Source organism: Mesorhizobium sp. ES1-3 (genome assembly GCF_020164795.1).
GTDB lineage: Bacteria > Pseudomonadota > Alphaproteobacteria > Rhizobiales > Rhizobiaceae > Mesorhizobium.
This window is the reverse complement of record NZ_JAIUGW010000023.1, coordinates 57,218-100,033: the sequence shown is the minus strand read 5'-3', so window position 1 is coordinate 100,033 and position 42,816 is coordinate 57,218. Positions and strand designations below refer to the sequence as shown.

Sequence of the window (42,816 nt, the reverse complement as noted above, 5' to 3'; positions counted from 1 at the left end):
CGCCAACTTCATGGGCTTTGTCAAACTTGCCGCTATCGCTATCTGGCTCAGGTAGTTAAATCGTCACTACGCCCTAGTGAATGGCGACGGTGGTCAGGTCGTTTTCCATGGCGCCGGCCAGTGCGCGGTCACGCGCATCGGAAAGCAGGATCGGCTGGCCGTTGGCGCCAAACAGAGCCCACAGCTCCATACCGGGCGCGATTTCGCCGATGTTGGGGAAGCGGCCGAGCAGTTCGTCGCTCGAGACCTTGCGCAGATAGGCGACCGAGCCCTCGCCGAGATGGGCGAATTCGCCGCTGGTCATGGTGATGGTTTCGTCAGTTCTGGTCATTTCAAGCCTCCTTGGCGCGAGGACGCCGCTCAAGGCCATCCCGCATAAGAGCCATCAGTGAAGATCAGTCTTTCACCGATATATTTATTTTTCGTACCAGCCGTTCGGACTCCGGCCGATCGAGATCGATCGACAAAAGGCCGTTCTTCAACTCCGCAGCGATCACGCGCATGCCGTCGGCCAGCACGAAGCAGCGCTGGAACTGGCGTGCGGCAATGCCGCGATGCAGGAATTCGCGTTCGGTGTCGTCGGTTTGACGGCCGCGCACGACCAACTGGTTTTCCTCCGTTGTCACATCGAGATCGCTTTCGGCGAAACCGGCGACGGCGAGCGTAATGCGTAGCCTCTCGGCCTTGCCGTCGGCACCGCTGAGGCGCTCGATGTTGTAGGGAGGGTAGCTGTCGCCGGACTTCGCCAGACGCTCCAGGGTCTTTTCCATGGCGTCGAAACCCAAAAGAAGCGGGCTGGAGAAAGGCGTCATTCGGCTCATGTTACACTGTCCTCTCAAGAGCGACATAAACTGGAAAAACCCAAATGGCATTTTTCCCGATGGCCTTGATATGGTCCGCCCCGCGGCGAACTTCAAGCCACCAAAAGACCCGCCCAAAAAGACCAATCGTGGACTCACAGGAATATTCGACATGGCGCTTGAAACGACGCGCGGATGCAAGGAGAAGCGCGCAGGCCGGGACCGTTCCCCGTCAAGCGGTTCGGCGGCTTGCAGCCGGTTGGCGTCTTTCGGGCGCATGATTGGCCCGGTGAGCTGATGGCCAGCCAAACAAGGAATTGAAATGCCCCAACCACGCAAGATCATCATCGACACCGATCCCGGCCAGGACGATGCCGTCGCCATTCTGTTGGCGCTCGGCAGCAGCGAACTGGACATCATCGGCATTACCGCCGTTGCCGGCAACGTGCCGCTGAAACTGACCGAAAAGAACGCCCGCAAGATCTGCGAACTGGCCGGCCGGCCCGATATCAAGGTCTATGCCGGCGCCATCCGTCCGCTGGCGCGCGAACTGGTCACCGCCGAGGAAGTGCATGGCAAGACCGGTCTCAACGGGCCGCAACTGCCGGAACCGACGATGAAGCTGCAGGAGCAGCATGCCGTCGATTTCATTGTCCAGACGCTGATGAAGGAGGAGAGCGGCACCATCACGCTTTGCCCGCTCGGGCCGCTCACCAACATAGCGCTGGCATTGATCCGCGAACCGGGCATTGCACCGCGCATCAAGGAAATCGTGCTGATGGGTGGCGGCTTCTTCGAAGGCGGCAACGTCACGCCGACCGCCGAATTCAACATCTATGTCGATCCACAGGCCGCCGATCTGGTCTTCAAGTCCGGCATCCCGATCGTGATGATGCCGCTCGACGTCACCCACAAGGCGCTGACCACGTCCAAGCGCATCGCGGCCTTCCGCAAGCTTGGCAGCAAGGTCGGCATCGCCACGGCGGACATGCTCGAATTCTTCGAGCGTTACGACGAGGAGAAGTACGGCACCGACGGCGGGCCGCTGCACGACCCCTGCGTCATCGCCTACCTGTTGAGGCCGGACCTGTTCAAGGGCCGCAACTGCAACGTCAGCATCGAGACGGCCTCGGAACTGACCATGGGCATGACCGTGATCGACTGGTGGGGCGTGACCAAGCGGGCAAAGAACGCCATGGTGATGCGCGACATCGACCATGACGGGTTTTTTGCCTTGCTGGTGGAGAGGCTGGGGCGGCTTAACTGACGTTTTGGAACAGGCACAAGCGCGCCTTGTCACTAGCGCGCGTTGTCACCCACTGAGCAATCGATAAGTGTCGACGCCGTGTTTGTGGTGTTGTCGTTCAATAGGAACGAGGGAGCCAATAAGATGCGATTGCTCGACGTCGTCGTCTATCGATATCCGCGTGTTGTCGTCATCAAGGCGCACATCGTAGGTGTAGTATAGATTGTGACCTACCATGGCGTACGGGCTGATAGGCTTCACTCTGATGTATTCGACCACGGCCATCACGCGTTGGGTTGCGACGACCGGATTGGCCTGAAGCCCCACAATCGCAATGGATTTCATCAGCGCAAAGGCCAGAAGAAAGCGACGCCGATCACGGCGTCGCTGTATTCGTATTGCCAAATAAGCAAGCGATCCCGAAAGGAAACGTTTGATTTGCGCATGTTGAAGAGTTGTGCAGCAGCGTACAATTCTTCAATATGTCTCTGCAAAAATTTATGAAGAAGGCGCTTTCATGGTTACTTCGCCTTCGAGAACGCCAGCCACAGACCGCCGCCGACCATGAAGCTGCCGCTGATCCTCGACAGGAGCTTGACACGGCTGGCCGACAGCATGCGGCCGGCGCGGCCGGCGGCGAGCGCGTAGGTCGAATCCGACATGGCGGCGAAGATCATGGCTGTCAGGCCCATGACGACGATCTGCAGCGAATAATTGCCCTGCGGCGCGATGAACTGCGGAAAGAAGGCGCCGAAGAAGATCAGCGTCTTGGGATTGCTGAGCGCGACCAGCAGGCCCTGCAGGAAGAAGCCACCGCGTGGTTTCCGGGCGGTTCCGTCGGAGTTCAGCGTGCCCTTGGAACGGAACATCTGTACGCCCATCCAGATCAGATAGGCGGCGCCGATCAACCTGACCCACTCGAACCAGTGGCCCATGCCCGAGATCAGCGTGTTGAGGCCAATGCCGACGATTGCGATCATGACGGCAAGGCCAGCCTGCGTGCCGGCGACATTGGCGAGACCGGCACGAGTTCCGTGGCGGATGCTGTTGGCGATGATCAGCGTGACCGTCGGACCGGGCACCAGGATGATGACGACACAGGCAAGAACATAGGCGGCGTAGAGTTCCAGCGACATGATTATCCCTCGCAATGCCGCTATCGCGGCCTGTAAGACGACAATCAATGCATGGCGGCAAGGACGACGCAAGCCGGTGCGCGGCGCGCCTGGCTCAGGCGCCGGCCGGCCAGGGCAACGTCGTCTCATAGGCGGCCGCGGCCTTCAGCACGGCGAGGTCGCCGCGTGGCCGGCCGATCAACTGCATGCCCATGGGTCGGCCCCTGTCGTCGAAGCCGACCGGCACATTGACCGCCGGGCAACCGCCCAAGGTGGCAAAGGCTGAAACCTGCATCCAGCGATGGTAGCTATCCATCGCTTGGCCCGCGACCTCGCGGGGCCAATGAATGCCGACCTCGAAGGGAAAGACCTGCGCGGTCGGCAGCGCAATGAGGTCGAAGCGGTCGAAGATCGACAGCAGCGCCCGGTGCCAGGAGGTGCGGACGACCGAGGCCGCGCGGATTTGCGGCGCCGTCAGCCGCATGGCGTTCTCCACCTCCCAGACGGCTTCCGGCTTCAGCAGGCCGCGCCTGGCAGGATCGTCATAGTGCACTTTGAGGGCGCAGCCGCTGCTGGCCTGGCGCAGCGTCACGAAGGCCTGCCAGAGTGCCTCGAAATCGAAATCCGGCAACAGCGGTTCCGTCAGGAAGGAGGCATCCGCGAATCGGTTGAGTGCTGCCTCGCACAGATCGAGGATGCCGGGTTCAATCGGCAGATGGCCGCCGAGGTCGCCGAGCCAGGCGATGCGGCCGCCGGCCGCCGCCGCGAGTCCTTCGAGGAAGGAGCCTTGCTTCTCATAGGATAGGGGCGCCTGCGGATGGTAACCGGCCTGCACGTCGAGCAACAGCGCCATGTCGGCGACGTTGCGGCCCATCGGCCCCTCGACGCCCATCTGCGCGTGGAAGACCTCCAAGTCGGGACCGCTGGGCACGAGCCCCTGCGATGGCCGAAAGCCGTAGACATTGTTCCAGGCCGCCGGGTTGCGCAGCGAGCCGCCGAAATCGCTGCCGTCGGCGATGGGCACCATGTCCAGTGCCAGCGCCACCGCCGCACCGCCGCTTGAGCCGCCGGCGGTGAGCGCCGGATCGAAAGCGTTCAGCGTCGGTCCGAACACGTTGTTGTAGGTGTTGGAGCCCAGCCCGAATTCGGGAACGTTGGTCTTGCCGATGATGATGGCGCCGGCCTTGCGGATGCGTTCGACGAAGAAATCGTCTTCTTGCGGTACGAAATCGGCGAAGATCGGCGAGCCGAACGAGGTCCTGAGGCCGGTGGTCGAGGCAAGGTCCTTGATGGCGATGGGGAGGCCAAAAAGGGAGCCGGGTCCATCCGTCCGCCTGACATCGGCGGCGTCGGCCTCGCGCAGGATGTCGGCGCGGTCGCGCAGCGAGACGATGGCTTTGACCAGCGGGTTGACCGCATCGATGCGGTCGAGGAACGCTGTCACCACCTCGCGCACGGAGAGTTTCTTTCGGCGGATCGCGTCGGCGAGTTCGACCGCGGACAGGCGGCAGATGTCGCTGGCCGCGGGTACGGCATGCTTCGTACGCGGACGCATCATCTCAACGGGCCTCTTGAAAGGCTTGATCGACGTCTTTCGCCAGCGGGATCGCCGGCTGAGCGCCGGGCTTGAGGCAAGCCAGCGAGCCGGCGGCGCCGGCACGCGCAAGTGCTTGTTCGAGCGTGAGGCCCGACGACAGGCCGGCCGCGAAATAGCCGCAGAATGTGTCGCCGGCCCCGACCGTGTCGACCGGCGTGATCTTCAACGCGGGAACGGTCAGGAAATCGCTCGGCGTCGCCGCCATCACCCCGTCGCCGCCAAGCGTGACAACGATGGTGCGTCCGGTCTTCCTCGCAAAATCGCGCATGCGCGCCGCCCGATCGCGGCCGCTGAGCGCCAGGGCCTCGCCATAGAGGTCGAACTCGGTCTCGTTGGCGACGACGTAGTCAGCCTTGCCGAGGAAGTCGGCCGCTTCGGCGTGGAACGGGGCCGTGTTGAGCACCGTGACCGCGCCGGCCGTCCTTGCCTGGTCGAGTGCCGCATCGATCGTCGCGAGCGGAATCTCATGCTGCAGCAGCACGACGTCGCCCTTTTTCAGAAAAGCCTTGGAGAGGTCGCCGGGCACCACGGAAGCATTGGCGCCGGGAACCACGGCGATGATGTTCTCGCCGTCGTCGCCGACCATGATCAGCGCCGTGCCGGTCGAGGCAAAGGTTTCTCCCACGCCTGACAGGTCGACCTTGGCCTCGCGCAGCAACGCCAGCGCTTCGGCTGCGAAAGTGTCCTTGCCGACGGCGCCGACCATGCGCACCTGAGCGCCGGCACGTGCGGCGGCGAGCGCCTGGTTGGCGCCCTTGCCGCCGGGCGCCGTCGTGAAACCGGAACCGCTCACCGTCTCACCGGGGCTCGGCAAGCGGTCGACATTGGCGATAAGGTCGAGGTTGATCGAGCCGATGACGATAATCAAGAAATGCCTCCTGCTGAATGAGCCGGAAGCTATCCTGTAAGATCATGGCTTTCCAGAGGATGCTGTTATGGCAGGCGCCAACGTGCTGCGCCATTTGCAGGTCAGCAGGGCGATATCGTTTGTCCGTAGATGAAGGCATCCGCGAAAGGCTTCGCCGGTGTTGCCGTATCAGTGTCCTTCAGGACGAAATCTGTCCCGCCTCCCAGCCTAGGATGGCGCGCTTGCGGGTCAGGCCCCAGTGATAGCCGGTGAGATCGCCTGATTTGCCGATGGCGCGGTGGCAAGGCACCACGAAAGAGAGCGGGTTGGCGCCGTTGGCGGCGCCGACCGCCCGGCTGGCGCTCGGCGCGCCGATGCTGGCGGCGATCGAGGAATAGGTGCGGGCCTTGCCCATCGGGATCCGCAGCAAGGCTTCCCAGACGCGGACCTGGAAATCGGTGCCGATCATGACGACGTGCAGCGGCTGGTCGGCGCGCCACAGCGTCGGCTCGAAGATGCGCGCGGCATAGGGGCCTGTCGCTTCCCTGTCCTCGACATAGAGGGCGTTGGGCCAGCGGCTGGACATGTCGGCGAAGGCGGCGCGCTCCTCGCCGGCGTCGCAGAAGGCGAGGCCGGCAAGCCCGCGGTCCGTGGCCATGATCAGGGCGGTGCCGAAGGGAGAGGGATGATAGCCGTAGCGGATGGTGAGGCCAGCACCGCGCGTCTTGTAGTCGCCCGGCGACATCGCCTCATGAGTGACGAACAGGTCGTGCAGTCGGCCGGGGCCGGACATGCCCAGTTCGAATGATGTTTCGAGCAGCGGCATGCCGGAATCGAGCAGCTTGCGCGCATGGTTCAGCGTCACCGCCTGCAGGAAGGCCTTGGGCGACAGGCCGGCCCAGCGGGTGAAGAGTTTTTGCAAGCCGGTCGGCGTCTCGCCGACCTCTTCGGCGAGTTCCTCCAGCGATGGCTGGTCGCGATAGTCGAGGCTGATCTTCTCGATGGCGCGGCGCACGATTTCGTAGTCGCTGCCTTCGGGCGTGATGTCCTTCTCGAGGACTGCCGTGTGTGTGCTCATGGACCTGTCTCCTTGGGCTGGAATATCGCCCCTTGGGGCGCCGATCGCCACCCGAAACTTGCCTTCTTGCAGCACTTGTCCAGATAGACTCGGGATTCGAGCCAGGGAGCCGCTCATGGCTGGCGAAAAAGTACATCTGACGGGAGCAAAAGAGACCTTGCTCATGACGCTCTACGGCAAGGCGCTGGAGAGCCGGATGCCGGATTCGCTGCTTGGGGATCATTTCGCCGACGCGGCGCTGCGCAAGATCGACTATGATTTCGCCAGGCTCAAGGTCGACGAGAATCTCGGCATCGGCCTGGCGATCCGGGCCAAGACATTGGACGTCCGTGTCGAGGATTTCCTGGCCAGAAATCCTGACGCCATCGTGCTGCATCTGGGCTGCGGGCTTGATACCCGCATCTTCCGGGTCGATCCCCCACCAGGGGTGGACTGGTTCGATGTCGACTATCCCGAGGTGATCGGACTCAGGCGCAAGCTCTACCCGTTGCGCGACCATTACCACGTCATCGCTTCGTCGGTGACCGAGCCCGGCTGGTTGGCTGACGTACCCAGCAACCGCCCGGCCATCGTGGTGGCGGAAGGGCTGACGCCCTATCTCCCGGCGGACGAAGGGCTGCGCCTGCTTTCACGGCTTGTCTCGCATCTTGCCGGGGGCGAACTGATGTTCGACGCCTACAGCCGTTTCGGGCTGATGCTGCTTCGGCTCAACCCGACCATCAAGGCGACGGGCGCCGAGGTCCACTGGGCGATCGACGACCCGCACGAGCTGGAAAGGGCGATTCCGAAGCTGCGCTTTGTCGAGGATATCTCAGCCTATAAGCCTGAGCACGCTGCTCGCATGGCCTGGTCCGCCAAGCTGTTCGTCCGCCTCTGGAAGTACATTCCGGCGCTGCGCAAGATCGGCAGGCTGCTGCGTTATCGCTTCTGACGGAAAACCGCTTCACACTTTTGCTGGAGTTGCTTCTAGCGCGCCTTGGCGGTCGCCAGCGCGCGCGAGAAGGCGGTGGCAAAGCTCTCGCGGGAATCGGGGTCGAGGAAGCCGCCGATCGGCACGTTCTGCCCCTGTGCTTCCACGGTCATTCCGGTGATGCCGATCTCGGCGTGACGGGCGACCGAAAACCGTGCCCAGAACGGATTGAAGCGATGCGCTTCCGACTTTCCCGAAGGGGCCGTCTTGCGGATATCGAGGCTGGTGCGCGAGACCGACACTTCCTCGCGGGCGCGGGCAGCCCGATAATTGACGCGGAAGGCGATATAGACTGCAACCACGTCAAGGCCGAAGAAGCCGAACACCGGCCAGGCGCCACGCGACAGGAAAAACGCACCCGTCACCAGCCAGCCGAAGAGCAGCGCGCCCATCAGGATCAGGAAGCCCGTCCTGCCCAGCGACCGATGTGGGGTCAGCAATGCGTGAAAGAAGGGCTCGTCAGCCTGGAACGAGGCGTTTGTATCGCTCATGACAGACTATTATAGGAGGGAAATGGCGCGCCCCAAGTCCAAAGAATCATCCATGTCCGAAAAAGAGCCGCCGCCCGGACGGCGCGATGGCTCCAACGCCAACCCGCGTCCACGGCCCGTGCGGCGGACTTCGCGCTACACCCCGGCTGAAGTGCATGAAATATTCCGGCGCTTTTCGGTGCAGCGGCCGGAGCCGAAAGGCGAGCTCGAACACGTCAACCCCTTCACGCTGCTGGTTGCGGTGGTGCTGTCGGCGCAAGCGACCGATGCCGGCGTCAACAAGGCGACGCGTGCCTTGTTCAAGGCCGCCGATACGCCGCAAAAGATGCTGGCGCTGGGTGAAGCCAAGGTCGGCGACTACATCAGGACCATCGGGCTCTGGCGCAACAAGGCCAAGAACGTCATGGCACTATCGGAGGCGTTGATCCGCGACCATGGCGGCGAGGTGCCGGATGACCGCGATGAGCTGGTCAAGCTGCCTGGTGTCGGGCGCAAGACCGCCAATGTCGTGCTCAACATGGCCTTCGGCCAGCATACGATGGCGGTCGACACCCACATTTTGCGCATCGGCAACCGACTTGGCCTGGCGCCTGGCAAGACCCCGGAACAGGTCGAGCAGGGACTTTTGGAGATCATCCCGGACGAATATATGCGCCATGCGCATCACTGGCTGATCCTGCATGGCCGCTATGTCTGCAAGGCGCGCAAGCCGGATTGCCCGGCCTGCGTCATCGCCGATATCTGCAAGGCGGAGGTGAAGACGACCAGCATTCCGGCACCGCTGGTGCCGATCGCCCCGCTCGAAACCTCGGTTGCAGAAGATCAGTAGCCGTAGCCACGCGCCATCGCCGCCGCGAAGACCGGGATCAGCAGGAATACGAACGCCTCGGCGCGGATAAAGGTCTTTACCGAGGCCAGTTCGCTCGAGGGCACGCCGAAGGAAGGATTGGCGCTGGCCTGCCTGTTCCAGGAAATGAAACGGACGGTCGGGACGATCGACAGCAGGCCGACGATGCCGAACGCCGCCATCTTGGCCCAGAACACCCAGTTGTAGACGTAGAACTCCCAACCCTTGAGGCCCCAGACGACACGGCCGATGCCGACGATGATGATGAGCGCGGCGATGATGCCGTAGTGGCGGTCGATGCCGGCGAGCCGCTTGAGCGTGGCGGCCGGCATTTCGCCACGGATCAGCACGAATTCGGCGCCGATGATCCCGGCCAGCGAGAACACCAGCACATGGTGGAAGATGGCGAGCACGAGGTCGGTGGTGTCCATGCGGTTTTCCTTGGATCGGCGGCACCGGCCGGCGCCTGAATGAATGGGACGCGCTGAATCAGCCCATGTCGAAAATAACACCGCCGCGCGAAAATCCCATAGCGCGGCCCGGATATCATGAAGGCTGCCGGACGTTGCGGCTTTGTCCTGGATGACGGTTCCTGGTTCCCTGGCTCTTGCACCGCGCCGGCGATTTGCTAACCGCAGGCCGTAACGCGAGGCAAATGCAATGAACACGACGCAAGCGACCATCGCTCCGGTCATCGAGACGCCGCGAACCATCCTGCGGGCACACCGGCTCGGTGATTTCGATGCCTATGCCGCGATGTGGGCCGATCCGGTCGTCACCCGTTTCATCGGCGGCAAGCCCCGCACACGCGAAGAAAGCTGGATGCGCTTCCTGCGTCACGCAGGCCTGTGGTCGCTGCTGGGCTACGGATTCTGGGCCATCGAAGAAAAGGCCACCGGCCATTTTATCGGTGAAGCCGGTTTTCATGATCTGAAGCGTGAGATGCAGCCGTCGATTGAAGGCATTCCGGAGGCCGGATGGGCGCTGGCGGCGGCCGCGCACGGGGCGGGGCTTGCCTCCGAGGTCGTCGGCCGCGTCCTGGCATGGGGCGAAGAGACGTTCGGGTCTGTCAGAACCGTCTGCATCATCGATCCCGAGAACACCGCCTCCTTGAACGTCGCAACGAAATGCGGCTACCGGGAAGCGGTGCGAACCGTCTATCACGACGCCCCGACAATCCTGCTGGAGCGGCTGTCCTGAGGCAGTTCTAGCCCCTTTCGCCGCCGACATAGGCGCGAACCGCCGAAAGCGTATGGAGGCTCGGGCTGGCGACCAGCGCCTGAACGAGGACTTCGAAATTTAGCGGCCCTTTTCAAGAGCCGCGGGAGCTAAGGCAGAGTCTCCGCCGCGAGGCTCGGGCGCTTTCACACGTTGCAGGAAAGCCGCATCGACGGGCTTATGCCTGCTCGAGCGGCGCAGGTCCGGGAAGCTTCAAGGTGTTCACCAGCGTCGCGAGATCGGGCTCGTCGATGAGCATCGCGGCGTCGGCCGGCGCCAGCCAAGCCCGCTGCCGCCGTTTGGCTTCCTGCCAGTCGGCAAGCTCTTCCGTCACTTCCAGCAGAAACACGACGACGTCGACGCGGACAAAGCGGTTGGCCAAGCGTTTCCAGTAGGAATACGTGCCCGCCGGCTGCTTCAGCGTCTTGCCAACCACGCCGGCTTCCTCCAGCGCCTCGATGGTGGCTGCCTTGCGCCCGTTCTTGCCTTTCATAGGCCACCCCTTGGGCACGATGAAGCGTCTCGTCGTTCTCGATGTGACCAGCATCACCTCGATGTCACCGTGAGTGTTCAGCCGAAAGGGAATCGCCGCCACCTGGCGGATCCTTTGGCCATTCTCGGCCTGGCGTACGGCCTTTTTCTTGGTGGCTGCCATCTCAACAATCCAGTCGCTGTAATGCCCCTTAGCGTGATGCGACGCCTTTGCAAAATCCAAACTACCGCAGGGGCACCCAAAGTGCCCTATCATGTAAGTCGGCTAAATAAAAGAAGGTTGCCCGGCTGTCAGCGGCAGGTGCTGACGGCGGTATTGCCGATTATCTGCATCTGGCAGCTCGGCCTGACCTGCGGAACGACAGGCGGAGGCTGCTGGACGATGACGCGATCCTGGGCACGATATTGCTGTTGCTGCTGCTGAAATTGCTGCCGCTGAATCCGGTTCTGCAAGGCTTGCAGATCATCCTGCTGGATGAGCATATTGTTTCTGACGGCTGGATTGAGCACCTGCGCGGAAGCGGGCGACGTAATGCCGGCGGCACCAGCCAGCATTGCCAGTACGAAAATCATCGGCGAACGACGCGTGTACATCCGCTCATTCCTGCAAAAAAATCTCATCACACCAGATATATAGGGTGTTTGTCCGGCGATGCCATGGCGGGAATGTTGACCGCCCTCACTCCAACCGCGACGTGGACCTCAACAACCAGATCGCGACGCCCTGGCGCTGACAGGTGCGTGCAAGGCTTGGCTTCACGCAACAGATGGGCGCGTTCTACCTGCAGCCGACCTTGCAGTTCGACGCGCGCTGGCTGCGTGTTTCCGGAAAGGAAGAAGGGTCGGTTGCCGGTTTCAACTTCGATGGATCGGCAGACACCTTCTATGCGGCGACGCCGGCGCTCGAAATCGGAACCGACATCGCACTCAGCGATATTGCCAGTCTTCGCCTCTATGGAAAGGCCGGGGTGGAGTTTTCCACCAAGCAGTGGGAGATCGAAGGCCGCTTTGCGGCTGCGGAGAATCTGCCCGGCAACCCGGCATTGCACTTGACGGAAGCGATCGATTCGCCGCTCTATCGGGTCGGCGCCGGCCTCGAGTTGAATGGCGTCAATGGTGTCGGCATGTCCGTCAGGTATAATGGCGCCTTCGGGGAAACGGTCAACAGAATGCAGTCAGCGCGTCTCTCAAGGTCAGTTTCTAGGCTGGCTCAGGGCCGGGCCGGGCGAGAGAGATCTTGATGAGGAAATACGCGTATTTCGCAGCAGTGCTGGGTGCTGCCTGTATCGCCGGCCTGCCGGCCATGGCGGCGCAAACCAAGAGCGACAAGGTGGCGGCAACACCGCCCGCCGCAGTCGCCGCGCCGCAGCTGCCCGGCGGTGCATCGGCCTTGTCCGAAACCCATGGCGACTGGACGGTCAATTGCCAGATATCGGGCACGAACAAGGTCTGCAGCCTGTCGCATCAGCAATTCAACAAGCAAAGCAACCAGCGACTGCTGGCGATCGAACTGTCGAGCAAGACCGGCGAGGATGCGAGCGGAACCCTTGCCCTGCCGTTCGGCCTGGCGCTTGCCAAGGGTGTCGTGCTGACCATAGACGACCAGAAGCTCGACGGCAGCCTTCCATTCAACACCTGCCAGGTGGTCGGCTGCCTGGTGCCGGTGGCGTTCGATGCCAATGTCACGCCGCTGCTGAAGAACGGCACCACGCTGAAGATCGACGCGTTCGCGGCCGATACCGGGCAAGTCGTAAGCTTTTCCATTCCGCTCAACGGCTTCGGCGGGGCGCTTGCCCGCACAGCGGAGCTTTTGGCCAACTGACGGCTTAGAGCGGTTCAGCGTTTGATAGAATCGCTGGACCGCTCTAACTATTTGTTTTCACGCAATTCCGGACGGAAAACCGCTACGCACTTTTCCTGGAATTGCTCTAGCTCACCGCGAGCGACGGGATGTCGGCGGCTTCCGTCAACACTTGTCAGACAACGATCGTCTTCAACCGCTCGGCGATGAGCGCGGCGAGCCGCGCCGCCACCTGGTCCTTGGTCATTTCAGGCCATTCCTCGACGCCGGACTTCGACACGATCCGCACCCGGTTGCGATCGCCGCCCATCACGCCTGAAGGACCGATGCCGCTGGTCTGCGACACATCGTTGGCGACGATGAGATCGGCACCTTTCTTCGCGAGCTTGGCCTCGGCGTTGTGCAAGAGATCCTGCGTCTCGGCTGCAAAGCCGACGACCAGGCCGGGTCGCTGCTCGTGGTGGCCAATGCCCGCTAGGATGTCGGGGTTTTCGAGCATGCGCAGCACCGGCGGGCCTTCGCCCGCGACCTTCTTGATCTTCTCACCGGCTGAATTCTCGGTGCGCCAGTCGGCAACGGCGGCGACGAACACCGCGGCGTCGGCGGGCAGCAGCTGTTCCACCGCGTCGCGCATTTCCTGCGCTCGCTCGACATGGATGGTTTTCACACCGGCCGGGTCGGCAATGCTCACGGGACCCGAGACAAGGCGGACATCGGCGCCAAGCCTTGCCAGTGCCGCGGCAATGGCGTGGCCCTGCTTGCCGGACGACCGGTTGGCGATATAGCGCACGGGATCGATCGGCTCATGCGTCGGGCCTGACGTGACGATGATCTTGCGCCCCGCCAGCGGCTTGGGGCCGGCATCGAGCAGCGCCTCGACCGCGGCGACGATCTCGAGCGGTTCGGCCATGCGGCCTTCGCCGGCCTCGTTGCTCTCGGCCATTTCACCCTTGGCGGGGCCGACGAAGGCGATGCCGTCCTTGCTCAACGTCGCGCGGTTGCGGCGGGTGGCGGGATGCGACCACATCTTCGGGTTCATCGCCGGGACCATCAGCACCGGCTTGTCGGTGGCGATGAGCACGGTCGAGGCCAGATCGTTGGCATGGCCATTGGCGAGCTTGGCCATCAGGTCGGCGGTGGCGGGCGCCACCACCAGGAGGTCCGCCTCGCGCGACAGCCTGATGTGGCCGACATCGTGTTCATCGTTGCGGTCGAACAGGTCGGTGAAGACATGGTCGGCGGAAAGCGCCCCGACCGACAGCGTCGTCACGAATTCCTGCGCCGCCGACGTCATGACCACCCGCACCGCCGCGCCACGCTCGCGCAACCGGCGGATCAGGTCGAGCGCCTTGTAGGCGGCGATGCCGCCGCCGATGATGAGCAGGATGCGTCTGTTGGAAAGTGAGCCTAGGGGCAAGCTGTTGCCTGCCAAGGCTGACGCCGGGGTTGGGGCGCCTTGCGAACCGGCCAGTTCGCGGAGGGCTTTCTCGATCTGGTCGAGACGGCCGACCGGGCCGATCTGACCGTCGACAGCGGCCCGGATCATCACCCGCGCCTGTTCTTCCATGGAACGATCGTTTTCCGCCGCGAGCCGGCGCAGCTGTTCCTTGACCTCATCATCCAGGTTGCGGATCGTGATGCTGGCCATATGATTGCACTCTGCCCCATCCTGCCTGATAGCGATGATAGCAATGCAATCAAATTACCGCAAGCCGCTGGCCTCGCCCCGAGGGCAGGCCTAAAATGTCTTCCAGGCGATATAGACCAGCGTCAGCGCGATCACCCACAACGCCACACGGCCGGAACGGCTGTAGCGCGCCTCGGCCTTACCTATGGCGCGGGCGGTCGCCTCATCGAAGCGCAGGCCGTGCTCGGCCATCAGGTCGATCTCTCGCGACAGCCGTTCCGTACGGAGCGCGAGTTCCGGCGCCTGGCGGATCAGCGCCAGCATCGCCTTGCCGCCGTCGCGCGCGTCGGTCAGCAAGCCGCGCGGCCCGAGATTCCCGGCTATCCAGCCACTGACCACCGGCTCGGCTGTCTTCCACATGTTGAAGGCCGGATCGAGCGTGCGCGCCACGCCCTCGACAACCACCATCGTCTTCTGCAGCAGGATGAGTTCAGGCCGCGTCGCCATGTCGAACAGTTCGGTCACCTCGAACAGCAACGTCAGAAGCTTGGCCATCGAAATGGTTTCGGCGGGCTGGCCGTGGATCGGCTCGCCGATGGCACGGATCGCCTGCGCGAAGGCAGAGACATTGTGCTGGCGCGGCACATAGCCGGCTTCGAAATGCACCTCTGCGACGCGCAGATAGTCGCGTGTGATGAAGCCGTAGAGGATCTCGGCGAGGAAGCGGCGCTCCTTCTTGCCGAGGCGTCCGGCAATGCCGAGATCCACGGCGACGATGGTGCCGTTTGCCTCGACGAACAAATTGCCCGGATGCATGTCGGCGTGGAAGAAGCCATCGCGCAGCGTATGGCGCAGGAAGGACTGGATGAGATTGGCGGCGATCGCCTTCAGGTCATGGCCGGCGCTTTGCAGGCTGGCGATGTCGTTCATCTTGACACCATCGACCCATTCCATGGTCAGCACGTCGCGGCCGGTGCGTTCCCAGTCCACCGAAGGGACGCGAAAGCCAGGGTCTTCCCTGGTGTTCTCGCCGAGTTCGGAGAGTGCCGCCGCCTCAAGGCGCAGGTCCATCTCGATCTTCGTGGTCTGGGCCAGCGTCTCGGTCACCTCGACCGGCCGCAGCCGGCGCGAGGAAGGGATGTATTTCTCCTGCAGGCGGGCGGCGAGAAAATAGCTTTCGAGATCGTGGAAGAAGCGGCGGCGAACGCCCGGCCGGATCACTTTCACCGCCACCTGGGTGGTCACGCCATCATGCATGGTGTCGGCGGTATGCACCTGGGCGATGGAGGCAGCCGCGACGGGATCGCCGAACCGCGCGTAGAGATCGCCCACCTTGCGGCCGAGCGAGGCCTCGACGGCCGCGATCGCTTCGGCCTTCGGAAATGTGTGCATCTTGTCCTGCAGCATGGCGAGATCGAGCGCCATGTCGTTGCCGACGACATCGGGCCGCGTCGCCAGGAACTGGCCAAGCTTGACGTAGGATGGGCCGAGCCGGACCACTGCCTTGGCCAGCCGATCGCTGCGCTCATAGGCGAGCGCGCGTCGGCGGGTGAACAGCCGCGCCAGCCGCCAGCCGAGTTTCGGCAGGCCGGACAGTCCCTCGCCGGGCAAGGCCGCGACGACGCCCTCGCGCACCAGCACCCAACCGGCCCGTACGAGCCGGAATCCCGCGCTGACGGTGCTCATGGCCGCGTCCGCCCCACCGGTTCATCGAACTGGCGCAAGGCACGTCGCGTGTTGGAGATGGGCGACGGCGTCAAAGCTTCCAGCCCGAATGCAGGGCCGCTATGCCGCCTGAATAGTTGCGGAAGGAGACGCGGTCGAAGCCGGCGCGGGAAATCATCGCCGCGAAGTTTTGCTGATTGGGGAATTTCGCGATCGATTCGACCAGATAGGAATAGGGCTCGCCGTCGCCCGTGACCAACTTGCCGATCCTGGGAATGGCATTGAACGACCAGGCTTCGTAGACCTTGTCGAGCAACGGCATCTCGACCTCGGAAAACTCCAGGCACAGGAAGCGGCCGCCGGGTTTCAGCACGCGGAACGCCTCGCCCAGGGCCACGTCGATATGCGGGACGTTGCGAATGCCGAACGCGATGGTGTAGGCGTCGAAGCTGGCGTCAGCGAAGGGCAGTTCCTCGGCGTTGGCCTCGACGAAATCGGTGTTGCCGGACAGGCCCTTCTTTTCAGCCCGGTCGCGGCCGACGGCGAGCATCGAGCCGTTGATGTCGAGCACGGTGGCATGGGCATGGCCATGGCTGGCAGCGACGATGCGGAAGGCGATGTCGCCGGTGCCACCGGCAACATCGAGCACACGCCAGCCTGCCCGCTCTGGCGGATTGAGCCAGGCGACCATGGCATCCTTCCACAGCCGGTGCAGGCCGCCAGACATCAGGTCGTTCATCAGGTCGTAGCGATTGGCGACCTTGTGGAAAACATCGTTGACCAGGGACTGCTTCTCGCCTTCCCCTACACGCTTGAAACCATAGGAGGTTTCCATGCCGCCGGCGGCCGTGGTTCTCTCAACTGACATTTTTTTGATCCGTCATAAAACCGGCGGGACCATAGCCGATCGATGGTGCGGGCGCTATTGTTTAAGGCGCGGTGTTCAGCCGCGCTTCCAGGTGGCGGGTTTTCGAGACCTGGACTGACCGACGGGATGTTTGAATGCCTCTGAAAGCGGAACTGCACTGCCACATCGAAGGGGCAGCGGCGCCCGATCTCGTCATCCGCCAGGCGCAGAAATACGGCAAGGATACCTCGCCCTACATCCAGAACGGGTCCTTCGTCTGGGACGATTTCACCTCCTTTCTCGCGGCTTACGACTTTTCCGCCGACCTGTTCCGGACCGAGGAGGATTATGCGCGGCTGGCCGACCATTATCTGACCAGCCTGGCGCGCGACGGGGCAATCTACTCCGAGGTGTTCACCTCGCCGGACCACGCGACGAAAGCCGGGCTGTCACCCAAGGCCTACACCGACGCGCTCGGCGAAGGCATGCTCCGAGCCAAGGCCAAGACCGGCATCGAGGGGCGCATGATCGTCACTGGCGTGCGCCATCTCGGCGTCGAATCGATCGAACGGGCGGCACGCTTCGCGGTACGTTGCGGGCACCCACTGGTCACCGGTTTCGGCGTCGCCGGCGACGAGCGCATAGGCGACATGGAAGACTATGTCAGGGCTTTCGAGATCGCGCGCGAGGCCGGGCTCGGCATCACCGTCCATGCCGGCGAACTGACGGGCTGGCAGACTGTCCAGGCGGCACTCGACCATATCCGCCCGTCGCGCATCGGCCATGGCGTGCGTGCCATCGAGAATCCCGACCTTGTCCGGCGCATCGCCGACGAGGGCGTCGTGCTGGAGTGCTGCCCCGGTTCCAACATCGCGCTCAAGGTGTTCGACAGTTTCGCCGATCATCCGTTTCCGGCCCTGCAGGCGGCCGGCTGCAAGGTGACACTCAACTCCGACGACCCGCCTTATTTCTGGACCTCGCTGAAGCGCGAATACGACATTGCGGCGGAGCATTTCGCGATGAACGAGAAAGCGCTCGCCGCCGTCACCAGAACCGCCATCGAGGCCGCTTTCGTCGACAAGAAGACCAAGACAGCGCTTCTCGCCCGGCTGAACAGCGCCACTCGCTGATTCTTCCGACAAAGCTGTGGTCCGTGCGGCCCAAGCGGTTCCTTGGCCGGCCCAATGTCGCTAGGGTTCGCCCAAGCAGCTTGAAGCGCGGCACGTCCGAAGGGATCCAGGCGCGGTTTCGGGCGACATGCATCAGGAGAACATCATGAAGGGCGTCACCGTCGTCGACCATCCACTTGTCCAGCACAAGCTGACCATCATGCGCAAGAAGGAGACCTCGACGGCCGGTTTCCGGCGCTTGCTGCGCGAGATTTCGCTGCTGCTCGGCTATGAGGTGACCCGCAATCTCGAGCTGACGACGACAACGATCGAAACGCCTATGGAGACGATGGAAGCTCCGACGCTGGAGGGCAAGAAGCTGGTCTTCGCCTCGGTGCTGCGCGCCGGCAACGGCTTGCTCGAAGGCTTGCTCGACCTGGTGCCGGCGGCCCGCGTGGCCCATGTCGGCCTCTACCGCGATCACGAGACGCTGGAGGCTGTCGAGTATTTCTTCAAGGCGCCGAGCGACCTCGCCGACCGGCTGGTCATCGTCGTGGACCCGATGCTGGCGACCGCCAATTCGGCGATCGCGGCGATCGACAAGTTGAAAGAGCGCGGCGCCACCAATATCCGCTTCCTGTGCCTGCTGGCGGCGCCCGAAGGTATCGAGCGCTTCACCAAGGCGCATCCGGATGTTCCGGTCTTCACCGCGTCCATCGACCGCCAGCTCAATGAGAAGGGCTACATCATGCCCGGCCTTGGCGACGCCGGCGATCGCATGTACGGGACGAAGTAACATCAGGCAAAATGCTGGTGTGATTTACCAAATGTTTACGCAAAGACGCGGTTTCGACGCGCATTAAAGCGGCGAACACCATACGGGGCTAAAAAGGATCGGCCATCACAAAGGCCGATCCATGCTGCGCAAGCTTCTTATCCTCAGCGTCTTTGCCGGTGCGTCGGCATCGATCCCGGTTGTCTACCAGTCGAATCCGCGAATATTCGAAAACCTGCTGAAATCGGCGGTGACAACCAAGCCTGGGGCCGAGACGCAACCCGAGGTCAGCCTGGCGTCCGTTCCCGACAAGCCGGTGGCGCCGCTGCCGACCGGCCGCAAGGTCGTGGTCGCGGCGGACGGGCGTGGACACTTCTCGTCCACCTTCAAGCTCAACGGCCGTCAGATCGACGGCATGATCGACACCGGCGCGACGCTGGTGGCGGTCAATACGTCGACGGCGCGCCGGATCGGGCTGTCGCTCAATCCCGCCGATTTCAGCCACGAGGTCAACACCGCCAACGGCACCATCAAGGCAGCCGTGGTGATGATCGACCGCCTGCAGATCGGCAGCATCAGCGTCGACAGTGTGCAGGCGATCGTGCTCGACGACAAGGCACTGCGCACCAACCTGATCGGCATGAGCTTCCTCAGTCGGCTCGGCAAATACCAGGCCGAGAACGGCACATTGCTATTGGTTCAGTAGTGTCCACTCAGCCGCGCGGCAGAATCCGCCGGATGACAGACTTGTCGGCGGCCGGCTTCGAAGCACCGATCGCATAGGCTGAAAGCACGGTCGCGGCGGCCGCCTCGGCATCGGATTGTGAGCGGGCGTGGATCAGCGCCAGCGCATCTCCGGCGTTTACTTCCGCGCCTATGGGCAGCAACCTGGTGATGCCGACCGCGGGGTCGACCTTGTCGTCGGGCCGTGCGCGCCCGCCGCCCAGCCCGACCACCGCGAGGCCGATGTCGCGGGTGGCTATGCCGGTAACGAAGCCGTCCGTCGTCGCCTTGATCGCGAATTCCGTTGCCGCCTCGGGCAGGTATTTTTCCGGCTTTTCGATGAAATCCGCGGGGCCGCCAAGCACTGTCACCATGCGCGCGAATGTGGCGGCGGCGCGGCCGCTGGCGAGCGTCTCGGTGGCGCGGCGCATGCCGTCCTGGTTGGACGATACCAGCCCCGCCGACTGCAGCATTTCGGCGGCAAGCGCCAGCGTCACGTCCTCCAGCCGCCGGTCGCGCAAGCGGCCGGTCAGGAAATCGACGGCATTGCGCACCTCGACCGCATTGCCGGCGGCCGAGGCCAGCGGTTCGTTCATGCCGGTGATCAGCGCCGAGACCTTCAGTCCGGCGCCGCCGGCGACCTCGACCAGGCTGTTGGCGAGCGCGGTCGCATCACGGGATTTCTCCATGAAGGCGCCATTGCCGACCTTGACGTCGAGCACCAGCGATTGCAGGCCTGACGCGAGCTTCTTCGACAGGATCGATGCGGTGATCAGCGGCACCGATTCCACGGTTCCGGTGACGTCGCGGATGGCGTAGAGCCGGCGATCGGCAGGTGCCAGATCGGCGGTCTGGCCGATGATGGCGCAGCCTGTTTCCAGCACCGCCTTGCGGAACAGCGCGATGTCGGGCTGGCTGGTGTAGCCGGGAATGGAGTCCATCTTGTCCAGCGTGCCGCCGGTATGGCCGAGACCTCGGCCCGAGATCATCGGCACATAGGCACCGCAGGCGGCGACGATCGGCGCCAGCATCAGCGAGACATTGTCGCCGACACCGCCCGTCGAATGCTTGTCTGTGACGGGGCCCGGCAAATCCGACCAGTCGAGCACGTCGCCGGAATCGCGCATGGCAAGCGTCATCGCCACGGCCTCGTCGCGGTTCATGCCGTTGAAGAACACCGCCATGGCGAAGGCCGCGACCTGGCCGTCGGTTACGGCGCCCGACGTCACGCCGTCGATGAAGGCGGCGATCTCATGAGGCGCCAGCCTGTGGCCGTCTCGCTTGTGGCGGATGATTTCCTGTGGAAGCATCAGCTCTCCAGAAGCCCGTCACGAAACACGCGCTGCAGCACCGTTGCCAGCCGCGATCCGCCAACCGGCGCCATGTCCTTGGTTTCCTGGTGCGAAAGCTCGGCTCCGGTCATGCCGGCGGCCAGGTTGGTGATGACCGAGCAGGCGGCGACGCGCAGGCCGAGGAAACGGGCGAGAATGACTTCCGGCACGGTCGACATGCCGACGGCGTTGGCGCCCATGACGCGCGCCATGCGGATTTCGGCCGGCGTCTCGAAGCAGGGACCCGAGAACCACATATAGACGCCCTTGTGCAGCGCTGTGCCGGTCGCCTTCGCCGCGCGTTCGATCGCGTCGCGGATGCCGGCATCATAAGCTTCGGTCAGGCCGACGAAACGGCGGTCGCTCGGCTCGCCGATCAGCGGATTGGTGCCGGAGAAGTTGATGTGGTCGGTGAGCAGCATCACCGAGCCCGGCGGCATATCCGGATCGACCGAGCCGGCTGCGTTGGTGAGGATCAGTTTCGTGATGCCGATGCCGGCAAGCACTTCGAGCACCGGACGCATCGCCGCGGCGTTACCATGCTCGTAGTAGTGGGCGCGGCCGGACAGCATCAGCACCGGAACGCCGGCAAACAGCCCGGCCACCACTTCGCCGGCATGGCCGCTGACGCCGCTCATGGGAAAGCCGGGCAGGTCGGCATAGGAGACGCGGATCGGATTCTCGATCCGGTCGACTAGGCCTCCCAAGCCCGAACCCAGCACCAGCGCGGTCGACGGCGCTAGGCCGTCCAGCCTTTCGATAAGATGGTCCAGCGCCTTTTCCGTCATCTCGGCCTACGCTTCATTTGAGCCAGCTTCTCATTTGAGCCAGCTTTTCATTTGAGAAGGTCACCGCGAAAACCATAGGGCAGCATGTCGCCCATGGTCACGGTCTCGGCGACGCCCGAGGCGTCGCAGAGATAGAGTTTGGTTTCCGGACGGCAGAATTCGGCCAGCCGCTGGCGGCAGCCACCACAAGGCGAGCATTTGGCCATGCGTTCGGCAAGGACGGCGATTTCCACGATCTTGCCGCCGCCAGCCATGATGTAGTGGCCAAGCGCGGTGGTCTCGGCGCACCAGCCTTCCGGATAAGAGGCGACCTCGATGTTGGCGCCGGTGAAGATGCGTCCATCCTCGGTGCGCAAAGCGGCACCCACCGGGAAATTCGAGTAGGGCGCATAGGCCTTGGCCATGGCGGCCTTGGCCGCTTCGAACAGATCATGCGACATTCAGTTATTCTCTCCGATGTGCTCTCGACCCTTAGCGTTCCTTGACATAAGGCACGCCGCCGGCGCGCGGCGGGATGGCCTTGCCGATGAAGCCAGCGAGCAGGACGACGGTGAGGATATAGGGCAGGGCCTGCATGAACTGCACCGACACCTTGCCGACAATGGGCAGCGGTGTCCCCTGCAGGCGGATCGACGCCGCGTCGAGGAAGCCGAACAGCAGGCAGGCGAACATGGCGTTGACCGGCTTCCACTTGGCGAAGATCAGCGCGGCCAGCGCGATGTAGCCCTTGCCCGCCGTCATGTCCTTCACGAAGCCACCATTCTGCACCATCGACAGATAGGCGCCGGCGACGCCGGTGAGGATGCCGGTGCAGATCAGCGCGCGGTAGCGCAGCCAGGCGACCGAGATGCCGGCGGTGTCGACCGCGGCCGGGTTTTCGCCGACCGCGCGCAGCCTGAGACCGAAGCGCGTGCGAAACAGCACCCACCAGGTGAACGGCACCATCGCAAAGGCGAAATAGACGAGGATCGAATGGCCGGAGATCAATTCGGCATAGATCGGGCCGATGATCGGCACGTCCCTGGCCGCGTCGGCGCCAGGCCAGATGATCGCCTCGAACCGCTCGCCCGGTTGCAGCGCCGGCGTGCGGCCACCCTGCTGGAACCAGGCCTGGCCGAGGATGATGGTCGATCCGGCGGCGACGAAGTTGATCGCCACGCCCGAAACGATCTGGTTGCCGCGATGGGTGATCGAGGCAAAGCCGTGCACCAACGCGAAGGCGACAGAGATCAGGATCGCCATACCGAGGCCGAGAAGCGCCGAATGGAAAACGGATGCCGCGGCGGCACCCGCGAAGGCGCCGACCAGCATCTTGCCTTCGAGGCCGATGTCGAAAATGCCGGCCCGCTCCGAATAGAGGCCGGCGAGGCAGGCAAGCAGCAGCGGCACCGACAGGCGGATGGTCGAGTCCAGCACCTGGATGATTGCGTTGAAGATATCCATCTCAAGCGCCCTTTCCGTTGACCGCTTGCATGCCCACCGATTTCGGGCTGAACGAAGCGAACAGAGCCTGGATATAGGGCCTGAACATGTGCTCCAGCGCGCCGGCGAAGAGGATGACCAACCCTTGAATGATGACGATCATGTCGCGGCTGATCGCCGGCATCTCGAAGGCGAGTTCGGCGCCGCCCTGGTAGAGCATGCCGAACAGGATTGCCGCCAGCACGATCCCGACCGGATGCAGGCGGCCCATCAGCGCCACCGCGATGCCGACGAAACCGGCGCCCGAAACGAAGTCGATCGCGACGTTGTGCTGGTCGCCCATCACCGGATTGAGCGCCATCATGCCGGCCAGCGCGCCCGAAATCATCATGGCGGTGATGATGATGCGGGTTTCCGAAATGCCGGCATAGCGGGCCGCCTTCGGGCTGTGGCCATAGGTGCGCATCTCGTAGCCGAGCCTTGTGCGCCAGATCAGCAGCCAGACCAGGAAGGCCATCACCAGCGCCAGCAGGAAGCAGATGTTGAGCGGGGCCGAGCGGATCTTGGCCCCGAACAGTTCGATGATCCAGTTGAGCTTCGGCAGTTCGGCGCCGGCGAGGAAGTTGCGCGTCTGCGGCGCCTGCGACCCGGCCGGCTTCAGCGGACCGACCAGCAGGTAGACCATGATCGATGCGGCGATGAAGTTGAACATGATCGTCGTGATGACGATGTGCGAGCCGCGCCTGGCCTGGAGGTAGGCGGGAATTAACGCCCACAACGCGCCCACAAGCGCCGAGGCGACGATGGCCAGCGGAAATGTCAGCCACCAGGGCAGCGTGCTGTCGAAGGAAAGACAGACGATGGCGATGCCGAGGCCGGCGATGTAGGCTTGCCCCTCCGTGCCGATGTTGAACAGGCCGCAATGCGCCGCCACCGCCACCGAAAGCCCGGTGAATATGAAGGTCGTGGCATAGAATAGGGTGAAGGCGATGCCTGTTCCCTTGCCGAAGGCGCCTTCGACCAGGATGACGGCGGCGCGGAACGGGTTTTCGCCGACCAGCATGACGACGAAGCCGGCGACGATGAAGGCGACCGACAGGTTGATCAGCGGGATCAGCCCGTAGTCGGCCCAGGCCGGCAATTTGGCGTAAGGCGTGCTCATTGTGCTGCCTCCTGATGCTCGACACCGGCCATCAGCAGGCCAAGCTCGCCTTCGGTCGCGTCGGGGCCGCGCTCGCCGACGATGCGGCCGGCAAACATCACCAGGATGCGGTCGGAGAGCGAGCGGATCTCGTCGAGCTCGACCGAGACCACCAGCACCGCCTTGCCCTGGTCGCGCATGGCGATCAGGCGCTTGTGGATGAATTCGATGGCGCCGACATCGACGCCGCGCGTCGGCTGGCCGACGATGAGCACGCCGGGATCCTGTTCGATTTCGCGCGCGAGCACGATCTTCTGCTGGTTGCCGCCGGAAAAATTGGCGGTCTTCAGGCGCGGATTGCCGGGACGGATGTCGTATTTCTCGATCTTGTCCTTGGCATCGGCCATGATGGCGTCGACGTTGAGGAACGGCCCTTTGAGATAGCGGGGATCGTCGTGGTAACCGAGGATGGAATTCTCGTTTTCCTCGAAGGCCAGCACCAGCCCGACATGGTGGCGATCTTCCGGCACATGGGCGAGGCCGCGGTCGCGCAATTCGCCGGGATCGGCCTTGCCGGTGAGATCGATCGGCTTGCCCTCGAGCATCACGGAACCGGAAACGGCATGCCTGATGCCGGAAATCGCCTCGAGCAATTCGGATTGCCCGTTGCCGGCGACGCCGGCGATGCCGACGATCTCGCCGGCGCGCAAATCGAAGGAGACGTCGTCGACCATGGTGACGCCGCGGGAATCCCTGACCGTCAGGTTCTTGACCGCGAGTTTGACGGCGCCGGCTTCGGCCTCGGCCTTTTCGACCCTCAGCAGCACACGGCGCCCGACCATCAGTTCCGCCAGTTCCTCGACGGTGGTTTTCCTGGTCTCCCGGGTTGCCACCATCGTGCCCTGACGCATCACCGACACGGTGTCCGTGATGGCCATGATCTCGCGCAGCTTATGGGTGATCAGCACCACCGTCTTTCCCTGTTCCTTCAACTGCCTGAGGATGCGGAACAGGTGGTCGGCCTCGGCCGGCGTCAGAACGCCCGTCGGCTCGTCGAGGATCAGGATTTCGGCGCCGCGATAGAGCGCCTTAAGGATTTCGACGCGCTGCTGCAGGCCGACCGGCAGTTCCTCGATGATCGCATCGGGATCGACTTCCAGCCCGTATTCGCGTTCCAGCCGGTCAAGCTCGGAGCGCGCCTTGGCGATGCTGCTCTTCAGAAGCGCGTCGGTTTCGGCGCCGAGGATGATGTTCTCCAGCACCGAGAAATTGTCGACCAGCATGAAATGCTGGTGCACCATGCCGATGCCGAGCGCGATCGCGTCGTTGGGTGTCTTGATCGACGCCGGTTGGCCGCCGACACGGATCTCGCCGCTGTCGGCCTGGTAGAAACCGTAGAGGATCGACATCAGCGTCGACTTGCCGGCGCCATTCTCGCCGACGATGCCGTGGATGGTGCCGCGCGCGATCTCCAGATTGATGTCGCGGTTGGCGCGCACCGCGCCGAAACTCTTGTTGATGCCGATCAGTTCGATTGCGGCTTGCGCCATGCAGCCCGTCCCACTCTTAATTTTTTATCGCTTGGTCAAGACGCCTAGCATGACGCTCCGCCCGTGCCAATTGTCCGGAGCAGCGTCCACTCTCGACAAATCCGCGCGCGCTTGTCAATTTCGAACGTGGCCGAAGCTCTCGCCTTCGCTAATATGCCGAGGTCGATTTGACGTTGCGGCGCAAGGTGTCGCGGTACAAAACTGAGGACTTTGCATGATCATGCCCGCCGACCGGTTGACGACGTTGGAAATCCGCGCCGCCGAGCAGGAGAAGACCATCGAGGAGCTGTCGGGCCAGATCGCCGACCAGTGGAAGGTGATCGAACGCATGCAGCGAAAGCTCGACGCACTGACCGACCGCTTCCTGGCGCTTGAAGAGCAGGCGGCACCGGATGTGCCGGTGACCAAACCGCCACACTGGTAAGCAGAAGGGGAGGGGCCTGGCCATGGCCGGTGAACGCGACCGCATCGCAAGGGCCGGCGACTATGTGCTGGGCCTGATGAACGATGCCGAGCGCGAGCGGGCCGAGCGCGATCTCGAAATCGATCCTGCCTTCCGCGACGCGGTGGTGCAGCTCGCCGAACGCATGCATGTTTTCGACCGCGCCGAAAAACCAGCGGGCGCCAATCATTGGGCGCTGGTTACGCAACGCCTCGCCGAATTGCCGCAAATGCGCAGCGTCGGCCTGGGCGGCAACGATGCCAGGTCACCGACGGTGATCCGAAGCCTGTCCCGGCCACCACATGGCGTTGGCGTGCACGCGCTTGGCGGCCGGCGTGGACTTGTCATTGCCATCGGGCTGATGGCGGTCTTCGCGCTCGGCTATCTCCTTGGGAAACTGTGATCCAGCCGGCGCGACATCAGCATCATCGTTTCGCCGTCCTGCTCGCATACTTCGACCGCGTCCCAGCCGAGTGCCGCGTAGAACTCGCGCGCTTGCCATGTGTAGAGGTAGAGTATCTCGACGCCGGCTGACGCCGCATGCGCTTCGATCGCCTTGACCAGCGCGGTGCCGGTTCCCTTGCCTCGATGGCCGGCATCGACGACGAGCCCGGCGAGCCATGGTGTCACATCATGCGCCGGTTCCAGTTCATGGCGCACCAGCAGGCAGGTGCCGACTGGCACATCGTTGACACGGGCAACCAGAGCAGTTTCAAAGCCGTCGCCGGTCAGCAGATTGCGGAGCCCTGCCGCATCCTCTTCCAGCGTCCTTTCCGAGCCCTCGAAGAAGGCGGCAATCCGCAGTCTCGCCACGACGTCGACGTCATGCTCGCGCATGGGTTCGATCGTTGGCAGCATTCCTCTCTCCTATGTCATTTGCGAGCTTCGTCCGATCCAGCAAAGCAAAACCGCCGGGCGTTGCCCGGCGGTTCCAGTCATTGCCGTTTGGTGCTGCCGATCAATAGGGGCAGGCGTTGTCGGCGGTGTAGTCGTGCACCTGGATCTTGCCGGCGATGATGTCGGCCTTGGCCTTTTCGACGGCCGCCTTCATTTCGTCGGTCACCAGCGCCTTGTTGTTGTCGTCCATGGCGTAGTCGACGCCGCCTTCCTTGAGGCCGAGATTCTCGACGCCGCCCTTGAAGGTGCCGTTCTTGCCATCCATGAAGGCGGTGTAGACGGCAACGTCGACGCGCTTCAGCATCGAGGTCAGCACCTTGCCGGGCTGCAGCCCGTTCTGGTTGGAATCGACGCCGATGCCGAGCTTGCCGGCATCCGCCGCCGCCTGCAACACCCCAACGCCGGTGCCGCCGGCGGCCGCGTAGACCACGTCGGAGCCTTGGTCGATCTGGGTCTTGGCGATTTCGCCGCCCTTGGCCGGATCATTCCAGGCCGCCGGCGTGTCGCCGGTCATGTTCTGGATGACTTCGGTCGCGCCGGCCGACTTGGCGCCGCCGACATAGCCGCATTCGAACTTGCGGATCAGCGGGATGTCCATGCCGCCGACGAAGGAAACCTTCTTCGACTTCGATGCCATCGCCGCCATGATGCCGACGAGATAGGAGCCTTCATTCTCCTTGAATACCAGCGAGCGGACGTTGGGCAGGTCGACGGCATCGTCGATGATCGCGAAGTTGAGGTCCGGATATTCGGCCGCGATCTTCTTCAGCGCATCCTCCCAGGCAAAGCCGGCCATGACGATCGGGTTGTGGCCGTCCTCGGCGAAGCGGCGCAGCGCCTGCTCGCGCTGCGAGGCGTTCGACACTTCGAACTCGACATAGGGGGTGCCGGTCTCGGTCTTGAACTTCTCGGCGCCGTGGTAGGCAGCCTCGTTGAAGGATTTGTCGAACTTGCCGCCCAGATCATAGAGGATGGCCGGCTGGACATCCGCGGCGAAAGCCGGAAGAACCATTGCGGTTGCGGCCAGGAGGCCGAGAACGATACGTTTCATGTGATCCACACCCTGTCGGTTATTTTTTCCGTTACGCACCGCCTGCCTGCCCGGTTCTCCGGCCGGCAAACGACGTCAGCCAGGAGTGTATTCCCCTCCCGCTCCCGGGCAATCTGGCACGGCCCGAAACAAAATTCACGCGGAATTTTGACCTTTTGGAAAAGCGTGCCACGGGCAAGCCACGCCGCGATCCGATCCTTGCGCGCAAGCCGTCGGGAGGCGGCGGGAATGGCGCCGGCGGTGGGTCAGTTCGCGGCGAACTGTCCCGTGCGCCGCTGCCGCCGGTAGCCGATGGCGTAAAGCAGGAAGGCCAGCACCGCGAAGACGGCAAAGCCCGGCTGGTTGAGCACCCAGGCGATGGCGCCATCCCACAGCAGCGGACTGGCCTTGGCGCGCACGAAGCTTTCGAAGGCGGCCCGCGTGTCCGGCGAGACGGCCAGCCAGCTCGCGTTAAGTGGGGTCAGCACAAGGGCCGAAGCCGCCACCGTGCGCGTCGTGTCGAGCACCGCCATGATGACGGAAACCGACAGCGCGACCATGGCCGCAAGACGAAAGACGAAGCGAAACATCAAGGCTCTCCCCGGTTCATGGTGGACGCTAACCAGGAGACCTCCGGCACATGTCCCGAAACCAGAAATAGAATGCGTGCGGTTTGTCCGCAATCGCGATACGCGAATTTGAAGGTGGCGCCTTCTGAACCCTATGCGACTGGCTTGCGCCCGCGGCGGTGAACGAGCAAGATGGCAAGAATGCCCCCGGCAATGGCGCCGACCACCAGCCCGGCCAGTCCGATGAAGGCCGCAAAGTAGCCGCAGCCGCCCTCGAAGCAACTGACCTCGGCGACATCGGCGATCACCGAGCCAGCCAGGAAGCCGCCAACGGCGCCGATGACCGCGCCCAGGATGATGCCGAGCAAGGCAGCGACGACGGAAACGAAGACCGACGGCGCTTCGGTCGACGGCCTGGAATAGACGCCTTCGGCGCCGGAGCCGCGGCGCAGCAGATAGATGCAGAGCAGGCCGATGGCGATCTCGGCGCCACCGATGAGCAAGCCCCTGGCGGAGAATACGAAATCGGGCACGGCGAGCACATAGGCCTGTCTCGCCAGCACCCAGACGATGGTCGCCACCTGCCAGATGATGAAGTGGCGCGGGAAGCGCGCCGAGCGGCCAAAGGCAAGGCCGAGCAGATAAAGCCCCCACAGGATGGTGATGACGTCGACGGCAAGCCCGCCAATGAGGAAATAGAAGATCCTGTCCGGCAGGCCGGAATTGCCCGTCAGCCACCAGGCCGAGGCCAGGCCGTAGACCGACCACGCCATGACGAAGATGAGCCAGCCCACCGGGACATAAGACAGGTCGCTGCCTGGGCGCCCGACTGGCGGCTGCCCACTGGCCGGTTGTTCATTGCTTGATGTCATGTCCGGACGATGCCCCCGCAAAGCCTCCGTTTCACTCGACAGGTGGCCCGCGGCGAAGTCAAGCGCGGCCGGCCTTGTGGCCTTGGCTGTGCACATCATTCGGGCGGCGACGGCTTGAAAAACGGGTGCGAGCGCGCCCTGGCGGAGCGGTGTGTGGCCGGCAAAGCGAATAGACTGCCGTTATGGCTTGGCATTCGGCGCGGGATCGACTAGATGAGCCCCGCGCCTGTTGCTTCGACGGCTCAGGTGCGGTGGGAAGGTGTTCGCTGGTTGGCGGCACCCACGGCGCTGATATCGCGTACCGGCTCCCTGAAGGGACTGCATTGTCCCCAACCCGCGCGGCGAAACCGGCCATCGCGAAAAATGCAAGGACGGAGAGGTGGCCGAGTGGTTGAAGGCGCACGCCTGGAAAGTGTGTTTACGGGAGACCGTAACGCGGGTTCGAATCCCGCTCTCTCCGCCATAAATCCTCGGAATGCCATTGGATGCGACTGGGTGCAACGGCATCCTATAGCGCGTCACTGCGTCTAGGGTGGCCCGCCGCCCACCCCGAAAACCTTTATAAAATTCCTATTTCTTTCCCATCCGCCCCGTCTCGAACCTTTATGGCGATCGGGTCCATATAACACGCCACAGAAGCTTTGAATGCCGTCGCCATCGAGGCGACGAGCAAGCGCGAACGGTTTTTGGCCTCTTCCATCGTGGCCGAAAGACAAAGTAGAAGCAAGGAAGGCAATCATGGACGTCATTGTTGTCGGGATCGGGGTTTTGTTCTTCGCTCTATCCCTCGTCTACGTCAAAGCCTGCGACAGAATCTGAGCGGAAGGATCGAATCATGCTTTTCGATTACATCCTCGGTGGAGGCGTAACCTTGTTCTTGCTTGCTTACCTCACCTACGCCCTCATTCGTGCAGAACGCTTCTGAAGGCGCGGAAAGCCACAGCCATGACACTGAACGGGTGGATACAGATCGTCCTCTATTGCGGGATCCTCGCTTTGCTGGTGAAGCCGCTTGGCTTCTACATGCACCGCGTCTTCAAAGGCGATCGCACGCCGCTTTCGCCAGTCTTCCGCCCGCTCGAGCGGGGGCTCTACCGCATTTGCGGAACCAGCGAGCGCGAGGAACAGCATTGGACCACCTATGCGGTGGCCCTGCTGCTGTTCAACCTGGCGGGCTTCCTGGTGCTCTATGTCCTGCAGCGTCTGCAAGGCAGCCTGCCCTACAATCCAGCAGGCATGAGCGCGGTCGACCCGGCGCTCGCCTTCAACACCGCCGCCAGCTTCATGACCAACACCAACTGGCAGAACTACGGCGGCGAAAGCACGATGTCCTACCTCGTGCAGATGGCCGGCCTGACGGTCCAGAATTTCGTTTCGGCCGCTACAGGCATCGCCATTGCGATTGCGCTGATCCGCGGATTTGCCCGCGCCTCCGGAAGATCGATCGGCAATTTCTGGGTGGATATGACGCGCGCCACGCTCTATGTGCTTTTGCCGCTCTGCATCGTGCTCACCCTTGTCTATGTCTGGCTCGGCATACCGCAGACGCTCGGGCCTTACGTCGATGCCGTCACGCTCGAGGGCGCCAGGCAGACGATCGCGCTCGGCCCGGTCGCCTCGCAGGTCGCCATCAAGATGCTCGGCACCAATGGCGGCGGGTTCTTCAATGCCAACGCGGCACATCCCTTCGAAAACCCGGATGCCATCTCCAACCTGATCCAGATGCTGTCGATCTTCGCCGTCGGTGCTGCCTTGACCAACGTCTTCGGCCGCATGGTCGGCAACCAGCGTCAGGGTTGGGCAATCCTGGCCGCCATGGGCGTTCTGTTCATCGCCGGCGTCGCCGTCTGCTACTGGGCGGAAGCCGCGGGCAATCCGCTGGTCCATGCGCTCGGCATCGACGGCGGCAACATGGAAGGCAAGGAGACCCGTTTCGGCATCGCGCTTTCGGCTTTGTTCGCGGTCATCACCACGGCGGCCTCCTGCGGCGCGGTCAACGCCATGCATGACTCGTTCACCGCGCTCGGCGGCATGATCCCGCTCATCAACATGCAGCTTGGCGAGGTCATCGTCGGCGGTGTCGGCGCGGGTTTCTACGGCATGCTGATGTTCATCCTGATCGCCGTCTTCGTCGCCGGCCTGATGGTCGGCCGCACGCCTGAATATCTCGGCAAGAAGATCGAGGCCAAGGAGGTCAAGATGGCGATGCTGGCCATCCTGTGCCTGCCGCTGGCGATGCTGGTCTTCACGGCCATCGCGGTGGTGCTGCCGAGCGCGGTGGCCTCGATCGCCAATGGCGGGCCGCACGGCTTCTCCGAAATCCTCTATGCCTACACCTCGGCGGCGGCCAACAACGGGTCCGCCTTCGGCGGCCTCGGCGGCAACACGCCCTGGTACAACATCACGCTCGGCATCGGCATGCTGATGGGCCGTTTCCTGGTCATCATCCCGGCGCTCGCCATCGCCGGCGCGCTGGCGGCGAAGAAGACCGTGCCCGCCTCGGCAGGCACCTTCCCGACCGACGGCCCGCTGTTCGTCGGGCTGCTGGTCGGCGTCATCGTCATCGTCGGAGGCCTGACCTTCTTCCCGGCGCTCGCCGTCGGGCCTGTCGTCGAGCACCTGGCGATGATCCATGGACAGACATTCTGAGGCGGACATGTCCTGGTTCAGCAACAAGCGCCGCAATGTCAGGCATCCGGCCGATCCGGGGAAGGAGGGAATGCCGCCCACTTTCCCGACCCTGTCGACATTTCTTGGGCTTGCCGCCGCCATGATCGCGCTCTGGCTGCTGGCCTACGGGCTTCCTCATCTTTTTCCGGCATCCGACCAATCGGTGCCGCACATCAACATTGAAGCCGGAGCTTCAAAATGAGCCACTCAAAATCGGCCAGCATCATGGATGCCGGCATCCTGTGGCCCGCCATCGGCAGTGCCTTCCGCAAACTCGATCCGCGCACGCTGGCCCGCAACCCGGTGATGTTCGTCGTCGCCGTCGTCTCGGCACTGACATCGGTGCTGTTCGTCAAGGACCTCGTCACCGGAGGCGGCGATCCGCGCTTCACGCTGCAGATCATCATCTGGCTGTGGTTCACCGTGCTGTTCGCCAATTTCGCCGAAGCCGTCGCCGAAGGGCGCGGCAAGGCGCAGGCGGATTCGCTGCGCAAGGCGCGCACCGAAACCCAGGCCAAGCTGTTGGCCGGCGAGGATCGGACGAAATTCAGGCTGGTGCCCGGCACCGGTTTGAAGGTCGGCGACATCGTTCTCGTCGAGGCCGGCGACATCATCCCGTCGGACGGCGAGGTGGTGGAAGGCGTCGCCTCGGTCAACGAGGCGGCGATCACGGGCGAGTCCGCGCCGGTCATCCGCGAATCCGGCGGCGACCGCTCGGCGGTCACCGGCGGCACGCAGGTGCTCTCCGACTGGATCCGCGTGCGCATCACCGCCGCCGCCGGCCATACCTTCCTTGACCGCATGATCTCGCTGGTCGAAGGCGCCGAGCGCCAGAAGACGCCGAACGAGATCGCGCTCAACATCCTACTCGTCGGCATGACGCTGATCTTCGTGCTGGCCACCGCCACCATCCCGAACTTCGCCTCCTACTCGGGCGGCTACATTTCGGTGACCGTGCTCGTCGCGCTATTCGTGACGCTCATCCCGACCACGATCGGCGCGCTGCTGTCGGCCATCGGCATCGCCGGCATGGACCGCCTGGTGCGCTTCAACGTGCTGGCCATGTCGGGCCGCGCCGTGGAAGCCGCCGGCGACGTCGACACGCTGCTGCTCGACAAGACCGGCACGATCACGCTCGGCAATCGCCAGGCGACCGAGTTCCGCCCGGTCAAGGGCGTCAGCGAGCAGGAACTGGCCGACGCGGCACAGCTTGCCTCGCTCGCCGACGAGACGCCGGAAGGCCGCTCGATCGTGGTGCTGGCCAAGGAGAAATATGCCATCCGTGCCCGCGACATGGCAACGTTGCACGCCACGTTCGTGCCCTTCACGGCGCAGGCCCGCATGAGCGGCATCGACATGGACGGCTCTTCGGTGCGCAAGGGCGCGGTCGATTCGATCCTGACCTATGTCGGCCAGTCGACATCAGCCACGCATGGCACACGGCCCGGAAGCGATACCGTACGCGACCTGCAGGCGATCGCCGACGAGATCGCCAAATCGGGCGGTACGCCGCTGGCGGTCGAGAGGGACGGGCGGTTGCTCGGCGTCGTCCACCTCAAGGACATCGTCAAGGGCGGTATCCGCGAGCGTTTCGCCGAGCTGCGCAGCATGGGCATCCGCACGGTGATGATCACCGGCGACAATCCGATGACGGCGGCAGCCATCGCGGCGGAAGCCGGCGTCGACGACTTCCTCGCCCAGGCAACGCCCGAGGACAAGCTGAAGCTGATCCGCGACGAGCAGGCCAAGGGCAAGCTGGTGGCCATGTGCGGCGACGGCACCAACGATGCGCCAGCCCTTGCGCAGGCCGATGTCGGCGTCGCCATGAACACCGGCACGGTCGCCGCCCGCGAGGCCGGCAACATGGTCGATCTCGACAGCGATCCGACCAAGCTCATCGAGATCGTCGAGATCGGCAAGGCGTTGTTGATGACGCGCGGTTCGCTGACGACCTTCTCGATCGCCAATGACGTTGCCAAGTACTTCGCCATCATCCCGGCCATGTTCGCCGTCTTCTACGTCGCGCCCGGCCAGACGACCGGCCCGCTGCAGGCGCTCAACATCATGCACCTTGCGACACCGCAGAGCGCCATCCTGTCGGCCATCATCTTCAATGCGCTGATCATCATCGCGCTGATCCCGCTGTCGCTGCGCGGGGTGAAGTACCGGGCGATCGGCGCCGGCGCGCTGCTCAGCCGCAACCTTCTCGTCTACGGCCTCGGCGGCATCGTCGTGCCATTCGTCGGCATCAAGACAATCGACATGGCCGTCACGGCGCTCGGCCTTGCATAAGGATCATTCCGATGCTCAAGCAAATCAGACCCGCGATCATCATGATCGTCTTCTTCACCGTGCTGACCGGTCTCGTCTATCCCTTGGGCATGACCGGCATTGCCCAGCTACTGTTCTCGCGCCAGGCCAATGGCAGGCTGATCGAGAAGGACGGCAAGGTGATCGGTTCCGAACTGATCGGCCAGGCCTTCGCCAGCGACAAGTATTTTCACGGACGACCTTCAGCCGCGGGCAATGGCTATGATGCCGGCGCCTCGGGTGGCTCCAATCTCGGCCCGACCAACCCGAAGCTGATCGAGCGCATCAAGGGCGATGCCGAGAAGCTGACGGCGGAGAACTCGAACCAGCCGGTGCCGATGGACCTTGTGACTACGTCCGGCAGCGGCCTCGATCCGCAAATCAGCCCGCAGGCCGCTTATTTCCAGGTTCCGCGCGTGGCCAAGGCCAGGGGCATCGACGAAGCCAAGCTCAAGGCGCTCGTCGACAGCCAGGTCGAGGACCGGGAACTGGGCGTGCTTGGCGAGCCGGCGGTCAATGTGCTAGCGCTCAACCTGGCGCTGGATGCCGCGAAATAGGTGATGGCCGGCGCCGGGGATCGACATGGTTCCCGGCGCCATTCATGATCGAATCCGATGCCGAACGACAGAAGCAACGTCGAAAACAGACCATCCCCCGACGCGCTGCTCGAGCATGCGGGGCGGGAAGGGCGCGGCCGTCTGCGCATATTCCTCGGCGCGGCACCTGGTGTCGGCAAGACTTACGAGATGCTGATGTCGGGCCGTGCCAGGCTGGCCGACGGTGTCGACGTGGTAATCGGCGTGGTCGAGACGCATGGCCGCAAGGAAACCCAGGCCCTGGTGGAAGGCTATGAAGTCATTGCCCGCCGCAAGGTCGATTACAGGGGGCGTGTCCTCGACGAGATGGATATCGACGCCATCCTTGCCCGGCACCCGGTGCTGGTCCTGGTCGACGAACTCGCCCACACCAACGCGCCCGGCAGCCGCCACCCCAAGCGCTATCTCGACGTCCAGGAAATCCTGGCGCGGGGCATCGACGTCTATACGACGCTCAACATCCAGCACGTCGAAAGCCTGAACGACGTCGTCGCCCAGATCACGCGGGTCAGGGTGCGCGAGACGGTGCCCGATTCCATGATCGACCAAGCCGATGACGTCGAAATCATCGATCTGACGCCCGACGACCTGATCAAGCGGCTGGAGGAGGGGAAGGTCTATTTCCCCAACACGGCGCAGCGTGCCGTCGAGAACTATTTTTCGCCGGGCAATCTGACGGCGTTGCGGGAACTGGCGCTGCGCCGTACCGCCCAGCGCGTCGACGAGCAGTTGCTCAACCACATGCTGTCCCACGCCATCCAGGGTCCGTGGGCTGCCGGCGAACGGGTTCTCGTCTGCGTCGATGCGCGTCCGGGCGGTGCAGCCCGCATTCGCTATGCACGCAGGCTGGCCGACAGGCTTCGTGCGCCGTGGACGGCGCTTCATGTCGACACGCCTCGCTCGGCCGGCATGTCCGAGGACGACAAGGACAGGCTCGCTACACTCCTGCGCCTCGCCGAGCAGCTCGGCGCCGAGGTGACGACCATCCCAGGCCAGAACCTGGCACAGGATATCGTGCGCCACGCGACGGCGAACAATTTTACCCACATCGTGGTCGGCAGGCCGACCCGGTCGCGCTGGCGGGAACTGATCGAGGGGTCGCTCACCTACGATCTGATCCGCAATGCCGGCGACATCAGCGTCCATGTCATCTCCGGAACGGAGCGGGACACCGAGACGCCTTCCAGGAGAGTGAGCGCGGCTGCCGAGCAGAGGCGGTTCCAGCCCAAGCCGTATTTGCTGGCTACCGCTTACGTTGCCGGATCATTGGCCGTCAGCTCCGCCCTCGACCAGTTTCTCGACGTTCGCAACCTGGCGATCGTCTTCCTGCTCTCCGTGCTGACATCGGCGGTGGCCGGGGGTCTCTGGCCGGCGCTCTACGCCTGTTTCCTGAGCACACTTGCCTTCAACTATTTCTTCCTCGAGCCGCGCTACACGCTGACGATCCGGGATCCGGAGAGCATCGTTGCGATTGCCGTCTTCTTCGCCGTTGCCGTCATCGCCAGCAACCTGACGGCGCGCGTGCAGCGTCAGGCCGCCGCCGCCCGCTCGCGGGCGCGGGCAACCGAAGACATCTATCTGTTCTCCAAGAAGCTCGCCGGCGCCGGCACGCTCGATGACGTGCTCTGGGCCACCGCCTTCCAGATCGCCTCGATGCTGAAGCTGCGCGTGGTGCTGCTTCTGCCGGAAGATGGCACCATCACCGTCAAAGCAGGCTATCCGCCCGACGACACGCTGGCAGAAGCCGACATCGCCGCCGCCCGCTGGGCCTGGGAGCACAACCGCGCCGCAGGACGCGGCGCCGACACGCTGCCTGGCGCCAAGCGCCTCTATCTCCCCTTGCGTACGGGGCGCACGGCGATCGGCGTCGTCGGTCTCGACAATGACAAGCAAGGCCCGCTTTTGACGCCCGAGCAGCAGCGGCTGCTCGACGCGCTGGCCGACCAGGCGGCGGTGGCGATCGAACGCGTCCAGCTCGTCGCCGATGTCGACCGCGCCAAGCTCGCCGCCGAAGCCGACCGGCTGCGCTCGGCGCTGCTGACATCGATTTCGCATGACCTGAAAACGCCGCTTGCGGCCATCATGGGCGCGGCCGGCACGCTCAAGGAATTCGCGCCCGACCTGCCCGAGCACGACAGAGCGGAGCTTCTGTCGACGGTGATCGACGAATCGGAGCGGCTGAACCGCTTCATCGCCAACCTGCTCGACATGACCAAGATCGAGTCCGGGGCGATGGAGCCGAACTACGCCCTCCACTATCTCGGAGATATCGTGGGTACGGCACTCGACCGCGCCCGCAAGATCACAAGTGAACACAGGATCGAGGTCGATATTCCGCCCGACCTGCCGATGCTGCGGCTCGATCCCGTGCTGTTCGAGCAGGTCCTGTTCAACATCTTCGACAATGCCTCGAAATATTCGCCGCCCGGCTCGACGATCCGCGTTCAGGGATGGACCGACAATGGCTCTGTCGTCGTGCAGATCATGGACGAGGGACCGGGCATTCCGGCGCAGGACCTGGAGCGCGTGTTCGACACCTTCTACCGGGTGCGCAAGGGCGATCAGGTGCGCGCCGGCACCGGGCTTGGCCTGTCGATCTGCCGTGGCTTCGTCGAGGCGATGGGCGGCACGATCGCCGCCGCCAACCGGACCGACCGCCCCGGTGCCGCTTTCAGCATCAGGATGCCGGTGCCGGTGCAAGCGCGCGGTATCGGCAACCGCGGCGACGAGCCCGCCGTGGACCAGCGCCGATGACCAATTCGAATGTCAGGATACTGGTTGTCGATGACGAGCCGCCGATCCGCAAGCTGCTTCGGGTCGGCCTCGCCAGCCAGGGCTACACGGTCAGCGAGGCGCCGAACGCCAAGGTGGCGATCGAGCTGATGGAACACGAGAAGCCCGACCTGGTGTTGCTCGATCTCGGCCTGCCCGGCATGAGCGGCCATGACCTCCTTCGCCAATGGCGTGACGACGGCGTCGACATTCCCGTCGTCATCCTCTCCAGCCGCACCGACGAGGCCGGCATCGTCAGCGCGCTCGAACTCGGCGCCGACGACTATGTCACCAAGCCGTTCGGCATGAACGAACTGGTGGCGCGCATCCGCGTGGCGCTGCGCCACAAGTTCCAGCAACAGGGCGAGAAGCCGGTTTTCCAGAGCGGCGACCTCAGCGTCGATCTGGTCAAGCGCATCGTCAAGGTCGAGGACAGGGAGGTGAAGCTCTCGCCGAAGGAGTACGACATACTGCGCATCCTGGTGCAGCATGCCGGCAAGGTACTGACCCACCACTACATCCTGAAGCAGATCTGGGACGATTCGACCGACGTACAGTATCTCAGGGTCTATGTGCGCCAACTCAGGCAGAAGATCGAGAAAACACCCGACCAGCCGCGCTACATCACCACCGAAACCGGCGTCGGCTACCGCCTGCGTGTCGAGTGAAATAACCGGCCCGACAACAACCCCGCGTCAACCGATGACTGCGAGCGGACGATTTGCCGCCGCCGAGGTCCGCAAGGCGGCGAGACAGCCGAGAATGCCGAGCGGCACGAAGGCAAGGAACAGCCAGCTCGCGACACCAGCGGCCGCGTCATGGTTCAGCCCTTGCGAAAAACCGCTGGCATTGGCAACGATGCCGGCAAGGGCGGCACCCACGGCATAGCCGATGCGCTGCATGGTCGGCACCGCGGCCGAAGCGATGGTCTGCTCGTCGTCCGGCGCGGAGGCGACGATGACGCGGGTCAGGAACGGCCAGGCAATGCCGAAACCGCCGCCCTGCAGCAGGGCACAGACCAGGATCAGCGGGATGGAGCCCAGCGGTATGGTGTAGGCGAAGCCGGCGATGCCCGTCGCGATCATCAGTGCGCCGCAGACGATGATCATGCGTTCACGCCGTGGCGGCGCGTTGGCGACGAGGATCGACAGGATCGACCAGGCGATCGATTCGGCGGCGATGATATAGCCGGTGGTCAGCAGCGGAATGTCGTGCAGGCTGGTCAGCAGCAGCGGCCCGTAGACGCCGAAGGAGCAGGTCGCGATCGAAAAGGCGGCGACCATGGTCATGCCGGTGCCGACCGGCGTGCGCCATGAGAACAGCCGCGCCGGGAACAGCCGGGAACGCGGTTTTAGCGCGTCGATGTAGAAGAACAGCGCCAGGCTTGCCAGGCCCAGCACGATCAGCAGCGAGGAACGCAGCAGGGCGATGTCGACGCCCGCCGAGGCGATCAGCACCACGGCAATGGCAAGGCAGCCAAGCGCCATGAACGGGAAGGGCGGCGCCTTGCCGGCGCTCGTGCCGGGTCTTGTCGCTTCCGGTGTGTCGAGTACGAGGAAACTTGCCAGCGCCATGGCGGCGCCGCCGAGGGTGAAGACGCCGAAGGCCCAGCGCCAGGACAGCAATTCGGTCATGATTGCGCCGAGTAGCGGGCCGCTGAAGGCGGCGACGCCCCAGATCGCCGACATGATGCCGAAAAGCTGCGGCCAGATGGCACGCGAGAACAGCCGTTCGACCGAGACGAAGGCCAGCGACACCAGCGCGCCGCCGCCAAGCCCCTCGATCAGACGGCCGGCCAGGAACAATTGCATCGAAGGCGAGGCGGCGCAGATCAGCGCCCCGGCCGCGTAGAGCAGGGCCGCGACCACCATGTTGGTGCGCAGCGCCACATAGCTCACCAGCCGTCCGGCCGCGGCACCGGCGACGATGGCGCCGAGTTCGTAGATCGCCAGCGACCAGCCGACGAGCTGCACGCCGGCCAGTTCGCCGACCATGGCCGGCATGACGGTGGCCACCATAGTCTCATTGGTGGCGTGCAGCAGGATGCCGAGGCTGATGAAGCAGAAGCGCGCCAGGTCACCGCTCGCCCACAATGCGCGCCAATCAACCCTGTTTGTGCTGATTTCAGTCATGTCCATCCCCTGCTTTTGCATATAGCGATGCAGCCGCACGGCGCCAGGAGCCAGCGCGAGGCTTCTGGCAGGACCATGCGCGCGGCGTCGAGACGCGGCCTTGCTCGGGGCGGGTTTGTAGAACCTCAACCTCGGTTGAGCTCAAGGGATTTTTCAAGATATGTTTGAGCCAGCGTCGACCTGGATGGACTGCTTGCCGGCAGGTTGCAGTGATGGCAGCGGCTATGGCTGTCCTCGTCCCCCAAAAATCAAACGGCGCGGAACCATCCTGTCAGGTTCCGCGCCGCAGAGTGAAGGGCCTGGAGCCGAGGCTCCAAACCACTTATTTGAGCGAGTGGATCAGCTCCAGCGAAGTCACCGCCACGGCGAGATTGACGCCGGTCTGCGCCTGGACGCTGAGCGGCTCCAGCATGAAGGCGCTGTCGAAGCCTCCGACCAGCAGGTTGGCGCCGCCGCCGGTCACGACGCTCGCCTCGGCGTTGACACCGTAGTAGCTGCCGGCAAGGTCGCCCGCGTCACGGTCGCGGGTCGCGGCAAAAACCGCCCAGATGAGCTGGCCCTGATGCGTCTTGCCGACATCGACGCCGAGCTTGGAGATGACGCCGGTATAAATCTCCGACGGCCCGTGATGATGGGGCCGGAAGACGCAGGACACGCCCTTGTTGGAGGTCACGATATAGCCGGTGCCGCCATCGATGGTGCAGTCGAGCGTGCCGAGTTGCAACCTACCGGCGCTGGCGGGGGCGGCAGCGAAGACAGTCGTTGCAAGGGCGGCGGCGCAGGCGAGTTTCTTGATCATGGGGAGGGTCCTTTCGCAAATCGCTTCGTGATAACGGCTTGAATGGTCAGACCGTTCCGCCGAAAACTTGGCGCGAACAAGGCAAGGGTCAACGGCTTGCCGCGGGGGTTAACACAGGGTTGCCGGATTGGCGGCGATCTTCAACGCCGCGTGTCCTTTCGGACACGCACACGATGCAGTGGGGCGCTTGGCGCGGGCCTGACGAAGCCGATGTCAGCTGACGCGGGCGAGGCCGTCCTTGGCCGGCTGGTAGCTGGGGTTGAGGCGCACGGCCTCGCGATAGGCCTTCGCCGCCTTTGCCTTGTCGCCGCGCCGTTCGTAGATCAGCGCCTGGTTGGCCCAGGCCTCGGCGTTCTGGCCATCGAGCTTGATCGCCATGTTGAAGTCGGAGAAGGCATTGTCCTCGTCGCCCGTCGCCAGATAGGAGAGGCCACGGCCATTGTAAGGTTCGGCGGCGTCAGGGGCCAGCGAGATAGCGGTCGAGAAATCCTCGATGGCGAATTTGTGCTGGCCCTGGCTCTGATAGATCAGGCCGCGATTGTGGTAGGCGCGGGCGTCCGTGGTATCGAGCTGGATCGCTTTCTGGAAGTCGTTGAAGGCATCCTGGGTGCGGCCGGCCTTGCGGTAGAGATTGCCGCGGCCGATATAAGCGGCGTCATAATTGCCGTTGATCTGGATCGAACGGTTGTAGTCCGCGAGTGCGGCTTCCTGGTTGCCGAGGAAACGCTGGATGAGAGCCCGGTTCGAATAGGCCTGGTAGAAATTCGGGTTGAGCTGGATGGCCTGATTGAAATCCTTGAGCGCCTGCTGGTACTGGCCGCCGCGGCCATAGGCGGAACCGCGCACATTGTAGCCTTCGGGATCCTGGGGATTGCGCTGGATGACCGCCGACAGCGAGGAGATGTTCTCGCTCGACCCTTGCGCCTTATCGATGTTGTTGAACTCGCCGGCCGGGCCCGATGTCTGGCAGCCCGCAAGCACCAGTCCGGAAAGCAGGGCCGCTGTCAGGGCGAAACCACGCAATGCGGTCCCGCGCTCCACGCTTGTTGCGTTCATGTCTGCCCTGTCCTCACTTGCGCCGTCGTTCAGGTCCGGTTCCCCCCGCCGGGCCGGGTCACAATCAAAATAAAAGGGTGGCGGCGATTCCGCATCGCGCCACCCTGGTATCCTTCGAAAAGGACGAAATATTGGCGATAATCAGCGCGGCGGACGCGCTGCACCGGCGGCACCGCCAGCAGCGACCGGACGCGGGGTCATCGGCAGCAGGCCTTCGCGCTGTGCGCGCTTGCGGGCCAGCTTGCGGGCGCGGCGAACGGCTTCGGCCTTTTCACGGGCGCGCTTCTCGGAAGGCTTCTCGTAGTGGCCGCGCATCTTCATTTCGCGGAAAATGCCTTCGCGCTGCATCTTCTTCTTCAGCGCGCGAAGCGCCTGATCAACGTTATTGTCGCGGACGAGTACCTGCACGGGCAATCCTGTCTTTCGGGTTTGATATCAACAGGCAAGCAGCCATAGCCACAAGCCTCCGCGGCGCTCGACACCACGAATTGTGGCGGCTGATAGCAGAATCAAGCCTCGCTGTCCACAGTCGAAATGAGAGACGACAGCCAAATTGCCACGGTCGCCTGGAGATAGTGTGCCCGTTACGCCGTCGCCAGGTGCAGCCGCTCGAAATCTTCGAAGAACTCACCGTAATCGCAGGTGATCTCCTCACCGACGGCGATATCCCGGGTCGCGATGGCGCCGCCATATTGCGAAAAATCGGTGTTCGGGGTCGCCGAATGGTTCATGAAGCGGCCATTGTCGACCTCGTAGACCATGAACCCCGGCTTGTCCGGGCTCGGATAGGCATAACGGTCGAGCAATTCCTTCAGCGGCTGCGGCGCCGTCTCGTACTTGTCCATCGAGATCAGCCGATCGAAATCCGGATCCAGGCGCCAGATCGAGGCGCCCTTGCGGACCGGCTCGGCGGCGAACATGCCGACGCCTTCGATTGCGCTCTGGGCGACATAGGTTCGGATCAGCATCATGGTTCCAGGACCCGTCTTGGCAAGAAGACCCGTTTCGACAGGAAACGGAATCGCCAAATCGCGCCGAAAAAGCAAGACCGGCGGCCTGCGTCACAACGACGAACAGGCCTGTTCCCCGTAAAAGTCCTTCACGTCCGGTTGATCGACACGCCGCCATCGGCAAACAACGCGGTTCCCGTGGTGAAGCTCGAGGCGTCGGAGGCAAGGTAAAGCTCGGAGC

Annotated in this window: 47 protein-coding genes, 1 tRNA gene and 1 pseudogene (1 of these 49 running past the window's edge); 19 read left to right on the top strand and 30 right to left on the bottom strand. The window is 63.7% G+C overall.

What is annotated here, in order from left to right; translation table 11 throughout:
- Positions 1-73 precede the first annotated feature (73 nt).
- Both LB536_RS24930 and LB536_RS24925 read right to left on the bottom strand, forming a co-directional pair.
- The gene (locus LB536_RS24930) at positions 74-331 is read right to left on the bottom strand and encodes a DUF1150 family protein (protein ID WP_015315721.1); all 258 of its coding nucleotides are present in this window, start codon (positions 329-331) and stop codon (positions 74-76) included.
- Between the two features lie 64 nt (positions 332-395).
- On the bottom strand, positions 396-821 hold the full coding sequence (locus LB536_RS24925) for an Hsp20 family protein (RefSeq protein ID WP_013893014.1): 426 nt from the start codon (positions 819-821) through the stop codon (positions 396-398).
- Positions 822-1,122: 301 nt separating this feature from the next.
- Between LB536_RS24925 and LB536_RS24920 the strand changes: the two genes are divergently transcribed.
- On the top strand, positions 1,123-2,067 hold the full coding sequence (locus LB536_RS24920) for a nucleoside hydrolase (protein ID WP_224597265.1): 945 nt from the start codon (positions 1,123-1,125) through the stop codon (positions 2,065-2,067).
- Between the two features lie 45 nt (positions 2,068-2,112).
- Here the strand turns inward: LB536_RS24920 and LB536_RS24915 are convergent, their stop codons facing one another.
- The 5 genes from LB536_RS24915 to LB536_RS24895 form a co-directional block, all read right to left on the bottom strand.
- Entirely contained in the window at positions 2,113-2,391 is a 279-nt protein-coding gene (locus tag LB536_RS24915; protein ID WP_224597263.1) for a hypothetical protein, read from the bottom strand.
- Positions 2,392-2,567: 176 nt separating this feature from the next.
- A complete protein-coding gene (locus LB536_RS24910) occupies positions 2,568-3,182 on the bottom strand; it encodes a LysE family translocator (protein ID WP_224597261.1) in 615 nt (204 codons plus the stop codon).
- 94 nt (positions 3,183-3,276) lie between these two features.
- Positions 3,277-4,719, bottom strand: a complete 1,443-nt coding sequence (locus tag LB536_RS24905) for an amidase (protein WP_224597258.1) — start codon at positions 4,717-4,719, stop codon at positions 3,277-3,279.
- Between the two features lies 1 nt (position 4,720).
- Positions 4,721-5,626: a ribokinase gene (locus tag LB536_RS24900; protein ID WP_224597255.1), complete on the bottom strand. Its 906-nt coding sequence runs from the start codon at positions 5,624-5,626 to the stop codon at positions 4,721-4,723.
- 178 nt (positions 5,627-5,804) lie between these two features.
- Complete coding sequence (locus tag LB536_RS24895; RefSeq protein ID WP_224597252.1) at positions 5,805-6,683, bottom strand: methylated-DNA--[protein]-cysteine S-methyltransferase; 879 nt, start codon at positions 6,681-6,683, stop codon at positions 5,805-5,807.
- Between the two features lie 115 nt (positions 6,684-6,798).
- On the opposite strand from LB536_RS24895, the gene LB536_RS24890 reads away from it, so the two are divergent.
- On the top strand, positions 6,799-7,614 hold the full coding sequence (locus LB536_RS24890) for a class I SAM-dependent methyltransferase (RefSeq protein WP_224597249.1): 816 nt from the start codon (positions 6,799-6,801) through the stop codon (positions 7,612-7,614).
- Between the two features lie 35 nt (positions 7,615-7,649).
- Here the strand turns inward: LB536_RS24890 and LB536_RS24885 are convergent, their stop codons facing one another.
- Complete coding sequence (locus LB536_RS24885) at positions 7,650-8,144, bottom strand: DUF2244 domain-containing protein (RefSeq protein WP_224597247.1); 495 nt, start codon at positions 8,142-8,144, stop codon at positions 7,650-7,652.
- A gap of 22 nt (positions 8,145-8,166) precedes the next feature.
- Here LB536_RS24885 and nth point away from each other — a divergent pair, with 22 nt between their 5' ends.
- Complete coding sequence (gene nth / locus LB536_RS24880) at positions 8,167-8,973, top strand: endonuclease III (RefSeq protein ID WP_224597244.1); 807 nt, start codon at positions 8,167-8,169, stop codon at positions 8,971-8,973.
- Here the strand turns inward: nth and LB536_RS24875 are convergent.
- A complete protein-coding gene (locus tag LB536_RS24875; RefSeq protein WP_224597241.1) occupies positions 8,967-9,422 on the bottom strand; it encodes a DUF2214 family protein in 456 nt (151 codons plus the stop codon). The genes nth and LB536_RS24875 overlap by 7 nt on opposite strands.
- Before the next feature lie 229 nt (positions 9,423-9,651).
- Here LB536_RS24875 and LB536_RS24870 point away from each other — a divergent pair, with 229 nt between their 5' ends.
- Positions 9,652-10,191, top strand: a complete 540-nt coding sequence (locus tag LB536_RS24870; protein ID WP_140756490.1) for a GNAT family N-acetyltransferase — start codon at positions 9,652-9,654, stop codon at positions 10,189-10,191.
- Between the two features lie 196 nt (positions 10,192-10,387).
- On the opposite strand, the gene LB536_RS24865 is transcribed toward LB536_RS24870, so the two are convergent.
- Positions 10,388-10,864, bottom strand: a complete 477-nt coding sequence (locus LB536_RS24865) for an NUDIX hydrolase (RefSeq protein ID WP_140756233.1) — start codon at positions 10,862-10,864, stop codon at positions 10,388-10,390.
- A gap of 128 nt (positions 10,865-10,992) precedes the next feature.
- Positions 10,993-11,295 (bottom strand): hypothetical protein, encoded by a 303-nt coding sequence (locus tag LB536_RS24860; protein ID WP_140756231.1) that lies wholly within the window; start codon positions 11,293-11,295, stop codon positions 10,993-10,995.
- A 143-nt stretch (positions 11,296-11,438) separates the two neighbouring features.
- Here LB536_RS24860 and LB536_RS24855 point away from each other — a divergent pair, with 143 nt between their 5' ends.
- Entirely contained in the window at positions 11,439-11,942 is a 504-nt protein-coding gene (locus tag LB536_RS24855; RefSeq protein ID WP_224597238.1) for an autotransporter outer membrane beta-barrel domain-containing protein, read from the top strand.
- Positions 11,942-12,523 (top strand): invasion associated locus B family protein, encoded by a 582-nt coding sequence (locus tag LB536_RS24850; protein ID WP_224597236.1) that lies wholly within the window; start codon positions 11,942-11,944, stop codon positions 12,521-12,523. The genes LB536_RS24855 and LB536_RS24850 overlap by 1 nt, the downstream gene beginning before the upstream one ends.
- Positions 12,524-12,677: 154 nt before the next feature.
- Here LB536_RS24850 and coaBC read toward each other — a convergent pair whose 3' ends face one another.
- The 3 genes from coaBC to ubiE all read right to left on the bottom strand — a co-directional run bounded on the left by coaBC (position 12,678) and on the right by ubiE (position 16,662).
- Positions 12,678-14,150, bottom strand: a complete 1,473-nt coding sequence (gene coaBC, locus LB536_RS24845; protein ID WP_224597234.1) for a bifunctional phosphopantothenoylcysteine decarboxylase/phosphopantothenate--cysteine ligase CoaBC — start codon at positions 14,148-14,150, stop codon at positions 12,678-12,680.
- A gap of 90 nt (positions 14,151-14,240) precedes the next feature.
- Positions 14,241-15,815 carry a 2-polyprenylphenol 6-hydroxylase gene (gene ubiB, locus LB536_RS24840; RefSeq protein WP_224597232.1) on the bottom strand — a complete coding sequence of 525 codons (1,575 nt, stop codon included), beginning with the start codon at positions 15,813-15,815 and terminating at the stop codon, positions 14,241-14,243.
- 70 nt (positions 15,816-15,885) lie between these two features.
- A complete protein-coding gene (gene ubiE, locus LB536_RS24835; RefSeq protein ID WP_224597230.1) occupies positions 15,886-16,662 on the bottom strand; it encodes a bifunctional demethylmenaquinone methyltransferase/2-methoxy-6-polyprenyl-1,4-benzoquinol methylase UbiE in 777 nt (258 codons plus the stop codon).
- 134 nt (positions 16,663-16,796) lie between these two features.
- Here ubiE and LB536_RS24830 point away from each other — a divergent pair, with 134 nt between their 5' ends.
- From LB536_RS24830 to LB536_RS24820, 3 genes are all read left to right on the top strand, one after another.
- Entirely contained in the window at positions 16,797-17,771 is a 975-nt protein-coding gene (locus LB536_RS24830; RefSeq protein WP_224597228.1) for an adenosine deaminase, read from the top strand.
- Between the two features lie 145 nt (positions 17,772-17,916).
- On the top strand, positions 17,917-18,546 hold the full coding sequence (gene upp / locus LB536_RS24825) for a uracil phosphoribosyltransferase (RefSeq protein ID WP_015315749.1): 630 nt from the start codon (positions 17,917-17,919) through the stop codon (positions 18,544-18,546).
- A 121-nt stretch (positions 18,547-18,667) separates the two neighbouring features.
- Positions 18,668-19,231 (top strand): TIGR02281 family clan AA aspartic protease, encoded by a 564-nt coding sequence (locus tag LB536_RS24820; protein WP_140756226.1) that lies wholly within the window; start codon positions 18,668-18,670, stop codon positions 19,229-19,231.
- Positions 19,232-19,238: 7 nt separating this feature from the next.
- Here LB536_RS24820 and deoA read toward each other — a convergent pair whose 3' ends face one another.
- Genes deoA through LB536_RS24790 form a run of 6 tightly spaced genes read right to left on the bottom strand, consistent with a single transcriptional unit; the run spans position 19,239 to position 25,480 of the window.
- Positions 19,239-20,558 (bottom strand): thymidine phosphorylase, encoded by a 1,320-nt coding sequence (deoA, locus tag LB536_RS24815; protein ID WP_224597226.1) that lies wholly within the window; start codon positions 20,556-20,558, stop codon positions 19,239-19,241.
- A complete protein-coding gene (locus tag LB536_RS24810) occupies positions 20,558-21,367 on the bottom strand; it encodes a purine-nucleoside phosphorylase (RefSeq protein WP_140756222.1) in 810 nt (269 codons plus the stop codon). Before LB536_RS24810 ends, deoA begins: the two co-directional genes overlap by 1 nt.
- A gap of 47 nt (positions 21,368-21,414) precedes the next feature.
- The gene (gene cdd / locus LB536_RS24805; protein WP_224597224.1) at positions 21,415-21,807 is read right to left on the bottom strand and encodes a cytidine deaminase; all 393 of its coding nucleotides are present in this window, start codon (positions 21,805-21,807) and stop codon (positions 21,415-21,417) included.
- Positions 21,808-21,838: 31 nt separating this feature from the next.
- Positions 21,839-22,810 carry an ABC transporter permease gene (locus LB536_RS24800; RefSeq protein WP_224597222.1) on the bottom strand — a complete coding sequence of 324 codons (972 nt, stop codon included), beginning with the start codon at positions 22,808-22,810 and terminating at the stop codon, positions 21,839-21,841.
- A 1-nt stretch (position 22,811) separates the two neighbouring features.
- On the bottom strand, positions 22,812-23,951 hold the full coding sequence (locus LB536_RS24795) for an ABC transporter permease (RefSeq protein ID WP_140811524.1): 1,140 nt from the start codon (positions 23,949-23,951) through the stop codon (positions 22,812-22,814).
- Complete coding sequence (locus LB536_RS24790) at positions 23,948-25,480, bottom strand: ABC transporter ATP-binding protein (RefSeq protein WP_224597219.1); 1,533 nt, start codon at positions 25,478-25,480, stop codon at positions 23,948-23,950. Before LB536_RS24790 ends, LB536_RS24795 begins: the two co-directional genes overlap by 4 nt.
- Before the next feature lie 217 nt (positions 25,481-25,697).
- On the opposite strand from LB536_RS24790, the gene LB536_RS24785 reads away from it, so the two are divergent.
- Positions 25,698-25,904, top strand: coding sequence for a SlyX family protein (locus tag LB536_RS24785; RefSeq protein WP_224597269.1), 207 nt, complete (start codon positions 25,698-25,700; stop codon positions 25,902-25,904).
- 22 nt (positions 25,905-25,926) lie between these two features.
- The gene (locus tag LB536_RS24780) at positions 25,927-26,325 is read left to right on the top strand and encodes a hypothetical protein (RefSeq protein ID WP_224597216.1); all 399 of its coding nucleotides are present in this window, start codon (positions 25,927-25,929) and stop codon (positions 26,323-26,325) included.
- Here the strand turns inward: LB536_RS24780 and LB536_RS24775 are convergent.
- The 4 genes from LB536_RS24775 to LB536_RS24760 all read right to left on the bottom strand — a co-directional run bounded on the left by LB536_RS24775 (position 26,304) and on the right by LB536_RS24760 (position 29,290).
- Positions 26,304-26,780, bottom strand: coding sequence for a GNAT family N-acetyltransferase (locus LB536_RS24775; protein ID WP_224597213.1), 477 nt, complete (start codon positions 26,778-26,780; stop codon positions 26,304-26,306). The two genes, LB536_RS24780 and LB536_RS24775, sit on opposite strands and share 22 nt — an antisense overlap.
- Before the next feature lie 100 nt (positions 26,781-26,880).
- Positions 26,881-27,870 carry a BMP family protein gene (locus LB536_RS24770; RefSeq protein ID WP_140756210.1) on the bottom strand — a complete coding sequence of 330 codons (990 nt, stop codon included), beginning with the start codon at positions 27,868-27,870 and terminating at the stop codon, positions 26,881-26,883.
- A gap of 245 nt (positions 27,871-28,115) precedes the next feature.
- The gene (locus LB536_RS24765) at positions 28,116-28,439 is read right to left on the bottom strand and encodes a hypothetical protein (RefSeq protein WP_224597210.1); all 324 of its coding nucleotides are present in this window, start codon (positions 28,437-28,439) and stop codon (positions 28,116-28,118) included.
- 131 nt (positions 28,440-28,570) lie between these two features.
- Complete coding sequence (locus tag LB536_RS24760; RefSeq protein WP_224597207.1) at positions 28,571-29,290, bottom strand: DUF2569 domain-containing protein; 720 nt, start codon at positions 29,288-29,290, stop codon at positions 28,571-28,573.
- A 373-nt stretch (positions 29,291-29,663) separates the two neighbouring features.
- Here LB536_RS24760 and LB536_RS24755 point away from each other — a divergent pair.
- The 8 genes from LB536_RS24755 (at position 29,664) to LB536_RS24720 (ending at position 38,306) form a co-directional block, all read left to right on the top strand.
- A tRNA-Ser gene (locus LB536_RS24755) sits at positions 29,664-29,753 on the top strand.
- 372 nt (positions 29,754-30,125) lie between these two features.
- Positions 30,126-30,215 (top strand): K(+)-transporting ATPase subunit F, encoded by a 90-nt coding sequence (gene kdpF / locus LB536_RS24750; protein ID WP_224597204.1) that lies wholly within the window; start codon positions 30,126-30,128, stop codon positions 30,213-30,215.
- A 20-nt stretch (positions 30,216-30,235) separates the two neighbouring features.
- Entirely contained in the window at positions 30,236-31,939 is a 1,704-nt protein-coding gene (gene kdpA, locus LB536_RS24745) for a potassium-transporting ATPase subunit KdpA (protein ID WP_224597202.1), read from the top strand.
- Positions 31,923-32,162, top strand: coding sequence for a hypothetical protein (locus LB536_RS24740; protein WP_224597200.1), 240 nt, complete (start codon positions 31,923-31,925; stop codon positions 32,160-32,162). Before kdpA ends, LB536_RS24740 begins: the two co-directional genes overlap by 17 nt.
- Positions 32,159-34,252, top strand: coding sequence for a potassium-transporting ATPase subunit KdpB (gene kdpB, locus LB536_RS24735; RefSeq protein WP_224597199.1), 2,094 nt, complete (start codon positions 32,159-32,161; stop codon positions 34,250-34,252). Before LB536_RS24740 ends, kdpB begins: the two co-directional genes overlap by 4 nt.
- Positions 34,253-34,263: 11 nt before the next feature.
- The gene (gene kdpC, locus LB536_RS24730) at positions 34,264-34,827 is read left to right on the top strand and encodes a potassium-transporting ATPase subunit KdpC (protein ID WP_224597196.1); all 564 of its coding nucleotides are present in this window, start codon (positions 34,264-34,266) and stop codon (positions 34,825-34,827) included.
- A 57-nt stretch (positions 34,828-34,884) separates the two neighbouring features.
- Complete coding sequence (locus LB536_RS24725) at positions 34,885-37,620, top strand: sensor histidine kinase (RefSeq protein WP_224597194.1); 2,736 nt, start codon at positions 34,885-34,887, stop codon at positions 37,618-37,620.
- The gene (locus LB536_RS24720) at positions 37,617-38,306 is read left to right on the top strand and encodes a response regulator transcription factor (protein ID WP_224597191.1); all 690 of its coding nucleotides are present in this window, start codon (positions 37,617-37,619) and stop codon (positions 38,304-38,306) included. The genes LB536_RS24725 and LB536_RS24720 overlap by 4 nt, the downstream gene beginning before the upstream one ends.
- A gap of 27 nt (positions 38,307-38,333) precedes the next feature.
- On the opposite strand, the gene LB536_RS24715 is transcribed toward LB536_RS24720, so the two are convergent.
- The 6 genes and pseudogenes from LB536_RS24715 to LB536_RS24690 all read right to left on the bottom strand — a co-directional run.
- Positions 38,334-39,770 (bottom strand): MFS transporter, encoded by a 1,437-nt coding sequence (locus tag LB536_RS24715; protein WP_224597188.1) that lies wholly within the window; start codon positions 39,768-39,770, stop codon positions 38,334-38,336.
- A 322-nt stretch (positions 39,771-40,092) separates the two neighbouring features.
- A complete protein-coding gene (locus LB536_RS24710; protein ID WP_140756154.1) occupies positions 40,093-40,569 on the bottom strand; it encodes a DUF992 domain-containing protein in 477 nt (158 codons plus the stop codon).
- A gap of 213 nt (positions 40,570-40,782) precedes the next feature.
- A complete protein-coding gene (locus LB536_RS24705) occupies positions 40,783-41,625 on the bottom strand; it encodes a tetratricopeptide repeat protein (RefSeq protein WP_140756152.1) in 843 nt (280 codons plus the stop codon).
- Positions 41,626-41,766: 141 nt separating this feature from the next.
- Positions 41,767-42,033, bottom strand: a complete 267-nt coding sequence (gene rpsU, locus LB536_RS24700; protein WP_010911429.1) for a 30S ribosomal protein S21 — start codon at positions 42,031-42,033, stop codon at positions 41,767-41,769.
- A 176-nt stretch (positions 42,034-42,209) separates the two neighbouring features.
- Positions 42,210-42,596, bottom strand: a complete 387-nt coding sequence (locus LB536_RS24695; protein ID WP_224597185.1) for an SET domain-containing protein — start codon at positions 42,594-42,596, stop codon at positions 42,210-42,212.
- Between the two features lie 128 nt (positions 42,597-42,724).
- Positions 42,725-42,816, bottom strand: a pseudogene (locus tag LB536_RS24690) (SDR family oxidoreductase); its annotated part runs 34 nt beyond the window's last position; the annotation flags it as partial.

What these genes read in the sequence shown, in the direction of transcription:
- LB536_RS24920 (WP_224597265.1), top strand. Translation starts at nt 1,123, where the DNA reads ATGCCCCAACCACGCAAGATCATCATCGACACCGATCCCGGCCAGGAC.
- upp (WP_015315749.1), top strand. Translation starts at nt 17,917, where the DNA reads ATGAAGGGCGTCACCGTCGTCGACCATCCACTTGTCCAGCACAAGCTG.
- LB536_RS24860 (WP_140756231.1), bottom strand. Translation starts at nt 11,295, where the DNA reads ATGTACACGCGTCGTTCGCCGATGATTTTCGTACTGGCAATGCTGGCT.
- LB536_RS24780 (WP_224597216.1), top strand. Translation starts at nt 25,927, where the DNA reads ATGGCCGGTGAACGCGACCGCATCGCAAGGGCCGGCGACTATGTGCTG.
- LB536_RS24740 (WP_224597200.1), top strand. Translation starts at nt 31,923, where the DNA reads ATGGACAGACATTCTGAGGCGGACATGTCCTGGTTCAGCAACAAGCGC.
- LB536_RS24875 (WP_224597241.1), bottom strand. Translation starts at nt 9,422, where the DNA reads ATGGACACCACCGACCTCGTGCTCGCCATCTTCCACCATGTGCTGGTG.
- LB536_RS24890 (WP_224597249.1), top strand. Translation starts at nt 6,799, where the DNA reads ATGGCTGGCGAAAAAGTACATCTGACGGGAGCAAAAGAGACCTTGCTC.
- coaBC (WP_224597234.1), bottom strand. Translation starts at nt 14,150, where the DNA reads ATGGCCAGCATCACGATCCGCAACCTGGATGATGAGGTCAAGGAACAG.
- LB536_RS24800 (WP_224597222.1), bottom strand. Translation starts at nt 22,810, where the DNA reads ATGGATATCTTCAACGCAATCATCCAGGTGCTGGACTCGACCATCCGC.
- ubiB (WP_224597232.1), bottom strand. Translation starts at nt 15,815, where the DNA reads ATGAGCACCGTCAGCGCGGGATTCCGGCTCGTACGGGCCGGTTGGGTG.
- LB536_RS24820 (WP_140756226.1), top strand. Translation starts at nt 18,668, where the DNA reads ATGCTGCGCAAGCTTCTTATCCTCAGCGTCTTTGCCGGTGCGTCGGCA.
- LB536_RS24710 (WP_140756154.1), bottom strand. Translation starts at nt 40,569, where the DNA reads ATGATCAAGAAACTCGCCTGCGCCGCCGCCCTTGCAACGACTGTCTTC.
- LB536_RS24795 (WP_140811524.1), bottom strand. Translation starts at nt 23,951, where the DNA reads ATGAGCACGCCTTACGCCAAATTGCCGGCCTGGGCCGACTACGGGCTG.
- LB536_RS24790 (WP_224597219.1), bottom strand. Translation starts at nt 25,480, where the DNA reads ATGGCGCAAGCCGCAATCGAACTGATCGGCATCAACAAGAGTTTCGGC.
- LB536_RS24830 (WP_224597228.1), top strand. Translation starts at nt 16,797, where the DNA reads ATGCCTCTGAAAGCGGAACTGCACTGCCACATCGAAGGGGCAGCGGCG.
- LB536_RS24695 (WP_224597185.1), bottom strand. Translation starts at nt 42,596, where the DNA reads ATGATGCTGATCCGAACCTATGTCGCCCAGAGCGCAATCGAAGGCGTC.
- LB536_RS24885 (WP_224597247.1), bottom strand. Translation starts at nt 8,144, where the DNA reads ATGAGCGATACAAACGCCTCGTTCCAGGCTGACGAGCCCTTCTTTCAC.
- LB536_RS24850 (WP_224597236.1), top strand. Translation starts at nt 11,942, where the DNA reads ATGAGGAAATACGCGTATTTCGCAGCAGTGCTGGGTGCTGCCTGTATC.
- LB536_RS24715 (WP_224597188.1), bottom strand. Translation starts at nt 39,770, where the DNA reads ATGACTGAAATCAGCACAAACAGGGTTGATTGGCGCGCATTGTGGGCG.
- kdpC (WP_224597196.1), top strand. Translation starts at nt 34,264, where the DNA reads ATGCTCAAGCAAATCAGACCCGCGATCATCATGATCGTCTTCTTCACC.
- LB536_RS24725 (WP_224597194.1), top strand. Translation starts at nt 34,885, where the DNA reads ATGCCGAACGACAGAAGCAACGTCGAAAACAGACCATCCCCCGACGCG.
- LB536_RS24910 (WP_224597261.1), bottom strand. Translation starts at nt 3,182, where the DNA reads ATGTCGCTGGAACTCTACGCCGCCTATGTTCTTGCCTGTGTCGTCATC.
- LB536_RS24720 (WP_224597191.1), top strand. Translation starts at nt 37,617, where the DNA reads ATGACCAATTCGAATGTCAGGATACTGGTTGTCGATGACGAGCCGCCG.
- LB536_RS24895 (WP_224597252.1), bottom strand. Translation starts at nt 6,683, where the DNA reads ATGAGCACACACACGGCAGTCCTCGAGAAGGACATCACGCCCGAAGGC.
- kdpA (WP_224597202.1), top strand. Translation starts at nt 30,236, where the DNA reads ATGACACTGAACGGGTGGATACAGATCGTCCTCTATTGCGGGATCCTC.
- LB536_RS24915 (WP_224597263.1), bottom strand. Translation starts at nt 2,391, where the DNA reads ATGAAATCCATTGCGATTGTGGGGCTTCAGGCCAATCCGGTCGTCGCA.
- ubiE (WP_224597230.1), bottom strand. Translation starts at nt 16,662, where the DNA reads ATGTCAGTTGAGAGAACCACGGCCGCCGGCGGCATGGAAACCTCCTAT.
- LB536_RS24765 (WP_224597210.1), bottom strand. Translation starts at nt 28,439, where the DNA reads ATGTTTCGCTTCGTCTTTCGTCTTGCGGCCATGGTCGCGCTGTCGGTT.
- nth (WP_224597244.1), top strand. Translation starts at nt 8,167, where the DNA reads ATGGCGCGCCCCAAGTCCAAAGAATCATCCATGTCCGAAAAAGAGCCG.
- LB536_RS24770 (WP_140756210.1), bottom strand. Translation starts at nt 27,870, where the DNA reads ATGAAACGTATCGTTCTCGGCCTCCTGGCCGCAACCGCAATGGTTCTT.
- LB536_RS24870 (WP_140756490.1), top strand. Translation starts at nt 9,652, where the DNA reads ATGAACACGACGCAAGCGACCATCGCTCCGGTCATCGAGACGCCGCGA.
- LB536_RS24705 (WP_140756152.1), bottom strand. Translation starts at nt 41,625, where the DNA reads ATGAACGCAACAAGCGTGGAGCGCGGGACCGCATTGCGTGGTTTCGCC.
- LB536_RS24925 (WP_013893014.1), bottom strand. Translation starts at nt 821, where the DNA reads ATGAGCCGAATGACGCCTTTCTCCAGCCCGCTTCTTTTGGGTTTCGAC.
- LB536_RS24905 (WP_224597258.1), bottom strand. Translation starts at nt 4,719, where the DNA reads ATGATGCGTCCGCGTACGAAGCATGCCGTACCCGCGGCCAGCGACATC.
- LB536_RS24775 (WP_224597213.1), bottom strand. Translation starts at nt 26,780, where the DNA reads ATGCTGCCAACGATCGAACCCATGCGCGAGCATGACGTCGACGTCGTG.
- LB536_RS24930 (WP_015315721.1), bottom strand. Translation starts at nt 331, where the DNA reads ATGACCAGAACTGACGAAACCATCACCATGACCAGCGGCGAATTCGCC.
- LB536_RS24865 (WP_140756233.1), bottom strand. Translation starts at nt 10,864, where the DNA reads ATGGCAGCCACCAAGAAAAAGGCCGTACGCCAGGCCGAGAATGGCCAA.
- kdpB (WP_224597199.1), top strand. Translation starts at nt 32,159, where the DNA reads ATGAGCCACTCAAAATCGGCCAGCATCATGGATGCCGGCATCCTGTGG.
- LB536_RS24810 (WP_140756222.1), bottom strand. Translation starts at nt 21,367, where the DNA reads ATGACGGAAAAGGCGCTGGACCATCTTATCGAAAGGCTGGACGGCCTA.
- cdd (WP_224597224.1), bottom strand. Translation starts at nt 21,807, where the DNA reads ATGTCGCATGATCTGTTCGAAGCGGCCAAGGCCGCCATGGCCAAGGCC.
- deoA (WP_224597226.1), bottom strand. Translation starts at nt 20,558, where the DNA reads ATGCTTCCACAGGAAATCATCCGCCACAAGCGAGACGGCCACAGGCTG.
- kdpF (WP_224597204.1), top strand. Translation starts at nt 30,126, where the DNA reads ATGCTTTTCGATTACATCCTCGGTGGAGGCGTAACCTTGTTCTTGCTT.
- LB536_RS24760 (WP_224597207.1), bottom strand. Translation starts at nt 29,290, where the DNA reads ATGACATCAAGCAATGAACAACCGGCCAGTGGGCAGCCGCCAGTCGGG.